Origin of the sequence: Pseudidiomarina aquimaris (assembly GCF_003987395.1) — a bacterium.
GTDB lineage: Bacteria > Pseudomonadota > Gammaproteobacteria > Enterobacterales > Alteromonadaceae > Pseudidiomarina > Pseudidiomarina aquimaris.
Genome location: NZ_PIPT01000009.1, coordinates 113,964 through 157,577, shown reverse-complemented (window position 1 = coordinate 157,577; position 43,614 = coordinate 113,964). Strand labels below are relative to the sequence as shown.

At 52.8% G+C, this 43,614-nt stretch carries 42 protein-coding genes, 1 rRNA gene and 1 riboswitch (1 of these 44 cut by a window edge); of the genes, 26 read left to right on the top strand and 17 right to left on the bottom strand.

The window, feature by feature from the left end; translation table 11 throughout:
- Positions 1 to 10: 10 nt before the first annotated feature.
- The 3 genes from rrf to CWE21_RS11805 all read left to right on the top strand — a co-directional run bounded on the left by rrf (position 11) and on the right by CWE21_RS11805 (position 1,598).
- Positions 11 to 125 (top strand): 5S ribosomal RNA (rrf, locus tag CWE21_RS11815).
- A gap of 332 nt (positions 126 to 457) precedes the next feature.
- A complete protein-coding gene (locus CWE21_RS11810) occupies positions 458 to 1,000 on the top strand; it encodes a cytochrome b (RefSeq protein WP_126834654.1) in 543 nt (180 codons plus the stop codon).
- A gap of 19 nt (positions 1,001 to 1,019) precedes the next feature.
- Positions 1,020 to 1,598: a YceI family protein gene (locus CWE21_RS11805; RefSeq protein WP_126834653.1), complete on the top strand. Its 579-nt coding sequence runs from the start codon at positions 1,020 to 1,022 to the stop codon at positions 1,596 to 1,598.
- 11 nt (positions 1,599 to 1,609) lie between these two features.
- On the opposite strand, the gene CWE21_RS11800 is transcribed toward CWE21_RS11805, so the two are convergent.
- From CWE21_RS11800 to cyaY, 5 genes are read right to left on the bottom strand one after another with little or no spacing between them, the layout of a single operon-like run.
- Complete coding sequence (locus CWE21_RS11800; protein ID WP_126834652.1) at positions 1,610 to 2,770, bottom strand: heme biosynthesis HemY N-terminal domain-containing protein; 1,161 nt, start codon at positions 2,768 to 2,770, stop codon at positions 1,610 to 1,612.
- Positions 2,767 to 3,933 (bottom strand): uroporphyrinogen-III C-methyltransferase, encoded by a 1,167-nt coding sequence (locus CWE21_RS11795; RefSeq protein ID WP_157982772.1) that lies wholly within the window; start codon positions 3,931 to 3,933, stop codon positions 2,767 to 2,769. The genes CWE21_RS11800 and CWE21_RS11795 overlap by 4 nt, the downstream gene beginning before the upstream one ends.
- Entirely contained in the window at positions 3,930 to 4,712 is a 783-nt protein-coding gene (locus CWE21_RS11790; protein ID WP_126834650.1) for a uroporphyrinogen-III synthase, read from the bottom strand. The genes CWE21_RS11795 and CWE21_RS11790 overlap by 4 nt, the downstream gene beginning before the upstream one ends.
- A complete protein-coding gene (gene hemC, locus CWE21_RS11785) occupies positions 4,709 to 5,650 on the bottom strand; it encodes a hydroxymethylbilane synthase (RefSeq protein WP_126834649.1) in 942 nt (313 codons plus the stop codon). Before hemC ends, CWE21_RS11790 begins: the two co-directional genes overlap by 4 nt.
- A 1-nt stretch (position 5,651) precedes the next feature.
- The gene (gene cyaY / locus CWE21_RS11780; protein ID WP_126834648.1) at positions 5,652 to 5,987 is read right to left on the bottom strand and encodes an iron donor protein CyaY; all 336 of its coding nucleotides are present in this window, start codon (positions 5,985 to 5,987) and stop codon (positions 5,652 to 5,654) included.
- A gap of 86 nt (positions 5,988 to 6,073) precedes the next feature.
- Between cyaY and lptM the strand changes: the two genes are divergently transcribed.
- From lptM to uvrD, 7 genes are all read left to right on the top strand, one after another.
- A complete protein-coding gene (gene lptM, locus CWE21_RS11775) occupies positions 6,074 to 6,238 on the top strand; it encodes an LPS translocon maturation chaperone LptM (protein WP_157982771.1) in 165 nt (54 codons plus the stop codon).
- On the top strand, positions 6,235 to 7,488 hold the full coding sequence (lysA, locus tag CWE21_RS11770; RefSeq protein ID WP_126834646.1) for a diaminopimelate decarboxylase: 1,254 nt from the start codon (positions 6,235 to 6,237) through the stop codon (positions 7,486 to 7,488). Before lptM ends, lysA begins: the two co-directional genes overlap by 4 nt.
- A gap of 11 nt (positions 7,489 to 7,499) precedes the next feature.
- The gene (dapF, locus tag CWE21_RS11765; RefSeq protein WP_126834661.1) at positions 7,500 to 8,306 is read left to right on the top strand and encodes a diaminopimelate epimerase; all 807 of its coding nucleotides are present in this window, start codon (positions 7,500 to 7,502) and stop codon (positions 8,304 to 8,306) included.
- Complete coding sequence (locus CWE21_RS11760; RefSeq protein ID WP_126834645.1) at positions 8,303 to 9,001, top strand: DUF484 family protein; 699 nt, start codon at positions 8,303 to 8,305, stop codon at positions 8,999 to 9,001. Before dapF ends, CWE21_RS11760 begins: the two co-directional genes overlap by 4 nt.
- Positions 8,988 to 9,887, top strand: coding sequence for a tyrosine recombinase XerC (locus CWE21_RS11755; protein WP_126834644.1), 900 nt, complete (start codon positions 8,988 to 8,990; stop codon positions 9,885 to 9,887). Before CWE21_RS11760 ends, CWE21_RS11755 begins: the two co-directional genes overlap by 14 nt.
- A gap of 17 nt (positions 9,888 to 9,904) precedes the next feature.
- Positions 9,905 to 10,621, top strand: coding sequence for an HAD-IA family hydrolase (locus tag CWE21_RS11750; protein ID WP_126834643.1), 717 nt, complete (start codon positions 9,905 to 9,907; stop codon positions 10,619 to 10,621).
- 87 nt (positions 10,622 to 10,708) lie between these two features.
- Positions 10,709 to 12,922 (top strand): DNA helicase II, encoded by a 2,214-nt coding sequence (gene uvrD / locus CWE21_RS11745; RefSeq protein WP_126834642.1) that lies wholly within the window; start codon positions 10,709 to 10,711, stop codon positions 12,920 to 12,922.
- Here the strand turns inward: uvrD and rarD are convergent.
- The gene (rarD, locus tag CWE21_RS11740; protein WP_126834641.1) at positions 12,898 to 13,797 is read right to left on the bottom strand and encodes an EamA family transporter RarD; all 900 of its coding nucleotides are present in this window, start codon (positions 13,795 to 13,797) and stop codon (positions 12,898 to 12,900) included. The two genes, uvrD and rarD, sit on opposite strands and share 25 nt — an antisense overlap.
- Before the next feature lie 181 nt (positions 13,798 to 13,978).
- On the opposite strand from rarD, the gene recQ reads away from it, so the two are divergent.
- The gene (gene recQ / locus CWE21_RS11735; RefSeq protein WP_126834640.1) at positions 13,979 to 15,796 is read left to right on the top strand and encodes a DNA helicase RecQ; all 1,818 of its coding nucleotides are present in this window, start codon (positions 13,979 to 13,981) and stop codon (positions 15,794 to 15,796) included.
- Here recQ and CWE21_RS11730 read toward each other — a convergent pair.
- Entirely contained in the window at positions 15,793 to 16,413 is a 621-nt protein-coding gene (locus tag CWE21_RS11730; RefSeq protein ID WP_126834639.1) for a LysE family translocator, read from the bottom strand. The genes recQ and CWE21_RS11730 overlap by 4 nt on opposite strands.
- A gap of 78 nt (positions 16,414 to 16,491) precedes the next feature.
- Between CWE21_RS11730 and CWE21_RS11725 the strand changes: the two genes are divergently transcribed.
- The gene (locus tag CWE21_RS11725; RefSeq protein WP_126834638.1) at positions 16,492 to 17,589 is read left to right on the top strand and encodes a transporter substrate-binding domain-containing protein; all 1,098 of its coding nucleotides are present in this window, start codon (positions 16,492 to 16,494) and stop codon (positions 17,587 to 17,589) included.
- A 22-nt stretch (positions 17,590 to 17,611) separates the two neighbouring features.
- Here CWE21_RS11725 and CWE21_RS11720 read toward each other — a convergent pair whose 3' ends face one another.
- Positions 17,612 to 17,992, bottom strand: a complete 381-nt coding sequence (locus tag CWE21_RS11720; protein ID WP_126834637.1) for a diacylglycerol kinase — start codon at positions 17,990 to 17,992, stop codon at positions 17,612 to 17,614.
- Positions 17,993 to 18,064: 72 nt separating this feature from the next.
- Here CWE21_RS11720 and CWE21_RS11715 point away from each other — a divergent pair, with 72 nt between their 5' ends.
- Together CWE21_RS11715 and CWE21_RS11710 are read left to right on the top strand one after the other, a co-directional pair.
- Complete coding sequence (locus CWE21_RS11715) at positions 18,065 to 19,045, top strand: hypothetical protein (RefSeq protein WP_126834636.1); 981 nt, start codon at positions 18,065 to 18,067, stop codon at positions 19,043 to 19,045.
- A 14-nt stretch (positions 19,046 to 19,059) separates the two neighbouring features.
- Positions 19,060 to 19,878 (top strand): mechanosensitive ion channel family protein, encoded by an 819-nt coding sequence (locus CWE21_RS11710; RefSeq protein WP_126834635.1) that lies wholly within the window; start codon positions 19,060 to 19,062, stop codon positions 19,876 to 19,878.
- Here CWE21_RS11710 and CWE21_RS11705 read toward each other — a convergent pair.
- From CWE21_RS11705 to CWE21_RS11695, 3 genes are read right to left on the bottom strand one after another with little or no spacing between them, the layout of a single operon-like run.
- Positions 19,826 to 20,884 carry a malonyl CoA-ACP transacylase gene (locus tag CWE21_RS11705; protein ID WP_126834634.1) on the bottom strand — a complete coding sequence of 353 codons (1,059 nt, stop codon included), beginning with the start codon at positions 20,882 to 20,884 and terminating at the stop codon, positions 19,826 to 19,828. The genes CWE21_RS11710 and CWE21_RS11705 overlap by 53 nt on opposite strands.
- The gene (locus tag CWE21_RS11700; RefSeq protein ID WP_126834633.1) at positions 20,881 to 23,085 is read right to left on the bottom strand and encodes a thiamine pyrophosphate-dependent enzyme; all 2,205 of its coding nucleotides are present in this window, start codon (positions 23,083 to 23,085) and stop codon (positions 20,881 to 20,883) included. The genes CWE21_RS11705 and CWE21_RS11700 overlap by 4 nt, the downstream gene beginning before the upstream one ends.
- Before the next feature lie 35 nt (positions 23,086 to 23,120).
- Positions 23,121 to 24,296 carry an acyl-CoA dehydrogenase gene (locus CWE21_RS11695; RefSeq protein ID WP_126834632.1) on the bottom strand — a complete coding sequence of 392 codons (1,176 nt, stop codon included), beginning with the start codon at positions 24,294 to 24,296 and terminating at the stop codon, positions 23,121 to 23,123.
- 221 nt (positions 24,297 to 24,517) lie between these two features.
- On the opposite strand from CWE21_RS11695, the gene CWE21_RS11690 reads away from it, so the two are divergent.
- The gene (locus CWE21_RS11690) at positions 24,518 to 25,366 is read left to right on the top strand and encodes a LysR family transcriptional regulator (RefSeq protein ID WP_126834631.1); all 849 of its coding nucleotides are present in this window, start codon (positions 24,518 to 24,520) and stop codon (positions 25,364 to 25,366) included.
- A gap of 7 nt (positions 25,367 to 25,373) precedes the next feature.
- Here the strand turns inward: CWE21_RS11690 and CWE21_RS11685 are convergent, their stop codons facing one another.
- Complete coding sequence (locus tag CWE21_RS11685) at positions 25,374 to 25,568, bottom strand: YfhL family 4Fe-4S dicluster ferredoxin (protein WP_126834630.1); 195 nt, start codon at positions 25,566 to 25,568, stop codon at positions 25,374 to 25,376.
- Entirely contained in the window at positions 25,552 to 26,880 is a 1,329-nt protein-coding gene (gene trhP, locus CWE21_RS11680) for a prephenate-dependent tRNA uridine(34) hydroxylase TrhP (protein ID WP_126834660.1), read from the bottom strand. The genes CWE21_RS11685 and trhP overlap by 17 nt, the downstream gene beginning before the upstream one ends.
- A gap of 184 nt (positions 26,881 to 27,064) precedes the next feature.
- Positions 27,065 to 27,221: riboswitch (molybdenum cofactor riboswitch) on the top strand.
- On the opposite strand from trhP, the gene moaA reads away from it, so the two are divergent.
- The 9 genes from moaA (at position 27,212) to CWE21_RS11635 (ending at position 32,933) form a co-directional block, all read left to right on the top strand.
- Positions 27,212 to 28,183 (top strand): GTP 3',8-cyclase MoaA, encoded by a 972-nt coding sequence (gene moaA / locus CWE21_RS11675; protein ID WP_126834629.1) that lies wholly within the window; start codon positions 27,212 to 27,214, stop codon positions 28,181 to 28,183. It overlaps the preceding riboswitch by 10 nt.
- 1 nt (position 28,184) lies before the next feature.
- Entirely contained in the window at positions 28,185 to 28,733 is a 549-nt protein-coding gene (gene mobA, locus CWE21_RS11670) for a molybdenum cofactor guanylyltransferase (RefSeq protein WP_126834628.1), read from the top strand.
- Positions 28,730 to 29,242 carry a molybdenum cofactor synthesis domain-containing protein gene (locus CWE21_RS11665; RefSeq protein WP_126834627.1) on the top strand — a complete coding sequence of 171 codons (513 nt, stop codon included), beginning with the start codon at positions 28,730 to 28,732 and terminating at the stop codon, positions 29,240 to 29,242. Before mobA ends, CWE21_RS11665 begins: the two co-directional genes overlap by 4 nt.
- Before the next feature lie 34 nt (positions 29,243 to 29,276).
- Complete coding sequence (gene moaC, locus CWE21_RS11660; RefSeq protein ID WP_126834626.1) at positions 29,277 to 29,774, top strand: cyclic pyranopterin monophosphate synthase MoaC; 498 nt, start codon at positions 29,277 to 29,279, stop codon at positions 29,772 to 29,774.
- Positions 29,767 to 30,015 (top strand): MoaD/ThiS family protein, encoded by a 249-nt coding sequence (locus CWE21_RS11655; protein WP_126834625.1) that lies wholly within the window; start codon positions 29,767 to 29,769, stop codon positions 30,013 to 30,015. The genes moaC and CWE21_RS11655 overlap by 8 nt, the downstream gene beginning before the upstream one ends.
- A 1-nt stretch (position 30,016) precedes the next feature.
- Positions 30,017 to 30,493: a molybdenum cofactor biosynthesis protein MoaE gene (locus tag CWE21_RS11650; RefSeq protein WP_126834624.1), complete on the top strand. Its 477-nt coding sequence runs from the start codon at positions 30,017 to 30,019 to the stop codon at positions 30,491 to 30,493.
- A complete protein-coding gene (modA, locus tag CWE21_RS11645; RefSeq protein WP_126834623.1) occupies positions 30,480 to 31,259 on the top strand; it encodes a molybdate ABC transporter substrate-binding protein in 780 nt (259 codons plus the stop codon). The genes CWE21_RS11650 and modA overlap by 14 nt, the downstream gene beginning before the upstream one ends.
- Complete coding sequence (gene modB / locus CWE21_RS11640) at positions 31,243 to 31,908, top strand: molybdate ABC transporter permease subunit (protein WP_126834622.1); 666 nt, start codon at positions 31,243 to 31,245, stop codon at positions 31,906 to 31,908. Before modA ends, modB begins: the two co-directional genes overlap by 17 nt.
- The gene (locus CWE21_RS11635) at positions 31,905 to 32,933 is read left to right on the top strand and encodes a molybdenum ABC transporter ATP-binding protein (protein ID WP_126834621.1); all 1,029 of its coding nucleotides are present in this window, start codon (positions 31,905 to 31,907) and stop codon (positions 32,931 to 32,933) included. Before modB ends, CWE21_RS11635 begins: the two co-directional genes overlap by 4 nt.
- On the opposite strand, the gene CWE21_RS11630 is transcribed toward CWE21_RS11635, so the two are convergent.
- The 3 genes from CWE21_RS11630 to narL form a co-directional block, all read right to left on the bottom strand.
- Positions 32,829 to 34,496: a thiamine pyrophosphate-binding protein gene (locus CWE21_RS11630; RefSeq protein WP_126834620.1), complete on the bottom strand. Its 1,668-nt coding sequence runs from the start codon at positions 34,494 to 34,496 to the stop codon at positions 32,829 to 32,831. The genes CWE21_RS11635 and CWE21_RS11630 overlap by 105 nt on opposite strands.
- A 62-nt stretch (positions 34,497 to 34,558) precedes the next feature.
- Entirely contained in the window at positions 34,559 to 35,773 is a 1,215-nt protein-coding gene (gene moeA / locus CWE21_RS11625; RefSeq protein WP_126834619.1) for a molybdopterin molybdotransferase MoeA, read from the bottom strand.
- Complete coding sequence (narL, locus tag CWE21_RS11620; RefSeq protein ID WP_126834618.1) at positions 35,766 to 36,422, bottom strand: two-component system response regulator NarL; 657 nt, start codon at positions 36,420 to 36,422, stop codon at positions 35,766 to 35,768. The genes moeA and narL overlap by 8 nt, the downstream gene beginning before the upstream one ends.
- 274 nt (positions 36,423 to 36,696) lie before the next feature.
- On the opposite strand from narL, the gene CWE21_RS11615 reads away from it, so the two are divergent.
- A complete protein-coding gene (locus CWE21_RS11615; RefSeq protein WP_126834617.1) occupies positions 36,697 to 38,043 on the top strand; it encodes an MFS transporter in 1,347 nt (448 codons plus the stop codon).
- Positions 38,044 to 38,045: 2 nt separating this feature from the next.
- Here the strand turns inward: CWE21_RS11615 and CWE21_RS11610 are convergent, their stop codons facing one another.
- Complete coding sequence (locus tag CWE21_RS11610) at positions 38,046 to 39,857, bottom strand: ATP-binding protein (protein ID WP_126834616.1); 1,812 nt, start codon at positions 39,855 to 39,857, stop codon at positions 38,046 to 38,048.
- A 296-nt stretch (positions 39,858 to 40,153) separates the two neighbouring features.
- Between CWE21_RS11610 and CWE21_RS11605 the strand changes: the two genes are divergently transcribed.
- Positions 40,154 to 43,614 carry the 5' portion of a nitrate reductase subunit alpha gene (locus CWE21_RS11605; RefSeq protein ID WP_126834615.1) on the top strand. Its footprint extends 259 nt past the window's final position, so only the first 3,461 of its 3,720 coding nucleotides appear in the window; the start codon lies at positions 40,154 to 40,156; its stop codon lies beyond the right edge, outside the window.

Here is a 43,614-nt window from a genome sequence, read left to right as displayed (position 1 = left end):
CAAGTTTATGCCTGGCGGCCATAGCGAAGTGGAACCACCTGATCCATTCCGAACTCAGACGTGAAACGCTTCAGCGCCGATGGTAGTGTGGGGCTTCCCCATGTGAGAGTAGGACACCGCCAGGCTTTAAATAGAGAACCCCAGTCCAGATGGACTGGGGTTTTTTTATGCCTCAAAGACAACTGCGTTGTTCGCTATTTGCTGTTCGATGTTCGATAAAGCCAAACAACGAGCGTTCTTGGTTTTGCTTTTCGCTTTAAACGAACATCAAACAGCAAACATCAAACAACGCTCTTCGCTCTTGGTTTTCGCTTTAAACGAACAACGAACAGCAAACATCAAACATCGCTTTTCGCTCTTCGCCCTTCGATTTTTTCGAAAGTTTGGCCCTAATAAACGCACTATTCATTTCACTATCCTGAACTAAAATGCACACAGTGACGTAAAGGAAACTGTGATGCTACGAAATACCACCAACACTTATGGCTGGACCGCCATCATTATCCATTGGCTTTCGGCGCTTGCCGTTATCGGCTTGTTTGCGCTTGGTTATTGGATGCTGACATTGAGCTACTACGACCCTTGGTATCGCCTCGGGCCATGGTGGCATAAGTCGATTGGACTCACACTGCTCGCACTGACTTTGTTGCGTAGCATTTGGACGTTGATGAACCCCAAGCCCAAATTGCATGGCTCGCGTTATGAACGCAGTGCGGCAAAGTTGGGGCATCTAATCCTTTATGGCTTGTTGTTTGTCACGATGATCAGCGGTTATTTGATCTCGACCGCCGATGGCCGTGGTATCTCAGTATTTGATTGGTTTGAAGTACCAGCATTGATCACCAGCATTCCGCAACAAGAGGAAGTTGCCGGTGACGTGCATTGGTATGCAGCATTGAGTCTCGTAATTCTGGCCGGTATCCATGCCCTCGCCGCCTTACGACACCATTTTTGGGACAAACATGACACTTTAAAGCGCATGTTGCGCCCGCAAAAATAACTCACCTTAGGAGGATGTTATGAAGAAATTAGCTTTAGTTGCAGCGGTAACAGCAGCCTTGTCGGCGTCAGTACAGCCGGCGCAGGCGGAAGACTATGTCATTGATATCGAAGGCCAGCATGCTTTCGTTCAGTTTAAGATCAGCCACTTAGGTTACAGCTGGCTGCTGGGCGAGTTTACTGATTTCGAAGGCTCGTTCAGCTATGACGAAGCCAACCCAAGTGCAGCAAGCGTTAACGTTACGATTGATACCGCAAGCATCGATAGTAACCACGCTGAGCGCGACAAGCACTTGCGCAGCGACGACTTTTTGGCGGTGGATGAATACCCAGAAGCAACCTTCACTTCTACGAGCTTTACACCAAATGGTGACGGAAGTGCGGTACTAGCCGGTGATCTAACTCTACGGGGTGTGACCAAGCCAATTGAAATTGCGGTAACCGAAGTAGGTGCCGGCCCTGATCCATGGGGGGGCTTCCGTCGCGGCTTTGAGGGCTCAGTGACCCTTACCCTCGCCGACTTCGGTATTGATTATGACCTGGGCCCAGCGGCTAAAACTGTCGATATGTATTTATCGATTGAAGGCGTACGCCAATAAGCTTACGCCTATTAATGGGTTCCCAACTCAGCTTTCTCGTAGGCAGCTAAGGCTGCCTGCGAGTTGCCTTGCGCGCTGTAGACTTTAGCTAAATCGAGCCAGACACGCCGCGATGGCACTAATTCAGAAGCGCGACGTAACGCTCGCTCCGCAAGTGCCCACTCTTTCGTGGCAATCGCAATCTGCCCCATCGCCTGCAGTAACAAGCCATCTTCAGGATGTTGCTTGAGTTGCTGTTGCAGGTAATCACGCAATTCAATTCCTGCAACCAACAGTTGTTTATCGAGTAATTGCGCGAGCTTTAAGTCGCCCCGTTTTAGGCCGCGTGCGGCGATCTTATCCGCAGCTTCTACTAACTGGTAGGTTTTCAGTACATTTAAGTAAGCGTGGCGAATGCTTGCGGTACGGCGCTCATCACGCGACAAGCTCTTCCAGAAGGCTGCTAACGCCGGAGGCCCCTCGCGACCGATCGCCAAAAACCGCTCACGGTAGGCGCGCTCGGCGAGCTCGCTACGCTCCGTTGCCGTCATTACCTCCAGCCGCTCAGCATCGGTTAAGCTGGCCAGAACTTCGTCCCAGCGGTGCAAATGTTCGTACGCTTGCAGGGCAATTCGCAGCAGTTGCGGGTGTTGCGGATAGCGCTGACGTAGTTCTTTAATTTCCGTTAAACGCTGTTCTGCTTGCTCAGGGTGTTGTTGCAAGGTGAATAACGTTTCTGCAAGTTGCAGCTCAGTCGGATTAGGAGCATGCTGCAACCATTTGCGCGCTTGTGGGTAGTCTTCATTTGCCGCAGCGGCATAGCTGGCAAACAACGCAACGGTGCCGTCGTGGCGCAGCTGCCAACTGCGATTAAAGGCGCTCGAGGCACTGCGACGGTCACCGTGAACTAACGCGGTCGCACCGTCGGTGAGCGCTTGTTGCGCTTTACTGTTACGCCGTTGACCGAACCACTTCATACCCCATGCGGTACCACGTACCAGGCGCATGATGAAGCCCCAGATGACGCGTAACACAATAACGGCGAGTACCAGTAAGATCACCGCCGCGACTAAGCTGGTCTCAATCGTGTAATTACCTACGGCAATCAGCACATAGCCGGTATTGCCATCCCACAACGGGCCGATAAATAACCCAGCGATAAGGAGTAAAACGATGATCCATGCGTATTTCATTGGCTCACTCCAGCATTGACGGCTTGGGCATGGCGGTTCATTAACGCCAAACTACGCAATTGTTCTGGAAGGCTCGGCTGCAATGACTGTGCAGCAAGCTCGGTTAAGTCACTGCGTAAGGCTGCCAACTCCAGATCACTTTGCTGCTCTAGTTCCACCACCAAGGCCAGTGCCTCTTGCAGGCTGCTCTGATAGAGCGCATCGGTTTGGCTCAGCGCGGCTTGTTGCGCGAGTTGTAATTGCAGCAACACCCGTTGCTTAGCAAGCTCCACAAAAGCAGCCGAAAGCTGCGGTTCGATCGGCTTCTCTCGATGTTGCACGCGAATGAGCTGCTGGAAAAGCGTACTCGCACTGGCTTGGAGGTGTTCGTACCATGGCGCATCAGCGGGCGCCTGTTCCTCCACTAAGGTGCGCGTTGGGGCATTAATGCGCCATTGTTGCTGCAATAGTCGTGCACGCAGGCTACTTAATTCCATTGCTACCGCCAGGTGGCGATCGGCGTCGACGCTGCGTAAAGCAACTTTGTCGTCGTTGATCGCTTGGCGAGCCGCTTGATACGCAGGATTGTTGAGTGCCGCCAAGTGGGTATCGGCGAGCTCAAGCAGTTGCAAGGCCAATTCCGGCGCTTGGTCAATGTATAATTTATTACTGGCTTCGGCGACCAATTGCCGCGCTTCTAGCACACGCCATGCGGTGGCTTGCGAGACATCTAGACTTGCTAATTCAGCTTGCACTGAGGCCACGGCGCGGGCGAGATCTGCTTGCCGCTGTTCCTGTTCGCTCACACTGCGCAGCACGCTTTGTTCGCTTTGTTGCAGCTGTCGTTCAACGAGGCTTGGCAGCTGTTGCTGTTGGCGCTCAAGCGCAGTGATTTCGCTCTCAACTTGCTGTTGCAAGCCTTGGAGTTGCTGATCCTGTTCGGCAAGCTGTTGTTGTAGTTGCTGATTGGTCACTAGCAACTCTTGGTAGACATAGCGGTAGCCTGCCCAACCAGCGGCTATGAGCGCAGCGAGCAGAATCAGTGTTAGTAACCAAGGTAAAGCAGAACCACGCTTTGGTTCGGCAGACGACTCTTGCGGCTCGATAGCCTCATCACTCTGCGCCTCTACCACCTGCGCGTCTTCCTGCTTTGCTGTACTCTTTTCAGTACTCTGTTCAGTCATAAATGATCCTTTTCTACCTGCATAGCGCGTTGCCATGCATCTACCATAGCAAAACTTGCGGCACTATCGGCAATCATTACATGTTTACCGATGCCGGAGGGCAATAATTGTTGCAGCCGATGACTCGCCACGATCCAAGTGCAATTGGCGAGCCAGTCAAGACTGGCTGCCGGAACTGCAGCTAAAAATGCACCGAGTTGTTCCGCACTGCTCACCATAATAGTGTCGATATTCTGCTGCCACTTTGCCATTTGTGCGGCCGTCGGCGGATTGGCCACCCGCTCATACACCTCGAGATATTCAACCTGAGCGCCACGGGCGCGTAGTGTATCTGCAAATAATTCACGGCCACTGCGACCGCGCACAATCAGCCAGCGTTGACCACTGACTTGTTGCAGTTCAGGCAACGCAAGCAAGGCATCGCTGTTGTGCTCGCGCCAGGGGCAAACCACCGGGCGTGCAACGACACGAGCAATTGCGGCGGCGGATACCGGCCCCACGGCAAACCAACGACACCGCGGCATGGCGAGATTAGGAGCCCACGCATGCGCCTGCTCGGCAAAATAGTTGGCGGCATTGACGCTTACCATCATGGCTCCGTCCCACTTGGCCCGCAAGGTGTCAGCGAGGCTACGTGACGGGTCATCATAGCCTTTGATTTCGAGCATGCTGGCACTTTCGCTGGCAACGCGCACACCATGACTCAGGGCGTGTTCCTGCACTAACTGTTGCAGCTCGGTTGCTTGGGCTTCAGGACGAAGAATCAGGATCCGCTTCATGAGTGGAGTTCGTTCTCCGCATATACATCGGCCAAAATTTTGCCGGCTCCGCGCGCTAATAAATATTCAGCGAGCTCGGTACCCAATGCTTCGGCATGGTCACGATGACCTTTGATATCGCCTTCGATGATTTCGCTCCCGTCCGGGCGTCCGACCAAGCCACGCAAATGTAGTTGGTCCCCATGCAATTCTGCGTAAGCACCGATCGGCACTTGGCAGCCGCCCTGCAAGCGGCGGTTCATGGCGCGCTCGGCGAGTACGCAGCTGCGCGTATCGGCGCAGGTAAGCGGCGCAAGCAAAGCTTTGGTTTGCGTGTCATCGGTGCGGCACTCGATGCCCAGCACCCCTTGTCCGTTGGCTGGCAGACATACTTCAGCAGGTAAACGCTGACGAATGCGCTCGCCCAGCTCCAAGCGGATCAGGCCCGAGGCGGCAAGAATAATTGCATCAAACTGATCATCATCAAGTTTGCCAAGGCGAGTCTGTACGTTGCCGCGGAGATCTTTCACCACTAAATGCGGAAAGTGCGCGAGGATTTGGCACTTGCGACGCAGACTACAGGTTCCCACGACCGCGCCTTCAGGCAGCTCTTCCAAATTATGGTAGTGATTCGATACAAAAGCATCGCGCGGGTCTTCGCGCTCACAAATACCAAACAGCTCAAGCCCCGGTGGAAACTCGACAGGTAGGTCTTTCATCGAATGCACGGCAAGGTCAGCACGCCCTTCAAGCATGGCGACTTCGAGTTCTTTCACGAACAAGCCCTTGCCGCCAATTTTGGCCAGCGGGGTATCGAGAATAATGTCGCCCTTCGTACTCATCGGCACTAACTCGACCGTGAGGCCTTCGTGCAGCGCTTCGAGCCGTGCTTGGATATGCTCAGCTTGCCACATGGCTAATAGGCTTTTGCGAGTCGCAATACGCAGAACTTGGCTCATATTAAGCACCGCCTGCAGCGTCTGCATCTAATTCAATGTTTTGCTCGGCTTGTTTACTGCCTGAGTCCGTCAGCAACTCCCACAATTCGGCGCCGGTACGATTATCAATCCATTGACCGTCACGGTATTCAAAGTGGTGACCGTTGAATTTGGTGGCTACCCAAATTTGTTGTAGCGGCGGCTGTTTATTGATCACCATGACCGTACGGTTTGGAAAGGTAATTTCCAGCATGTCACCGTCACACTCGCTATCGATGTCGAGACCGGTGTTTTCAAAAGCTGCTTCAATCGCCCAAATCGTCGCTTCGGCGAGTTCATGATACTCATGGTCTTGCATGTCTACTCCTAGTAATGACATTTGTGCGCTGCAATGCGATGATAAGCACACGTTTCAATCGCGAATTACAAGGGTACAGTTTACCGATGTTTAACCTGAAAGTAATGCGTCCAATCATTGTAGCAGCTAGCTTGTTGTTGGTCGCCTGTGGACAAAAAGGTCCATTAGAAATGCCACCTCCGGCTGAGCAGAATAAACCAGAGGCAGCTGTAGCCGATTCGCAAGCACAGGATAGCAACGTAACATCATGAGTTTTAATTACAAAAATACTGAATTGTTCGCAGAAGATTGTGCGGTGACGGACCTTGCTGAAAAGTATGGAACGCCGCTGTTCGTCTACTCTAAAGCTGCGATCAAAGCGAACTGGGAACAGTTTGCCCAACATTGGCCAGCCCCCAACAAACTTTGTTATGCGGTAAAAGCCAACTCCAACTTAGCTGTATTAAACCTACTTGCCCGTTTAGGCGCAGGCTTCGATATCGTCTCCGGCGGCGAGTTAGCGCGCGTGCTGAAAGCCGGTGGCAAAGCCAGCGATGTGGTTTTCTCTGGCGTGGGTAAGAGTCACGAAGAAATCGCTTATGCATTGGAACAAGGTATTGGCTGTTTCAATGTTGAGTCGGCGGCTGAGCTTGAACGCATACAAGCGATTGCTGAGGAGCAAGGTGTGGTAGCGCCGGTGTCACTGCGAGTCAATCCTGATGTCGATGCGCAGACCCATCCGTACATCGCGACGGGGCTTAAAGCCAACAAGTTTGGTATCGCTATGAGCGAAGCGCGCGACGTATTTCGTCGTGCTGCACAAATGCCGAATCTGAATGTTTGTGGTGCGGACTGTCACATCGGTTCGCAAATACTTACGCCGCAGCCTTTCTTGGACGCCGCAGAGCGGATGTTTGACTTGGTCAAAGACTTGCGTGCTGAGGGTATCAATATTACCCATTTAGATATGGGCGGCGGCTTTGGTATTCCTTATCAGCATGAAGAAAAACTGGAAGTGAGTGGTTACTTACAGACGCTGCAAGAGAAAGCCGCTGAACTGGGTGATCTGAAGTTGATGCTGGAACCGGGCCGCTCGATTGTTGGCAATGCCGGCATCATGGTCACCAAGGTCGAATACTACAAACCTGGCAGCGAGAAAAACTTCTTGTTGGTTGATGCCGGTATGAATGACTTGCTACGTCCGTCACTCTACAACGCCTATCACGCGATTCAACCGGTGGTGCGTCACGACGGCGTCGATGAGCAGTTAGTTGATGTCGTGGGTCCTGTTTGTGAAACCGGTGACTTTTTTGGGCATGCGCGTCACCTTGCCGCGCAAGAGGGCGATTTACTTGCCGTAATGAACGCGGGAGCTTATGGTTTTACTATGGCGTCGAACTATAACACCCGCCCTCGCGCAGCTGAAGTCATGGTGCATGGCGAGCAAGCGACCTTGATTCGTGAGCGTGAGCCGTTGGAAAGTTTGTGGCAGGGTGAACACTTGCTCGGAGACAATGAGTGAATTTCAGTAAAATGCACGGTCTCGGCAATGACTTCATGGTCATTGATAACGTGACGCAAAATATTTACTTAAACCCTGAGCAGATCCGACGTTGGTCGGATCGCTATCGCGGAATCGGCTTCGATCAACTATTGTTGATTGAGCCGCCCTATGATCCTGAACTGGATTTTCATTACCGCATCTTCAATTCGGACGGTAGTGAGGTATCGCAGTGTGGCAATGGTGCACGCTGTTTTGCCTTGTATGTTAAGCAAAAAGGGCTGAGCAATAAGCAAGAGCTAAAAGTAAGCACCAAAGCGGGCACTATGGTGATGCGCCACGAGCGTGATGGCCGTGTAACCGTTGAAATGGGCATGCCGACGTTTATCCCGTCGGAGGTGCCCTTTAAAGCCAATAAAGAAGAACAAACCTACGTACTGCGGGTGCAAGAGCAAACCGTAATGTGCGGGGTCATGGGGGTTGGCAACCCGCATTGCGTGATCGAGGTCGACGACATTCATCATGCGCCGGTCGGAACTCTGGGGCGTGCTTTAGCGACCCATGAGCGCTTTCCAGAAGGTGTGAATGTCGGTTTTATGCAAATCATCAATCGCGAGCACATCAAGTTGCGGGTATTTGAGCGAGGTACTGGTGAGACGCAAGCTTGTGGTAGCGGTGCTTGCGCAGCAGCGGTGATCGGCATGCGACAAGGCAAGCTTGACTCGCAAGTACGAGTGCATTTGCCGGGTGGGCAACTGATTATTCAGTGGCGGCCAGGCCATCCGATCCGCATGACCGGACCGGCGGAACATGTTTATGATGGACATTTGAAATTATGAGCACAGAAGCAAAAAAACAAGCTCACGAGATCTTGGTCGATGACAGTTTAATTGCGGCCTACTTGGAAGAGAACCCCGACTTTTTTGAGCGTCATCCGCAATTGTTGCAAAGCCTCAGCGTAAAGCATCAGAGCAAAGGCGCGGTATCGTTGGTAGAGCGCCAACAGCAGGTGTTACGTCAACGCGTGCACCAGCTCGAAGAAGAAATTACGGAACTAATGGTCACCGCGCGACGAAACGAAGAGTTGTTCCGCTATTTCAGTCAGTTGTATGTGAAATTGCTACAAAGCTCGAGCCTCGAAGAGGTGATGGATAGCCTGCAGCAAACCTTTTCAGAGCAACTGCAAATGCCGGCGCTAAGCTTGAAGTTCTTCGATAGCCCGCTGGAGCTCGAGGAGCAATTCACCTTTGCCGCCGACACGCACAAACAATTGTTGAGCAAGCGCTTCCGTGACGACAGCATCTACTTAGGTCGCCTGAGTGCCGATGAGCAACGGTTGCTATTCCCAGACGAAAGCATCGCTTCGGTGGTGTTGTTGCTGTTAGGTGATAAAGGCGAACTGGGCATGCTCGCCATTGGCAATCATGATGCAGGGCATTTTGAGCCAGCGATGGACACCTTGTTCGTTAAACAACTGCAGGTGTTGCTGACCCAAGTACTGCCACCGCTATTACAGCACCATGCTTCTGCTTGATGCGCGGCAGCGCTTTTTGAACCACTTGGCCGGTGAGCGCGGGCTTGCCGATCACACCTTAGCTAATTACGGCCGCGTTTTAAAAAATGATATCGCGCACCTTGCCCAACAAGGCGTTGAGCAAGTGGCTGAGATCACTCAACCGTTGTTTGAGCGCTTGTTTATGGACTGGCGCCGGCAAGGTTTGGGCGACGCATCATTAGCGCTACGTTTGGCCGCATGGCGATCGTGTTTTGATTACTGCATGCGCGAAGGCTGGCGCAACGATAATCCAGCGCGCCATACCAAAGCACCCAAAGCCGCGAAGCGCCTACCCAAAAATCTCGATGTCGATAGTATCAGCCAACTCTTACAACTGCCGGATAATGATGAGCTAGCGCTGCGTGACGCGGCGATGATGGAACTGCTTTATGGCAGTGGCCTGCGTTTAGCCGAGCTGGTGGCGCTTGATATCGATGCCATTAACCCTCGCCATCAAGAGTTACGGGTGCTGGGTAAAGGTGGCAAAACCCGTATTGTTCCTTACGGCCGCTGTGCTGCGGAAGCCTTACGCAAATGGCTGCCGATTCGGGCGAATTGGCTTGGCGGTAACCTGACCGAAGTGGCTCTTTTTATTAGCCAGCGCAATAAACGCATCAGCCCACGCACGGTACAACAGCGACTTAATCATTGGGGGCAACAGCAGGGCCTGCATGGTAATTTACATCCGCACAAACTGCGCCACTCGTTTGCTTCACATATGTTAGAATCGAGCGGTGATTTACGCGCTGTGCAGGAGTTGTTGGGGCACGCTAACTTAAGCACGACCCAAGTCTATACGCACCTAGATTTTCAGCATCTTTCGAAAGTCTATGACGCAGCACACCCAAGAGCCCGAAAAAAGTAGCAAACAACGAGTTCCACATGCAGTTTTACCGTCGCCCGCAGCCCATTGCCGCGTTAAGCTTTGACCTTGATGACACCCTCTACGATAACGTGCCAGTCATGCGCCGCGCCGAGGCGGAAGGCTATCGCGCATTGTGCGAACTTTTCCCCGAGGCCGGACGCTGGACCCAAGAGCAATGGGCGCAACGACGCTGGCAATTGATGCAAAGCGATCCCAGCTTGGCCAGTGATATGACCTTGTTGCGTTTGGTGACCTTGCAACGCGGTCTGATGGAGCTGGGCGTCGAAGAACATGTGGCACGAGCCGGCGCTGAGCAAGGATTCCAAGCTTTTATCAATGCGCGCAATCAAGTGATGGTGCCGGCGCAAACCCATGCGATGCTAACGGCTCTCGGCCAGCGTTACCCGCTCATTGCCATCAGCAATGGTAATGTTGATACCAAAGCGATTGGCTTACGCGATTACTTTGAACATGTCATACAACCGGGCGAAGGCCGTCGTGGCAAGCCATACCCGGACATGTTTAAGGCGGCGCAGGCCCACTACCCTAATTTATCGCCAGCGCGCTGGCTCCACATTGGCGATAGCCCACTAGCCGATGTGCTTGGTGCGCATCGTGTCGGCTGGCAGGCCGCTTGGTTCCGTGGTGGTATTTACGATGAGCATGAGCTGGTGGTACTGCCGACCTTTGCCTATGCCGACAATCAACACTTGGCCGATTACTTGCTCGCTTGAGTGAACGGCTTCATGGTCGCGGCTAACTGGTTGCATATACAGTAGTTGCGCTTTACACTGACCAGCAAAGTACCAATGGATATTGCTATGACATCGCACCCTCTTCTGGAGCAACTCAACGACAAACAACGCGCTGCGGTTAGTGCCCCAGAGCGCCATATGCTGGTGCTTGCTGGCGCGGGCAGTGGTAAAACGCGGGTGCTGGTACATCGTATTGCTTGGTTGTTGCAGGAATATCATTTATCGCCGTACAGCATTATGGCGGTCACCTTTACCAACAAAGCCGCGGCAGAAATGCGTGGGCGGGTTGAAGAGCTGGTCGGCAGCTCCACGCGGGCGATGTGGATTGGCACCTTCCATGGCTTGGCGCATCGTCTGTTGCGCGCGCACTACATGGATGTTGGTTTACCGCAGAACTTTCAAATCCTCGATAGCGATGATCAACAGCGCATGCTCAAACGCATCATGCGCAGTATGAATTTAGATGAAAAGCGTTGGTCGCCGAAGCAAGCGCAATGGTTTATTAACGCCAAAAAAGACGAAGGCCTACGCCCCCATCACCTTGATGGCCATGATTTTAATGAGCGTACCTACAAAGAAATTTACGATGCCTACCAAGTGGCGTGTGATCGGGCTGGCTTAGTCGACTTTGCTGAGCTATTGCTGCGCGCGCATGAATTATTGCGCGACAACCGTATTGTGCGTGAACACTACCAAAAGCGTTTTCGCCATATCCTCGTGGACGAGTTTCAAGATACCAACGCCATTCAGTATGCGTGGGTCAAATTGCTTTCTGGCGGTGGCGCCGGTGGTGAGCACGAAAACTATGTAACCATTGTCGGTGACGACGATCAGTCAATCTACGGCTGGCGCGGTGCCAAAATCGAAAATATTCATCAGTTTACCCGTGACTATCCGAATGTTGACACGATTCGGCTCGAGCAAAATTACCGCTCGACCAACACGATTCTGAGCGCTGCCAACAGCGTCATCGCCAACAACAGCGATCGTTTAGGCAAAGAACTGTGGACCGAGGGCGGTAACGGTGAGTCGATCGATTTGTACGCCGCCTACAATGAGTTGGATGAAGCGCGCTATATCGCCAGTCAGATTGAGGCGTGGCACGAACAAGGCAATGCTCTGCAAGATGTGGCACTGCTGTATCGTAGTAATGCCCAATCGCGGGTGCTCGAAGAAGCTCTCTTGCACGCACGCATTCCGTACCGAATTTATGGTGGCTTGCGCTTCTTCGACCGCCAAGAAGTCAAAGATGCGCTGGCCTATTTACGTTTACTCGCCAACCGCAATGACGATGCGGCACTCGAACGGGTGATCAACACGCCGACGCGCGGTATTGGCGCGCGTACGCTGGAGATTGTGCGTGACGGCGCTCGGCAACGGGGCTTGTCATTGTGGGATGCCGCGAAGCAACTCGCCACCGAGAAGGTGCTTACCGGCCGTGCAGCAAACGCTGTTTTGAGCTTTATTGATTTAGTGCAAGAGCTTGAAGATGAAACCGCGGAATACAGTCTTGGCCGCCAAGTTGATACGGTGATAAAAAGCAGCGGCTTAATGGCGATGTACCAAGCCGAAAAAGGCGAAAAAGCAGAAACGCGGGTGGAAAACTTAAAAGAGCTGGTGAATGCTTGCGATAACTTTGATCAACTGGGTACCGAGACACCTGAGGACATGACGCCGTTGAACGCCTTCTTGGCGCATGCAGCGCTAGAATCCGGCGAAGAGCAAGCGGAAGAACATCAAGATGCGGTGCAATTAATGACCCTGCATAGTGCGAAAGGTCTCGAGTTTCCGTTGGTGTTCATGTGCGGCGTTGAAGAAGGTTTGTTTCCGTCGCAACAGTCACTCGACGAAGCAGGTCGGCTCGCGGAAGAGCGCCGGCTGTGTTACGTCGGTATGACGAGGGCGATGCAGAAGCTGGTGATCACTTACGCTGAACAACGGCGCATTTATGGGCAAGAAAAACTGCATCGTGCGAGCCGCTTTATTGCTGAGATCCCACCTGAGAACTTGAATCATGTGCGCATGCAGACGCGGTCACGCAGCAGTGATGGATTTGGCGGCAATCAAGCCAGTTATGGTCGTTTTCACAGTGGCGCTAGCCATGAAGCCTTTACCGAAAGTGGCTTCCAGTTAGGCCAACGGGTACGCCACGTGAAGTTTGGTGAAGGGACCGTCCTCAACTATGAAGGCAGCGGCCCGCAAAGCCGTATTCAGGTTAACTTCGATGACTTAGGCAGTAAGTGGTTAGTGGTTGCCTATGCACGCTTAGAGCGTTGCTGATGAAACAGTGTATCGAGGCTGTAGAGCGCTAAAGCTGCCCAAATGATGGCAAAGGTCACCAACTTATCGGCCGCTAATGGCTCACCGTAAACCCACACCGCCAAGATGAACATCAAGCTTGGACCAATATACTGGAAGAAGCCGAGGGTCGCATAACGAATGCGTTGCGCCGCCGCCGTGAAACACAATAGTGGTGCGGTGGTGACAATACCTGCGGCAATAAGCAGGAGATTCAGTTGCCAGGTGTTGCTCGTCATGTCGCTGGCGCCTGAGTTGGCGAAGAAAAACACATAGACCAGCATAAACGGCAGCAGAATCGTGGTTTCCAGCCACAATCCGGTCATCGAGTCGACCGGTAGACGCTTGCGAATCGCACCATAAGTGGCAAAACTACAGGCCAATGCCAGCGCAACCCACGGCACTGAGCCAAACGAAATCACCTGAATTAGCACACCTATCACCGCCAAGGCGATGGCGACCAGTTGCATGCGGCGCATACGCTCGGCAAATACCACCATACCTATGGCGACATTCAAGAGCGGGTTAATGTAATAACCTAAACTGGCGTCGAGAATGTGGTCGTTATTGATGGCCCAAATGAATAAGAACCAGTTGCCGCCAAGCAGAAAAGTCGCAATGGTTAGACGCAACATTTGTTTTTTATTGGTCACCACCGGCTTAATGCGCTGCCAGCGGCGTAAGCCAACGATAAGCAGTAGTACGAGTATGAATGACCAAATAATGCGGTGCGCTAGTATTTCCAGAGCTGGTACTTGTTGCAACAACTTAAAATAGATAGGCGCAACGCCCCACATGGTGTACGCGGCAATCGCAAATAAAACTCCTTGGCGACTGCGTTTAGCATCATCGGTCATGCCGTAAACTCTCATACTTAGTTGGGCGCCCAAGGCTGTTTGGCTGGGCGCACAGAGGTGTGCGAAATTTAATCAGTTACCACGCGGATTTGTCGGAAATAACAGTTCGGCGGTGGTGCTTAGCGCGTGGGATGCATACAATAGACCCTATTCAATTCTTGTGCAATCGGAGCCCGCTAGAATGACCGCAGCCGCGCTGTCAAAAACCCTTGCCGATGTGTTTGGTTATGCCTCATTCCGGCAGGGCCAAGAGCAAGTGATCGCGGCCGTGCAAGCAGGCCAAGATGCACTCGTACTGATGCCCACTGGCGGCGGCAAGTCGTTGTGCTATCAATTGCCAGCGATTATGGGCGATGGTGTGACCTTAGTGGTTTCACCGCTGATTTCGCTGATGCAGGACCAGGTTGAAAGCTTGCAAACTATGGGTGTTGCCGCAGCCGCCTTGCACAACGGTCTCGATACCGAACAACAGCATGAGATCATGCAAGATGCCGCGCAGGGTATTGTGAAGCTGCTCTATGTCAGCCCTGAGCGTGCGCTACAAGGCTACTTCATGCGTCAATTGCAACAGTGGCCGATTACGTTGATTGCCATTGACGAAGCGCATTGTATCTCGCAGTGGGGCCATGACTTCCGCCCCGAATATGGGCAACTGGGACAGCTTCGCGAAGCCTTGCCGAACATTCCGTTTATGGCACTTACGGCCACTGCCGATGCGGCGACCGAAGCCGACATTGTGCAACGCTTGCACTTGCATGAGCCAGAGATCTTTAAAAGCTCCTTTGACCGCCCCAACATTCGTTACATCGTCGAAGAAAAATACAAGCCGCAAAAACAGCTACGCGATTATATTGCCAAACAAAAAGGCGCTTCGGGTATTGTCTATTGCGGCAGTCGCAAGAAGGTCGAAGATCTCGCCGAGCGCTTGCGCAACGACGGGATCCGAGCGCGTGGCTATCACGCACGCCTGCCACACGAAGAACGTGAAGAAGTATTACGCGGCTTTGTGCGCGATGATATCGATGTCGTGGTTGCCACCGTGGCCTTCGGTATGGGTATCAACAAGCCTAATGTCCGTTTTGTCATTCATTTTGACGTACCACGCAGCATCGAAGCCTATTATCAAGAAACTGGGCGTGCTGGCCGCGACGGACTGCCAGCCGAGGCGGTATTGCTCTATGACCCAAGTGATGCGGGCTGGATCCGCAGCATGATCAACGACCATCCCGATGAACAACGCCGTCAAGTTGAGCTACATAAGTTCTCGGCGATGCAGGCATTAGGTGAAGCGCAGACCTGCCGCCGTTTAGTGCTGCTGAATTATTTTAATGAATTCCGCGATAAGACCTGTGGCAATTGCGATATTTGTCTCGATCCGCCGCGTCAGTACGATGGCACCACCGATGCCCAGAAGGTTCTCAGTTGCATTTACCGGGTGGGCCAGCGCTTTGGTGCAAACCATATTATTGATGTTTTGCGTGGCAGTCAGTCGCAGCGCTTAACCGCGCTGGGTCATGAACAGCTGTCGACCTTTGGGATTGGTGCGGAGCAGAGCCAGAGCTACTGGCTAAGCATTATTCGCCAGCTTATCCATCGTGGGTTGGTGCTTCAAAATATTCAGCACTACGGTACTTTGCAATTGACCGAAGCGGCACGGCCCGTATTGCGCGGAGAGGTGGCGCTGCAACTCGCTGAACCACGGATCAACTTGGCGGTCAGCAAGCCGAAAGTGACCGACCGGGCGGACTACGACAAGTTATTGTTCCGGCGCCTACGCGCGTTGCGGAAAAGTATCGCCGAAGCCGAAGATAAACCGCCGTTCGTGGTGTTCAACGATGCCACATTGGTCGAAATGGCCGTGCATTACCCGACCGATGAGCAAAGTATGTTGATGATTTCAGGGGTGGGGCAAACCAAGTTTGCCCGTTATGGCGAAGCCTTTATTGATGCGATTACGGCGTATTTAGATGCCGAAGACGAACCCCTGTTGAGCCTTTAAAAGCTGGCGAAGTAATAGCGCCAAAGCTCTTGCAGTACCGGTATGATGGACGCCACCAAGATCAAGCCCATGGTGATATTAAACACGCGCTGGAAGATCGAGTTTGATAGCACTTTGCGCAATAGCGAGCCAAACAACAGCCAAACGCCCACACACGGAAAGGCCATCAACAAAAAGGCCAAGGTGATGGCGACGACTTCCATAACTGGGTTACCTTGTACTGTGGTATAGGCAGCAACCGCACCTGAAGCCATCATCCAGGCTTTTGCATTAACCCATTGAAATAACGCCGCTTGCCAAAAGGTAAATGGCTTTTTGTCGCCGCGTTTAATCGCTTTTGGCTCAGCACTGGCAATGTGCCAAGCAAGCCATAGCAGGTAGACCACCCCAACTACTTTAATCAACTGGTGTAGGTTCGGAAACTTCTCGAAAATGACTCCAAAGCCGAAACCCACCAACAAAACCATCAGCGGAAAGCCCAAACAGATACCGAGGAAATGCGGCATGCTGGCGCGCACGCCGTAGTTCACGCCGGAAGACATGATCATGACATTATTGGGGCCTGGCGTGATCGTCGTTGAGAAGGCGAAAAACAACACGGCGATGAAAATTTCCATAATCCACCCATTTCAATTGAGGTCTGTATACTAGGCTTAAGTGTGCCCCTAGAAGCAACAGAAAAACAAGGAGTTCCAATGCGAAAACTCATGATTCTTCTCGCCGCAGTCGCAAGCCTTTGCGGCATTATGCCAGTGAGCGTAGCACAAACGGCGCAAGCAACGGCAGATACGTCGACCGCTCCCCTTAAAGTTGCAGTGCGTGTGAGTCCACCCTTTGTCACTCAAGACGGTGACGGAAGGTTTCAAGGGCTTACCATTGCCTTATGGGAAGATATTGCCAGCACCAACAATTATGAGTTTGAGTATTACCCCGTTGGTCTTGATGAGATGATCGATGGCGTCGCCAATGAGCGCTATGCTGTTGGCCTAGGGGCGATTTCGGTGACGGCTGACCGCGAACGGCAAATCGATTTTACCTTGCCTTTTTACAATGCAGGGTTGGGTATTGCGGTGCCGGCAGCAGAAGAAGCTGCATGGTGGACGCTGACCAAGCGCTTTTTCAGCTTCGAGTTCTTAACGGTGTTGGTTGCCCTGATCGGAATTCTACTGGTTGCTGGTGTGTTCGTTTGGTTGGCCGAGCGTCGTCATAATCCTGACGAGTTTGATAGTCGTTCGTTACGCGGTATCGGCGCAGGTTTCTGGTGGGCGGCGGTGACGATGACCACCGTCGGTTATGGCGATAAATCACCACGCAGCGCAGCCGGTCGAGCTGTGGGTCTGATTTGGATGTTCACGAGCGTGATTATTATTTCAAGTTTTACTGCCTCGATTACTTCCGCGTTGACCATTAATAAGCTCTCGACGCGAGTGCAAGATAAAGATGATCTCGCCCAGGTGCGAGTGGCGAGTGTGCCAAATTCGTATAGCTCGTATTGGCTCGATCGTGAAAATCTCGGTTATCAAAACTATCCTTCCTTAGCGGCAGCGCTGCAGGCGGTCAATAAAGGTCAAGTGGATGCGGTCGTTTATGATGCACCGCTCCTGAAGTATCAACTGCGTAAAGGCTTTGCCAACCTATCTGTCTTGCCGGAAACGTTCGCTCCGCAAGACTATGCCATTGTGCTGCCGCCCGCCGACGCGCGTCGCGAAGAAATAAACCGTGCGTTGCTCGGATATGTGCGTGGCGCTGAGTGGCGCGAGGCGGTGAACCAATATTTAGGCGACTCGCTATAATAGTGGAACACTTCAGCTACGACTAGCCAAGCCAAGTGCGCAACTGTGGCCAAAGGATAAGGGTCCACATCACGCCAATCAGCAGCAAACTGAACATTACAGCGGCTGAAGCGATATCTTTCGCTTTGCCGCTGAGTTCATGCAGATCAGGACTGATACGGTCGACCGTGGCCTCAATGGCTGAATTCAACAGCTCGACGATGAGTAAAATAAACACCGGTAAAATAAGTAAAGCGCGCTCGGTAGCATCCGCAGTAAGCCAGAGGGCCAGCGGGATCAGCACGAGCGCCAAGAGGCAATCCTGACGCACCGCAGCTTCCGATTTCCAAGCCGCACGAAAGCCCCTGATGGAGTTGCCGGTAGCGCGCACAATGCGCATTAAACCTTTTTGCGATGGTTTCATTGATTTACTTTTTGTTTCAGCTAGATGGTGTACAGTGTAATACATCAGTGAACTTAAGGATGGCTTAAATTTATGGCCGAAAGCAATCATTGGCAACTGATTCCGCTCGAAGACTTTGCGCGCCCCTCCGCACCGGCTAGTACGATGGTGCAGAAGGTGCTGATTCGCTTGCGTAACCTTGTCGGTGGCGACGCGGACGAAGATTCGACACCTGAAGATCAAGATTTCCCCCATTACCGTGAATTTGATATTGAACCTGCCGTAGCAGCTGTTGATCAAGCATGGTCTGAACTTGAAAGTGTCCCCACAGTGCGATTTGTGGTGAGCCCACCGTTTAGTGGCTCGGGCGCAATTCTCCGGCAATGGGCGCAACAGCATGGCTATCAGCAGCTCAAGATCCCTAGCATTGAACAACTGGAAAGTGCAGACACGGAAGGCTGGTGGCAAGCACAAGAATGTGAACGTTGGTTGCTAGATGAGTTTTCGTCTTTTTGGTTACGCACTACCTCACACATGCAATTCGTGCGTGCGCTGCTACCTCGCTTGTTGCGTGGCGAGCTAGGTGAAGGCGTGGTGGTCGTCGACAGTTGGACCTTTGCCTTTTTGCAACGCGCTTGGCCGTTGAGCTTGCCGCATTGCTACTGTTTTGCTGCAGCCACGCCGGATTTGTTGCGACAGGTCTGTATTGAGGGTAGCGACAAGCGTTTACGCAAACTGGCTGCCAAAGCCCGTGGCAACATGGGGGTAGCACTTGCGCTGTGGGCGCTTGAGCGCGATAGCGAGCGCCAAGCACCGCAATTGCCGCGTGAAGCCGACGACGGGACCGCGTTTATTCTCTATGCCCTGCTGCTTCATCATGGCCTGCGTGGCGAGCACTTGCAGTGGGTGTTACCCATGTTGGCGCCAGACCAACTCGATGTACAGCTGTTAAGGTTACAACAAAACGGTGTGATTGAACTGGATGATGAAGGCGTTTGGCGCACGACTGTGTACGCCTATATCGATGTGCGTGACTTCTTAGCTGCACGCGGTTACTGGCTCGATGGATTTTAACGGCGAGGCGAACAATGGATACCGAACAGTTTCTAGCCATATTCAAAGAAATCAATAGCGCGGTGCTGATTGAAATCGGCGTAGTGATTGTTGCCTCGTTGGTGTTCATTTGGTGCAGCCAAAAACTTTTACCGCTGCTGGCAAATCATTTGCACGGTAAGCAAAGGCTGTTTGTGCTGGCGCTCATCCCGACGGTCCGTGTCATTGTGTTTATCTTTGCGATTGTCTGGATTGTGCCATTAGTTATTGAGCCGACCGCACGCAATATGGTCGCAATTCTCGGCGCCGCCGGTTTGGCCATTGGCTTTGCCTTGAAAGATTACGTCAGTAGCATTATTGCCGGCGTGGTTGCTGTGTATGAAGTGCCGTATCGGCCCGGCGACTGGATTTCGGTCGATGGCACCTATGGTGAGGTGAAGCATATCGGTATGCGTGCCATAGAGATAGTGACGCCGGACGACACGGTGGTGTTTATCCCGCATCTGAAACTCTGGTCGAACTTAATTCACAATGCCAACAATGGCGGTCCGAGCTTGATGTGTGTGGTGGACTTTTACCTCCACCCTGAACATGACGCCAATCGCGTCAAACATCTGCTGGAGGATGTGGCGCTGACCAGTCCCTATGTGCAACTGGCAAAACCGATTGTGGTGGTAGCCAATGAAGAGCCTTGGGGCACGCATTACAAACTCAAAGCGTACCCCATCGATCCGCGACAACAATTCCAATTCATGACCGATCTTACCGCGCGTGGCAAGTCATGCCTGCGCGATTTGCCGGTTAGCTTTGCCCAGCTGTCACCAGAGCACGCTGCTCAGGTAGGCCCATACTAAGCACATAAGGTTTGGCCTGTGCTTGGCGCTCGCTGAAGCTGGCTTTGTCGGTCAGTCCTTGCCATTGCATTTCAATCAAGGCCTGTGCAACTGCGCCACCTAGACCACTTCCTGGCCCCAGAAGAATGATGTGGTCAGGTGCAAACTCTTTCACCGCGACTTGTACCGACTTGCTGAAGTCGTATGTTTCTGTGACTTGATGGCCGAGGGTATAGCGTTGCAGTGCACGCAAATCCGTCGCTGGCGTTAACCATGCTTGGCCACGACCATCGACCAGCGGTGTTTGCGGCGTCTGGAAAGCTGCCACGGGCCAAGTTTCCTGCGCCGTTGCTGCAGCATCTGCCATGATCGACGTATGGAATGCAGCGTGGCCAGGTAATACCATAGGGAAGCGCTCATCGGCTGTCGGCAAGGCTTTCACCGCGGTGCTGCAGGCAGCCTCGGTGCCGGCCAAGACGGCATAGCCACCATAGTTAATCGAGCGAAATAGCTCGCCTTGGTGCTTTGCAAGTTGTTCTTCAACTAGCGCGATGCGTTGCGGATCAGGACGCCAATCGGCGTCGACAATCGGGTAGATAAACTGTGCTCCGGCACCGCCCGCAGTGAGCTGTGCCATACTCGTTACGAGGCGCGTACTGGTTGGCACTGACCATGCTTCGGCGCAGGCCATAGCTGTGTACCAGCCCATGGAGTTACCGGTTAAGGCGACCACGTCATATTGTTCACGATCGATACTGAGAAAATCTAAGTAGCCCGCAGCATAAATTAATGCGGCGGCATGTTCAGGTTTTTGATGCAGCGAGGTTTTAAACAGCTTGGCTTGGTCCAATTCGGAGACCGTCATGAGTCCTTGCTGTTCCCGTTCGGCATCTATGGTCGCTAAGACACTCTGTAAATCTTCTTTGATTTTCGGCGAAGATGCGGCTATGTTCGCGGAGATCGACCCAAGTTCTGGCTTGTTGTAGGTACCGCGCCCCGGGCACACCACTAAGGCTGTCTTTTTCATGCTTGGCCTCCTTGCAACATCGTTTGGGCTTTTTCGACAATCCCGTCGGTCGACGGTAATACCGTATAGGCCGCCTTTCCTAATGGGATGAAGCTGTCTTCGGCAGTGATACGCTGAGTCACGAAACGCCCCGCATAATCTTCATGCAGCGCAGTGATAAGCTCCTCGCTTAACGAGCCACGACGGCGGCATTCATCCACGATCAACACTTTTTTACAGTTGCCGAGGGCGGCGACGATTTTGTCGGTATGCAACGGCACTAAGCAGCGAATATCGAGTACGCGGACTTTGTGGCCAGCCTGTGCGAGCTTCGCTTCGGCTTGGCGGCTAAGGTAATAGCCATTGCCGTAGGAAACGATCGCAAGCTCTTCGCCATCGCCATGAACGCCCGGCTCACCGAGCTCAGGTACTGGCTGCGCGGGATCGGGATAGTCACACAGCCAACCGCCATCGCCCTCACTATGGAGGTCGCGCGTCATATACAAGGCAATAGGCTCAAGCATAATCACCACGCGTTGCTCTACCGCGGCTAAACGCACGGCTTGGCGCATTAACAGGGCGCCATCATGGCCGTTCGATGGGCACAGGACGATAACACCAGGAATGTCACGGAACACTGCAAACGAGTTGTCATTGTGGAAGTGGCCCCCAAAACCTCGTTGGTAAGCCAGACCGGCGATACGAATCACCATTGGGTTGGTGTACTTGCCGTTTGAAAAGAACGACAAGGTCGCCGCTTCACCACGGATTTGGTCTTCAGCATTATGCACGTAAGCCAAGAATTGGATTTCCGGCATGGCGATGAAGCCCTGCTGCGCCATACCAATGGCTAAGCCCAAAATGCTTTGTTCATCGAGCACCGTGTTGAGTACACGGTTCGGGCCAAAGGCTTCCATGAGGTGCTGCGTGACATGGTAAACACCGCCTTTTTTCGCAATGTCTTCGCCACACATAACGATATTGCCGTATTGCGCCATCAGATCATGCAACGACCAATTCAGCAGCTTCGCCAAATGCTGGCGCTTACCGTAATTATGTTTATCAAACTTGAATAGTTGTTCCCGTTGCGGTGCACTAAGCGGTACTGGAACTGCGCTTTCATCGCGTTTCGGTGGCACAATCGAGGCCATCACCTGTTCGGCCGTTTCTAGTTTTGGTTGCTGGGCGGCTTGCTGCGCAACGCGGGCAATGCGTTCCTGCTGCTGGCGAATATAGGCGGCCAAACTCTCGTGCGTAAACAAGTCGCGACTAATCAAAGCTGCACAGGTATGCAAGAGCGGGTCACGCTCCGCATCACGAGCAATTTCTTGCTTGCTACGATAGGCCACCTCGGCATCGGCACCGGCATGACCAAAGAGGCGAATGGTACGTAGGTGTAACATCGCCGGTTTGCGCTTTTGCCGGACATAGTCGGCGGCCTGTTGGGCGACCAAATAGGTTTCCGCAAGATTGCTGCCGTCAGCGAAAAAGTATTTGAGCGCCGGACGCTGACTCAACTGCTGTTGGATCCAGCCTAGCGGGGTATGGGTCGAGATACCCAAACCGTTGTCTTCGCAAACGAACAACAACGGCATCGGAATTTGCTGGTACGCAGCCCAGCTGGCCGAGTTAATAGCACCTAAAGCGGTCGAGTGATTGGCCGAGGCATCACCAAAGCTGCACATGGCAATGGCATCATGCGGCCACGTGCCGTGGTGCTGCAATCGTTTGGAGAGGCCAATCGCAAACGCCGTACCCATAGCTTTCGGCACATGTGAGGCAATGGTACTGGTCTGTGGTGGAATGTGCAGATCAAGACTACCGAGCACCTTGTGGCGACCGCCAGAAATCGGGTCGTCACTGGATGCTGCAAAGCTTAACAGCATGTCATACAACGGCGTCGAACCGGGCTTTTGCTTGGCTCGCTGCAAAAAGAAGGCGCCGCTGCGATAATGCAAAAAGGCGGGATCGGTCACGCGCATCGCCTTTGCTACTGCGGCATTGGCTTCATGGCCCGAACTACCGATCGTGTAAAAGCTTTGCCCAGCCGCTTGCATCAGACGCGACTGCAGGTCGAGTAAACGACTGGCAAGTTGCGAATCAAACAGTTCAACGAGCTCCGATTCACTTAAAATACCGCCCGCAGCTTGCGCCCGCGGTAGTTCTTGTTGCTCAATACGCTGGATAAATTCGCCCAGCCATGGGTGCATTGCTGCAGCCATATACGCCTCCAAAAGTTTGCGTTGCTAGGTGAAACTCAGCTAAAAGCCTGTAGCCCGGTGATAGCGCGTCCGAGAATCAGCGCATGCACGTCATGGGTACCTTCGTAGGTATTGACTGCCTCGAGGTTCATGACATGACGAATCACGTGGTATTCGTCGGCAATACCGTTACCGCCATGCATGTCACGGGCGACACGCGCGATGTCGAGCGCTTTACCACAGGAGTTACGCTTAATCAGTGAAATAGTTTCTGGCGGCAATTGGCCAGCATCCATCAGGCGACCGGCCTGCAAACAACTCAATAAACCAATACTGATCTCCGTTTGCATGTCAGCAAGCTTCTTCTGAATGAGCTGTGTATGCGCTAATGGACGATTGAATTGCTTACGATCAAGCGTGTACTGACGCGCAGCGTGCCAACAGAATTCCGCCGCGCCTAGCGAGCCCCACGCGATACCGTAGCGGGCTTTGTTCAAACAGCCGAACGGACCTTTTAAGCCACTTACGTTCGGTAGCAACGCAGATTCTGGAACTTCGACGTTATCCATGACGATTTCGCCGGTGATCGACGCACGTAACGAGAATTTACCGTCAATTTTCGGTGCTGACAGGCCTGGCATGCCTTTTTCGAGGATAAACCCACGGATTTCGCCATCGAGCTTCGCCCAAACCACAAACACATCGGCAATCGGCGAATTGGTGATCCACATTTTGGTGCCTTTCAGCACGTAGCCACCGTCGACTTTCTTCGCGGTAGTGCGCATGCCCGCGGGATCAGAACCCGCATCCGGTTCGGTCAAACCAAAGCAACCGACCCACTCACCACTGGCCAATTTAGGTAAGTACTTCTGGCGCTGCTCTTCAGTGCCGTATTCGTGAATGGGGTGCATGACCAGCGACGACTGCACGCTCATCGCACTGCGATAGCCGCTATCGACGCGCTCGACTTCGCGCGCTACCAAGCCGTAGCATACATAATTGACGTCTGAACAACCGTATTTTTCAGGCAACGTTGCACCGAGCAAGCCCAATTCACCGAGCTCATTCATGATCTCACGGTCAAAACGTTCTTCGCGGTTTGCGGTCAACACGCGAGGCATCAGTTTTTCCTGACAGTACTGGTGCGCAGTATCGCGGATCATGCGTTCTTCTTCGGTCAGCATGTCGCTGAATTGAAATGGGTCTTGCCAATCAAAAGGGAAACGAGCCATTTAAAACCTCAACTTCGTTGTTCGTTATTCGTGCGCTTCGCTGTTCGTCCGTGCTTCGCACTGTTCGGAGTGCCTCGAAGAGCGAACGCAGTGAGCGGACGAAAAGTGAGGCGTAGCCGAACGGACGAACAACGAATAACGCTGTTTGTTTTTTTCCACTTTACGATGAAATGGCGTAGAGTTAAATAATATAAATACGAGAGTAGGTATAGCTTAAAACTATGGATTTGCGCCAACTACAATACTTCGTTGCCGTTTACGAACAAGGCAGCATTAGCGCTGCAGCCCGCGCCTGCCATGTCGCGCAGCCGAGCTTGTCGAAAGCCTTGCAGCAGCTTGAAGACGAGTTACAAGTGCAACTTTTTCAGCGCCAATCCAGAGGGGTTACCCCAACAGAGGATGGTGAGCGTTTGTATGGTCATGCTGGGCGTATGCTCAGCCAGATGCAGTCGTTGCGGGCGTCGTTTCGCCATAGTGTCACGCGTGTGCAATTTCGCTTGGGCTTGATTCGGGCATTGGGTGTTGAGCGCATGAGTCAACTGTTGCGCGATTTCACTGCTGGGGTCGATGGTCTTGAGCTGCACTTGGTCGAACCGGAAGATGAGGCAGATGCACGGGTGATTACGCCACGGATGCTAAAGGCAGGCGAGCAATTTTTACCGATTTGGCATGACCGTTTCGTGTTGGCGTTGCCGGCGGGGCATCCATTGGCTTTGCAAGATCAGGTAACGCTGGCGCAGATGCAAGGCCTGGCGTTGATCAAGCGCACGCCGTGCGAAGCTTGGTCGGCGTTGTATCCGGAGTTGATTCGGCAAGGTATTCAGCCGGATATCCGCGCCGATATTCATACCATCGAGTACGCGTTGGGCTTGGTTTCTGCGGGTGTGGGTTGTGCATTAGTGCCGGACTTAGAGTCGTTGCGTGAGCGTCAAGATGTGATGTTGCGGCCGATAAGCGACCTTAGCCTGGAGCGCACCATTGGCATGGCCTATCCACGTAGCCAAGCCGAGAGTAACCCGCTGCAGTGGTTGCAGCAGGTGTGTCGACAAACCGCGTCGCAAGCGAGCTAAGCGCGAGCTATTCCTGAACGAGCGTCATGCAATCGACAGGGCATACGGGAATACAGGCAGGCTCATCGTAGAAGCCTTCGCATTCGGTGCACTTGTCGGCATTGACGACATAGTGTGCTGAGCCCATTTCAATTGCATCATTGGGGCACTCGGGCACACACATATCACAGTTAATACAATCGCTATCAATGACTACTGGCATGATAGACCTCCTTTACCCTAATGGTTTGGGGTGGTGGCGGGACGATTTTGAGTAACATGGCAAAGCCTTGGTCACTTTGTTCTAATGCGCAGGGCAGGCGTAGCTCGACGTGATGGCCGGAGCCGGGTGCGCGAGAAACTTCGTCGCCGTCTTTGTTAAACATGATGCCAGCGGTGAAACGCACGTTGCCTGATGGCTTGATCAAAATCAGTTGGTCGTCGGTGGCGAAAGCATTTTTTACGTCGACCCAGGCGTTCGCGCCTTCGGTCGATGCGATTGCGCCCACCAGCAGTTGCTCACCCTGACTGTGGCTGGTCTGGTAGTTTTGCAGTTCGCTAGGCACATGGCGGCGCAAGAAACCTTCGGTAAAGCCGCGATTGGCCATACCCTCTAGGTCGTCTAGCAAAGCGGGATCAAACGGCCGACCTGCAACCGCATCGTCAATGGCTTGGCGATACACTTGTGCAGTACGCGCGACGTAATAATCGGACTTCGTGCGACCCTCTATTTTGAGCGAATGGATGCCCAGCTTGGCTAAGGCCTCAACATGCTGCACGCCGCGTAAATCTTTAGAGTTCATAATGTAAGTGCCGTGAATGTCTTCATCCATCAGCATCAACTCGCCGGGGCGTTGTGGCTCTTCGAGCAATACGGGAGTATCGATGGGCTGGAATTGACCAACTTCGTCTTCTGCAGCCTCATGGACTTGGTACGGCCAGCGACATGCATTGGTGCAAGCGCCTTGATTCGGGTCGCGTTTGTTGATGTAGCCCGACAACAGACAACGCCCTGAATAAGCCATACACAGCGCACCATGTACGAATACTTCGAGCTCCATGTCGGGACACTGTTGGCGGATCTCGGCGATTTCTTTTACCTCAAGTTCCCGTGACAAGATGACGCGCGTAATGCCTTGTTGCTGCCAAAACTTAACTGCCGCCCAGTTAATGGTATTAGCTTGTACCGACAGGTGCAGTGACTGCTCAGGAAAGTGCTCACGCAGCAACATGACGATCCCTGGGTCCGAGACGATCAAGGCATCTGGTTTGAGCGCGACGACCGGCGCCATATCTTCGACGAAGCTTTTGAGCTTGGCGTTATGCGGCGCGATGTTGGCCACCACATAAAACTTTTTACCGCGCGCATGGGCTTCAGCGATACCTATTTCGAGATTGGCTAAGTCAAAGCTATTGTTGCGCACGCGCAAGCTATAGCGTGGTTGTCCGGCGTAAACGGCGTCAGCACCATAGGCAAAGGCCATGCGCATAGCGTCAAGGCTACCGGCCGGTGAAAGCAGTTCAGGGGCATTCATAAGGTGTGTCATACAGCAACATTGATCCAGCGCAAAAATTCTTGCTCAGTTTAACGAATGGCATAGGAAAAACGCTGATCCGGATCAATAAACCGCCTTGTCGATCGGTACCAAACTAACCCCAAAGGGGTAGGCCAGCCCTTACTTCATGGCAATAACAATTTGCCCGGCAGACCACTACTATTAGCCTCACATTCACGCCGAGCGGCAGGTTCTAAGGCGCTATTCAGAGGGTTCCTCTGACATGAGCTATGACCTGTGTGCCGTGGCAAGCTGCCACCGGGTTGGTTTGGAAACGAACTAACCTCCCGTACTTGGAAAGGTGTTGACCATGCTAATGGATCGTTTTGCGCGTCGTTTTACCTACTTGCGCCTCTCGCTAACGGAGAACTGTAACTTCCGTTGCGATTATTGCTTGCCTGATGGCCCCGATTGTACTTCTCGGCAGGCCGAACTCAGCGTGCCTGAAATCCGCCGTTTAGTAACTGCGTTTGCAGCGGTGGGAACGCGTAAGGTGCGCCTGACCGGCGGTGAGCCCTGCTTGCGTAAAGACTTGCTTGAAGTGATTCAAACGGTGAAAGCGGTGCCAGGTATCGAAGAAGTCGCCATCACTACCAATGGTTATCGCTTACAACGTGACTTACCCGCGTGGCGTGAGGCTGGCGTAGATGCCATCAACGTCAGCGTGGATAGCCTAGATCCCAGCACTTTCCATTTGATTACGGGGCAAAATCGCTTGCCCGCGATCTTGGACGGCATCGATCAAGCCATCGACCTCGGTATTCCCAAAGTTAAAGTCAATAGTGTGTTGCTGAAGGGCTATAATGGCGGCGCCTTGCCAGACTTTCTAGAGTACATCCGCACCCGCAGGGTAAGCCTCCGCTTTATCGAGCTGATGCGCACCAACGACAACGTGCCTTACTACCAAAGGCATCACATTAGCGGCCAGAGCATTAAAGATCAGCTGCTCATCGAAGGCTGGCAGCAGTGCAGCAAAGCCAAAACCGCGGGCCCGGCACAGGAATTCTGGCATCCAGATTATCAAGGCAAACTCGGTCTTATCATGCCCTACAGCCGTGACTTCTGTGACGATTGTAACCGCTTGCGAGTGTCGAGCTTAGGACAACTCTTCTTATGTTTGTTTACCGAACACCATCAAGATTTACGTCATTACTTACAAAGCGACGATACAGCCCCTTTACAGGCTGCATTGCAGCAATTTGTGCTCAGCAAAAAAGCCACTCATGGGCTCCATGAGCAAGAAAGTGGTGCAACCCGCCACTTGGCGATGATAGGTGGTTAGTATGCAAGTGGTTGGGGTGGTTATCGCCGGCGGTAAATCCACGCGTATGGGGCAAGACAAAGCGCTGCTTGAAATTGCTGGTCTAACGCAATTAGAACGCTGCAAACAACTGCTGCGAGAAGCGGGGTGTCAGCAGATTTATGTGAGCCGCAATAGCGCCGATGGTATTGTCGATCGATTGCCTGAAAGGGGGCCGTTGGGCGGCTTAAGCAGCGTACTCCACACCCTCGAGTTAGCCTCTGAGCGGCTGCTCATTGTGCCTATCGATATGCCGCTGCTCACCGCCGATGCGTTGTATCACTTACTCGCGCAACCCCAGCCAGCCTATTTTACCGGTTCACCGCTTCCCTGCGTGGTGACCTGTTCGGCGGAACTCATGAATTACTTGACCGAACAGCTTGCTAATCCAAGCGGTGATTGGTCCATCCGTGGCATGTTACAGGCGGTGGCTGCCCAGCCCGTTGAATGGCCGTATAGCTATCAACTACAAAATACCAATACGCCGCAACAATGGCGGCATGCGATTGAAATGTTAGGAGTTTCGATATGACAGCAAAACAGCATCGGCCATTACATATCGCTTTGGCTACGGTTTCCGATCGGCATACACCGGCGACCGATGAAACCGGTGACTGGTTAGCAGATGCCATTGCTGAAGCTGGGCATCACCGCTATCAACGGCAAATTCTCGGCACCGACAAATACGTGTTGCGTGCGGTGGTCTCTCGTTGGATTGCTGAGCCGCAGTTGTCGGTTGTCATTCTCAATGGCGGTACGGGTTTTGCCGCTCACAATTGTGTGCCGGAAGCATTAGAGCCGTTGTTCGACCAGACCATCACCGGCTTTGGTGAGCTGTTTCGTCAACTGAGCTTCCAGCAGATAGGTAGCTCGGCTCTGCAATCGCGGGCCATCGCTGGCTTAGCGAATAACACCTTGGTCGTTGCCATTCCGGGCTCATTGTCTGCCGCGCAACTTGCTTGGCAAAAGCTTATTCGACCGCAGCTGGATGGCTTGCAAGGCCCTTGTAACTTCAATGCCCGTCTCGCGCGCAGCGCGTAAGCATGAAGCGCTTGAACATTAACGAGAAACAATCATGACGCAAAAACAGTTTACTCATTTGGACGATACCGGCGCGGCGCACATGGTCGATGTCGGTGCGAAGGCCGTGACCGTGCGTCAGGCCACCGCAGTCGCTACGGTGCAAACAACACCAGAAGTGGTGACACAAATAGAACAGCAATCGCTACGCAAAGGTGACGTGCTCGCCGTTGCGCGCGTCGCCGGCATTATGGCGGCCAAGCGTACCAGCGATCTTATTCCATTGTGTCACCCTCTAGCGCTGACCAAAGTGACGGTTGAGTTTGCCTTGCAGCCCGAGCAAGGGCGGGTGCAGATCACTGCGGTTTGTGCAGTGCAAGGCGTTACCGGTGTCGAGATGGAAGCGTTGACTGCAGCAAGTGTCGCAGCGTTGACCATTCATGACATGTGCAAAGCCGTTGACCCTGCACTCGTCATCAATGGCATTCAGCTGCAAGAAAAAACCGGTGGCAAGAGCGGTCACTGGCAACGGGAGCATGTGAACCATGGTTAAAGTAAAGTTTTTTGCGGCGCTACGTGAGCGCCTCAACTGTGCTGAAATTGATGTCGAGAGCCAGCACAACGACACGGTTGTACAGATCCGCGAACGCCTCGTGGCGCAATATCCAGCCTGGCAGCATGAGCTGCTAGCCAATGACGTGTTGTGTGCGAAGAACTTCACCTTTACCGATGTGACCGCCACCGTGCAGAGTGGCGATGAATTGGCGTTCTTTCCGCCGGTCACAGGAGGCTAGGATGAGCATTAACGTGCGTGTACAGAACGCTGATTTTTGCCAAGCCGAGGAATACTTGAAGCTGAGTAATGCCAGCAACTGTGGCGCGGTGATAACCTTCACGGGACTGGTTCGAGAACTGGTTGATGGCGATCTGCAAATGCTGCATCTTGAGCATTACGCCGGGATGACCGAGCAAGTGCTTGAGCAACTCGCGCAGCAAGCACAGCAACGCTTTGGGGTTGAGCAAATCACTATCATTCACCGCGTGGGTAGTTTGAAACTGAACGAGCAAATCGTCTTTGTTGGTGTAGCGGCTGGTCATCGCAAGGCCGGCTTTGCTGCCTGTATGTTTGTCATGGACTACTTAAAAACCCAAGCGCCGTTTTGGAAACGCGAAGTGACCAGCACGGACAGCTACTGGGTTGCCGCAAAGGAAAGTGACCGAACGGCAGCAACCCGCTGGACCGAAGGGACAGAGAACCGTGTTGCCTCTTAACTTACGCGTCATGCTTTCGCTAGTGCTTCTTGCAATTAGCGTAGTGGCTCCTGTGTCGGCGCGTGAAACCATCCACGTAGCCGTTGCGTCCTCTTTGCGCGGTCCATTGGAAGAAATTCGCAACCAGTTCGAGCAACGCCACCCCGAATACCACGTTACCGTCGCCTATGTTGCGAGCGGTAAGTTAGTTGCGCAAGTGACCCATGGTGCGCCCTACCAGTTGCTTGTTTCTGCTGAGCCGCGTTATCTCGACATGCTCCATGCACGCGATCTGACGCTCGCCGCACCCATGGTCATTGGCTACGGCGAACTTGTGCTATGGCACCCCGATCAGGCGGGAACTATTGAACAGATCATCGAACAAGCGGACTTTGTCGCTTTGGCACAGCCCAAGCATGCGCCTTATGGACAGGCTGCCTTGGCCTATTTACAGCGTCATTTTGCCCACGATCGTTATGCCGATAAGTTAGTTTACGGCGACAACGTGGCGCAAGCCGCCCACCGTGTCCATGTTGGTGCTGCCGATGTCGGCTTTGTCGCGCTATCCCAAGTTCTTGAGCTGGGGTTGCTTAGTAGCGCTTATACGCATCTGCCAACTGCACCAAGATTACCCCAAGCAATCGCCCTGACGCATCAAACGAAGCAAAATAGAGGCGCGCAATTGCTCTATGACTTTATGCTAGCCGCTGAGAGTCAGCAGATACTCGCCACCTTCGGTTATCAATCAACAGCCGCGCAAGAGTTCGCCCATGTTGCAAGCGACTGATTATCAAGCCATTGCGTTAACCTTGCAGTTAGCTACAGTGACGACCGTTATCTTGCTAGTGCTCGCAACGCCGTTGGCCTGGTGGCTTGCCTTTACCAGCTCGCGTTGGCGTGGCTGGGTGCAGGCAATCGTGGCGATGCCTTTGGTGTTGCCGCCGACGGTGTTGGGTTTTTACTTGTTGTTGGCACTTGGTCCAAATGGCTTTATTGGTGCTAGCCTCGAGGCCCTTGGCGGGCGGCATTTGGCCTTTAGCTTTGCTGGTATTGTGATCGGTAGCATTATTTACTCCTTACCCTTTGCGGTGCAGCCGCTAACGGAAGCCTTCCGCGCCATGGGACGCCGCCCGCTGCAAGTGGCGGAAAGTTTAGGCGCAAGTCGCTGGCATGCACTACGTACCATAGCGTTACCGTTGTGCCGTGGCGGTTTTGTGGTGGCGGCGACCTTGGTATTTGCCCATACACTCGGTGAATTTGGCGTTATTTTGATGATTGGCGGCAGCATCCCTGGCGAAACACAAGTATTGTCGGTGTTGATTTACGATCACACTGAGGCACTGAACTACTCAGCGGCCCATGCGTTATCGCTTGGTCTCATCGCGGTTGCGGTGGTGGTATTGGCCATCGTCTACGGACGGAGACCAGCAGCATGACTCTCAGTGTCAAAGCCACGTTAGCACGTCAACATTTTCCACTTGCGGTGGACGTAACGCTGCCCAGCACTGGCATCACGGCGATTGTGGGCGCCTCGGGATCAGGCAAAACATCTTTGCTCGAAGTGATTGCCGGCCTAGCGCCAACGGGGACAGTTGAGGTCTCCTTTAATGAGCACCTGTGGCAGGATGCACAGACTCGCATGCCATTAGCCGCGCGGCGAATTGGCTTGGTGTTGCAAGAGCCAAGTTTGTTTCCGCATTTGACCGTGCTCGAAAATTTACGTTACGGCTGGCAACGCGCAGCGCAGCATTATGTGTCATGGGACGAGGTGATCAACAACTGTGGTGTTGCCGATTTGCTGACGCAAAAACCCTCACAACTTTCCGGTGGTCAGCAACAGCGTGTGGCTTTCGCGCGTGCAATCCTCGCGCAACCGCAGCTACTCCTGCTCGATGAGCCGTTTTCGGCTCTTGACGAAGCCACCCGCCAGCAGTTTGTAGACTATCTACGGCAAGTTGCGACGCGTTATGAGTTGCCGGTGCTTTTCGTGAGCCATCAACTCTCTGATATTGCCGAAGTGAGTGATCATGTGGTTTTGCTGCAGCGTGGTCAGGTACTTAGCAGTGGCCCGTTGCCGCAGCAACTTCGGCAAGAGCCGCTGCGTTCATTGCTGGGCATGAGTGTGGTCAGTACTCCATTGCCGGGACTCAATGAGCCGTCCCAGCAGCGACTGCGTATTTATGCCCGTGACGTCAGCTTGAGTTTGCAACCAGTGCCACACTCAAGTGTGCGCAACCAAATAACCTGTGTGATTTTTGCCGTCCATGAGAGTCATCGTGCCGGTGAGCATTTAGTCGAACTCGAATGTCAGCGGCAGTATTTTTTTGCTCTGGTCAGTGATGAAGCATGGCAGCAGCTAGCGCTCCGAGTCGGTCAACGTGTGGTCGCTCACGTCAAAGCTGCCGCGTTGCATCATCCCTTTATCCAACCGCTGCGTGAAAGCATCAGCGAAACGCGTTAGGCGGGCACTGCGTTCGTGGCCAAGCTGTACTTCGATAACCTGTAGTCGATTCGAATCCGCCCAAGCTGCGTTGAAAGCAGCATCAAAGCTTTGTGCGTCATTGGCCTGATGCGTAACAGCACCTAACGCTTGGCTCAAACGTTGAAAATCACACTCCGGCAAGCTGGTACAGGTAAGCTCGGGGGCAAAGGCTTCGATCATATCCCAGCGGCGGTTATTAAATAGAACTACAATCGGACAAGCGCCAAAATGAATGGCCTGGCATAGTTCCAGTCCCGTCATTAAGAAGGCACCGTCACCGACCAAGACCACTGAACGCAGGCCCGTAGTCACATGCACTCCAAGCGCCGCCGGTATGCTATAGCCCATCGAGGCGTAATATGCGGGCGCGATGACATGGCTGGCATCGGCGTGTAATGATGCAAATAGACAATCACCGACATCACTGATAATCGGCACGCAGGCATCTTGACTACTTAACTGTGCATCAATGAGTTCGACGACCGTTGTGCTATTCCACGCTAAATGAGGATCAAATTCGCTTGCGGGTGTTGGCTCGAACCAAGTCGAATAGGGTGGTAGATGGTATGACAAGAGTCGCAAGCAAAGCGCCTGCAAATCAGTATCGAAACAACGCTCATGCGGAAGATATGTTGTGCCCTGATGCAACTGCACTACTACATCTCCGCGGACAAAACTTGGATAGGCGGCAAAATTACTGTCAGTGACGATGACACCCAAATGAATTATGAGGTCACTTTCCTGCAACAGCTGATAGGCATGAGTGTCGCTCTCGTCAATAAAGGTACCGTGGTAGCAAGGGTGGTCGTGGCTAATACTTGCCCGCGCCAAAAAACTGGTAACTATAGGAATATTTAACTGTAACGCGAGATCTTCAACGGCTTGCGCGGCGCCAAAGCGCTGCACTTCGATACCCACAAGAAACACGGGTTGCCGAGCATTCTGCAGCCGCTGTAACAGGTAACTCGCAAGCTTCACCGCCTCGCGTTCGGGCATTTGTGGGGGGTGGTATGGCGGTAACGGCACGCAGTTAAAACTAATGGCATCGCGAGGGATTTCAATCAACACAGGCCGAGAGGTTTCGCGACAACATTGTAATGCTGCACGCAACTGTCCACTAGCGGTTGTTGGGTTATTCAAACGCACCTGTAATTCGGTCACTTCACTTAAGATACGGCGTTGGGAGTCGAGGTCTTTGGCTTGATGGTGGATCGCCACGTTACGGTCGATTTCTTGCTGTGCTGGAAAACCGGCCAAAATGACGAGCGGAACGCGTTCCACATAGGCTTGCGCAATAGCGTTGACGGCGTTTAAGGCGCCGGCGCCATAGGTAAGAAGTGCGGCCTGAGGGCGTTGACGAATGCGCGCTGCAGCGTCGGCGGCATAAATGACACTGGGTTCATGATTCAGGGTGTAAAAAGGTAAAGCGCCGTTATCTTGCAGTTCGCAAAGTAACGGCAAGATAAAATCGCCAGGAATGCCGAAGAGTGCTTCGCATTCGAATTGTTTTAATTCTTGCACCAATAAAGCGGCAAAGTTCATAAATGACTCCACGGTTGCTAACGCAAGCAAGTGTGGAGTCAATTCAGCAAGACTGCTTTGATCTAGGTCAGCAGCTGATCGAAAGGTTGAATAATAATTGATTCGCCGGCCGCAATGCTGTCGCGTTCTTGCTCAAGCACTAAGAAACAATTGGCTTGGGCAACGCTGGTGAGCACTGCAGAACTTTGGCTACCAACCGGCTCAGCCCATAACTGGCCGTCTCGTTGACTGAAGCGCCCGCGCTGAAAATCGGTGCGGCCTGGGCGCTTTTTAATCGCCGTTGCGGCCTTCGCCTCAAGTTGTAACGGTGGCGTCAGCTGTTCGCCGGCCATACGTCGTAGTAGGGGTTGCACGAGTTGGTCGAGGGTGACCACGGCCGCTACTGGGTTGCCTGGCAAACCACAGAACCAGGCATCACCTAGGCGGCCAAAGGCAAACGGCTTACCCGGCTTGATGGCAATCTTCCAAAACTCAATATGCCCCAGTTTTGCGAGGGTATTCTTTGTATGGTCGGCGTCACCGACAGAAACGCCCGCACTACTGATGACAAGATCGGCGCTGCGCATAGCTTGTTGGAAAGCACTCTCGAGTGCATCAGGGTCATCGGCAATGTGACCAAGATCGATGATGTCGACATTCAAGCGCTGCAGCATGGCCGTGAGAGTGAAGCGGTTGCTGTCGTAGATTTGGCTGGCCTTACGCAGTGGCTCGCCGGGCACCACCAGTTCATCGCCATTAGAGAATAACGCGACCCGTAGCTTACGAATGACCGTCACTTCCGCGATACCAAGCGAGGCCAGTAGACCGATATGCACAGCGTTAAGACGCTGACCAGCTGCTAAGACAACTGCACCGTCGGTAATATCACTGCCGCAGAGGCGTACGTTATCACCACATTTGACGGTGGTTTGTACCTGTATGTCAGCATCGTCGCGCTCAACGTTCTCTTGCATCACGACCGCGTCAGCACCCTGCGGCATTTGCGCGCCGGTCATAATGCGGACACAGCTATTGGCTGGCAACGTGCCGTCGAACGGATGACCGGCAAAGGCTTCGCCAACCACCTTTAGGGGTTGTGTCGCTTCAGCTGCGCGCAACGCATAACCGTCCATCGCAGAGTTATCGTAGCCGGGCACATTAATATCGGCGCATACGGGTTGTGCGAGCACCCGGTCGAGTGCGGCGCTTAAGCTTACTGTCTCGGTTTCTGTGAGCGCACTGACTTGGCTTTGCATCGCGGCGAGAGCGTCCGCGACGGGTAACCAGGAATTACTCATGCTTACCGCCCTGTTGATTCACCATCCATACTGCGGCTTCGACGCGCGAGCGTAAGCCGAGTTTTTTCAGTAAGTGCTTTACGTGGACTTTGACCGTACCGTCGGAGATATCAAGCTCACGGGCAATCACTTTATTGCTCATACCTTTAGCAATAAGTTTCAAAATTTCGAGTTCGCGATTGGTCAGGCTTTCAAGCTTGCCACCACCCTGTGGCGCAGGGCGACGCAACGCGGTTGCCAGTACTTCGGTAATGACTTCACTGAGTACCATCTTGCCTTCGATTGCGCGCTTAATTTGCTCAATCAATTGTTCAGGTTCCATGTCCTTCAGCAAGTAACCGTCTGCGCCATTAGTAATCGCGGCAACGACGTCTTCATCGGCATCCGACACAGTAAGCATGACAATGCGCGAAGTCACGCCTTCGTCACGTAGCTGTTTAAGTGTTTCCAAACCGTCCATTCCCTGCATGTTGAGATCGAGAATGATTAAGTCTGGGTCCAGCTCCACCGCTACGGGAATGGCGTCTTTGCCGTTACTGAACTCGGCGACAACTTCGAGCTCGTCTTCCAGTGAAATAAGTTGTTTGAGACCTTTACGCAGTAGCGGGTGATCGTCCACTAGCATGATGCTCGAGCGCATATCAGTCATGGTATTCTCCTTTCTTTAGTTGCCGCTATTTTCACATATTTGTTGCGCTGGCGCATGGTTTACCAAGGCTTAAGTTAGCTAATTTAGATTGACAAAACAACGCATCTTAAAATTAAAAACCAGCTAATAATCAGAATGTTAATGCCACCTTCTACCACCATGTGAGTAGTTGTGGTATCTCTAAATACCTTGCTGCTAACTCCTGTGAAGCCTTGCGGCAAAGGCCTTCCATACTCGATCCTTAGCTTAGTCGTCCGCCATCAAAAGGCCAATTGTGCAGCCTGTTACCACTAGCGAAACCATCGACAAAATGACCGCATTACAAGTCATTGCCAGTACGTCCGTATGGATGTGCTGGAGTGTACTTGTGGTGGTTTTATACGCCTTAGGTCTTGGCTTCAATTTTGCACAATTGTTTGGCTTGTTGGCACTGACAGGCTTTGCCGCAGCGGGATTCCAATTGAGTTGGTTTGCGCTCGGTTCACGTTCGTTATCACGGCGTTTTATTCGTACGACCACCGCGTTATTGACGCTGGTAGCAGTGGCAATGGCTTGGCTGTTCATACAAACATCATTTTCTTTGGAGCAATTACAGCTACTGGCTATTTGCGCTGGTTTAGGCGGTGCGCAGCTCTACGTGAGAGGTGAACGAAGTAGTACCGAATCGAGTACCATGGGCTGGGAGCTTGCGGTGACGGCTGCGGTCGGCGGTATCGGGATTGTGCTCGCCCAAATAGCCACACCGCTGGTCGTGACGTTGCCAAACGTACTTGGCGGCAATGCCGACCCGTTGCTGACCACTATTAGTATGGGTAATGTGCTCGGCAGTGTGCGGCCCGAGCAACCGATAAGCCTGAGTAATTTGGGCTGGATGCTATTGGTCTTTACCTGCGTGGCGGTACTTTATCCGGCGCAGCGTCAGTCCCAAGAAAGGCCAACGCATGCGCCCTTTCATCGCCGTTACTTGATTCGAAATCCACATTTGTGGGTCATGACACTGCTTTACATCATGGCGTTCGGTTCGTTTATTGGCTTCGCTTTGTCGTTTCCGTTGGTGCTGCAATTTTTATTCGGTCTGAGCCGCGAGTGGCAAGCCGGCGAACTCGTCAATGCCATCAGCAACGATTACGCGCCACAAGCTTTGACTTATGCGTGGTTGGGACCGTTGGTTGGGGTGGTAGCGCGGCCGCTAGGCGGATGGCTTGCGGATCTTTATGGTGGAGCGCGGGTGACCTTTGTCTGCGCCGTATTGTTGGCGCTGGCTTGTGCGGTAGCAGCGTACCTTACCCAACAAGCCTTTCATAGCGGTGCGCCTGAGCAGTACTTTCTGCTGTTCTTGTTAGTTTTCTTCGTGCTCTTCGTGGTTTCTTCGCTAGCCAGCAGTGCAATCTATCGTTCTGCGAGTGTGCTTTTTCCCGCAGCCCAACTGCCGATTGCCTTACGTTGGCTAGCGGCATGTGCAACCGCGGGCGCAGGTTATATTCCATTGATGTGGGGAGTGCAAAGTGTCACCGGAACACCAGCGTTGGCGCTAATAGCCTTTGCTGTGTTCTATTTCATTTGCGCGATGATTGTCGCCGGCGTCTATCTGCGCCGGCACAGTGTTTACTTTAATCCGTAAACCTAAGAGGAGAGTTCTGCCGCCTTTTGGTCATTCACGTAGGCGGGTTGAAACTCAAAGTAGACGCCAGTACCGCCCGGTTCCCGCCTTTGAATGCGTAGCTCCCCACCGAGGTGCTTGCTACGCTCCTGCATGATCGCCAACCCATAGTGATTAAGTTTTTCAGCGTTTTCGGGGATGCCAATGCCGTTGTCTTCAATACTCAAACTAATTCCTTTGTCGAGCGTTTGTTGTAGGCGAATGACTACCTCAGAACCTTGGCTGTGGTGAATGGCGTTTTGGCAGGCTTCACGAATGATTTGCAGCAAATGAATTTCTTCGTGTGGCTCCAACGGCGCGTTCGCCAATTGGTAATCAAGGCGGAAAGCGAGTCCAGACTGTTCCTCAAACTGCTTGATCGTAGTTTGTAGTGCGTTAATGAGCCCTGCACCATCCACCTTCAAGCGGAAGGTTGTCAGTAACTCACGTAACTGGCGATAGGCCGAGTTGAGACCTTCGCGCAGCTCATGCGATACATCGTTTATGGTCGCTGCATCATCCTTTTGAATCGCTTTATCCAGCCGTGTGACTTGAATCTTCAAATAAGACAACGCTTGTGCCAATGAGTCATGCAACTCGCGCGCAATCACAGTGCGTTCTTGAATCAGCGCGAGACGACGCACCTGCTCTTCCTCTTGCTTTAAGCTGAGCGCTATAGCCAACTGATCGGTGACCGATTGCAGTAACTGCTGTTGCCAGTCGTCAAGCTGTGAGCCAAGTTCGACTCGGGCAACGAGCACGCCGTAGTAATGGTGATCACGTTCAATCGGGTAGCGATACACCCGCTTATCTTCCATCACACTCACGCCACCACCAGCAGACACGCATTCCGCACAGTCGACGCCCGCGCAAGGGTCGTCGTCACTGGTTTCGGGCTGCACTTGCAGATAGGGTTTGTCGCCTGCCGGTGTGATCAGACACAACTCGAGATCATTGATCCGCGCAGCTTCTTTAAGACCATCGATGATATGCGTGAAGTCTTGATAACTCGGTGAACGCTCGATAATACTGCGTGCCATGTCATACAAAAACTGCAGCTTGGTATTGCTGTGTTGAATCGCTTGCGTCTGTTCATCAACACGTTTTTCAAGGTTACCGTACATGTAACCGACCGCAGTGTTCATCTTGTTGAGCGTCTCGGCGAGCACGCCGAGTTCATCGCCCATAGGATGATTCACGCGAGCGGTAAAATCGCCTTGGCCAATGCGACGTGCTGTTTGGGTCAGCGTCTGTAGTGGCTTGCGTACGCGGCTACGCAGCCAATAGGCAATGATTCCAGCCAAGATAATCGTTGCAAAAAGACTCAGCACTTGAATCAGACGAATGGCTCGAATCCGTGACTCCGCCTCTTGTTGCAGTGCACCCACGAGCGCATCGAGCTCACTGATGTGGGGCGCGATTAGGGATTCGACTTGATCGGCGACCACGCCTTCGGTCGCAATACGTTCTTGGAGCTCCAGCCAGCTTTCACGAGTGCTTTGAAATTGCGCGGCAAGCGCGCTGTCGCCGTGGCTAAAGCGATTGAAAACTGGATGCTGCCATGTCTCTTGCAATTGTTGCGCGAGTTCAGCGGTGACTTCTGCTTCGGGTTGATGCAGACGATGCCAAGCATAGCGATAACTCTGCATGCGCAAGGAGCCGGCTTTGTTGATGGCTAATGCATCTTGGTCGGCGCGTTCAGAAAGCCAGTACGAAGCCAGCAATGTACCCACAGTAAGCGCAACCATAAGGCCGAGCGCAATACCGACGCGTGTGACGATGGAAAACTGCCGCATAAAAAACTCGCTGAACAAAAAACTAAGTCTAGTTTAACGGTAATTTCTTGCACTTGCATCAGGTGGGGTTAGGCAAGCGTCTTTAATGGGCTACCTCTTTTGCTTTTCGCGACATGATGGAAATTTCTGCAATTTTTCAATTTGTTTGTAAAACAATAATTTAGCCAAAAAACACCCTACTCAAAAAGAGGTAGAAAAGGCGTATACCCCCTATTTCGCACCGCCGGCGACCTATAGCTTTGCAACGATGACCGATCCAAACTTAGCGCGTAACGACATCTACTAGGAGTTTGAGGATGAGTCATCTACTCGACAAATTGCGGTTTTTCAAAACCCGCAAAGAACCTTTTGCCGATGGGCATGGGGTAACAACTGACCAAGATCGCACTTGGGAAAACGGCTATCGTCAGCGTTGGCAGCACGACAAAGTAGTGCGCTCGACTCACGGCGTGAACTGTACCGGTTCCTGTAGTTGGAAAATCTACGTGAAAGACGGTTTGGTCACTTGGGAAACCCAACAAACCGACTATCCACGTACACGTCCAGACCTACCAAATCACGAACCGCGCGGCTGTCCACGAGGCGCAAGTTACTCTTGGTACATCTACAGCGCCAACCGCTTGAAATACCCGAAGATGCGTCAAAAGTTGATGGAATTGTGGCGTGACGCGAAGGAGCAACACAAAGACCCAGTGCAAGCGTGGGAGTCTATTGTTACCGATCCAGTGAAAGCCAAGAGCTACAAAGAACGTCGTGGCTTAGGTGGTTTTGTGCGGGCAAGCTGGGAAGAAGTCAACGAACTGATTGCCGCGAGTAACGTGTATACCGCCAAAACCTACGGACCTGACCGCATCAGTGGTTTCTCGCCAATTCCTGCTATGTCGATGGTGTCGTATGCGGCTGGCGCACGCTATCTATCGCTAATCGGCGGTAACTGCTTAAGTTTCTACGACTGGTACTGTGATTTGCCGCCAGCCTCTCCACAGATTTGGGGTGAGCAAACCGACGTGCCTGAGTCAGCCGACTGGTATAACTCAAACTATATTATTGTGTGGGGCTCAAACGTTCCGCAAACCCGTACGCCTGATGCTCACTTCTTAACTGAAGTTCGTTATAAGGGCACCAAAACCTGCGTTATCACTTCGGACTATTCAGAAGCGTCGAAGTTTGGTGACACGTGGCTGGCGCCGCGTCAAGGTACCGACTCAGCCTTGGCGATGGCGTTCGGTCATGTCATCTTGAAAGAATACTATGTGAATCAACAAAGTAGCTACTTCCAAGACTACGTGAAGCGCTACACCGACATGCCGATGTTAGTCATGCTTGAGCCAGGCGAGAAGGTGCTCAAGCAAGGTCGCTTCTTACGTGCTGCAGACTTGGTCGATAACCTCGGCGAAGCAAACAATCCTGATTGGAAAACCATTGCCATTAATGCCGCGGACCAGCGTCTGACCAGCCCGAACGGTGCGATTGGTTATCGCTGGGGCGAAAAAGGTAAATGGAACCTTGAGCAAAAAGACCAAGGTGGCGATGTTGACCTGCAACTCAGTCTGAAAGACGGTCATGACGAAGTGGTCGAAGTGGGCTTCCCGTATTTCGGTGCAGCACCGCACGAATACGATTATTTCCAACACACCCATCATGATGAAGTGCAAGTACGCCGTATTCCAGCCAAGCGTGTGGAACTCGCTAATGGCGAAACCGCATTGGTTGCGACTGTTTACGACTTGATGTTGGCGCAGTACGGCGTTGACGATGGCAGCAACGATCCGAACCGTGCGCAGAGCTACGAAGATGACGTACCTTATACGCCAGCATGGCAGGAACACATCACTGGCGTTAAACCCGCTGACGTGATCCGTGTGGCCACTGAGTTTGCGCGCAACGCTGACAAGACCAAAGGTCGTTCGATGGTGATCGTGGGTGCTGCTTTGAACCACTGGTACCACATGGACATGAGCTACCGTGGCTTGATCAACATGCTGATGATGTGTGGCTGTATCGGTCAATCCGGCGGCGGTTGGGCGCACTATGTAGGCCAAGAAAAACTGCGTCCACAAACTGGCTGGCAGCCATTGGCGTTTGGCCTTGACTGGCAGCGTCCACCTCGCCACATGAACGGTACTTCGTTCTTCTACAACCACTCAAGCCAGTGGCGCTACGAGAAACTCGACATGAGCGAAGTCGTGTCGCCGTTAGCCGACAAGAACAAGTGGCAAAGCTCGATCATTGACTACAACACCCGCGCAGAACGCATGGGCTGGTTGCCGTCAGCGCCACAGTTGGGTACCAACCCATTAGGCCTTGCGGCTGCGGCAGAAAAAGCCGGTGTTGATGTAAAGGATTACATTGTTGAGCAACTGAAAGGCGGCAAGCTGAAGTTTGCTTGTGAGCAGCCGGACGATCCAAAAAACTTCCCGCGTAACATGTTTATCTGGCGCTCCAACTTGCTTGGTTCTTCAGGTAAAGGTCACGAGTACATGCTCAAGCACTTCCTGGGCACCAAACACGGCTTGCTTGGCAAAGACCTTGGTGACTTCGGTGGTAAGAAACCGGAAGACGTCGAATGGGTCGATGAAGGCGCAGAAGGCAAAGTCGATTTGTGGGTGACGTTGGACTTCCGTATGTCGACCACCTGCTTGTATTCAGACATCGTGTTGCCAACGGCAACTTGGTATGAAAAAGACGACATGAATACCTCGGACATGCATCCGTTTATTCACCCACTAACCGCAGCTGTTGATCCAGTGTGGGAAGCGCGCAGTGACTGGGATATTTTCAAAGGCATCGCAAAAGAATTCTCGCGTGTGTGCCAAGGCCACCTAGGGGTCGAAACAGATGTAGTGACCACTCCTATCATGCATGACTCGCCGGGCGAAATTGCCCAACCGTATGGCGTGAAAGCGTGGTGGAAGGGCGAGTGTGAAGCTGTGCCTGGCGTCACCATGCCGAACATCAACGTGGTTGAACGTGATTACCCGAATACCTATCACCGTTTCACCTCGCTCGGTCCGCTGATGGACAAGCTTGGCAATGGTGGTAAAGGCATCAATTGGAATACCCAAGAAGAAGTTGACTTCTTAGGCAAACTGAACCGTGTTCATCATGAAGAAGGCGCCAACAAAGGTCGCCCTGTCATTGATAGTGCCATTGATGCCTGTGAAGTGATTTTGTCATTGGCGCCAGAAACCAATGGTCATGTGGCGGTAAAAGCGTGGCAAGCACTCGGTGAATTCACCGGCCGTGACCATACGCATCTGGCCAAGCCAAAAGAGGAAGAGAAGATCCGCTTCCGCGACATCGTCGCACAACCGCGCAAGATCATTTCGTCACCGACGTGGTCTGGCTTGGAAGACGAGCATGTATCGTACAACGCCGGTTACACCAACGTTCACGAGTTGATTCCATGGCGCACCATCACAGGTCGTCAGCAGTTCTACCAAGATCATGAGTGGATGCGCGATTTCGGTGAAACCCTGTGTGCTTACAAGCCACCGATTAACCTGAAAACCGTTGAGCCGGTGCTGAACAAGCAAGGCAACGGCAACAAAGAGATCGTACTGAACTGGATCACCCCGCACCAAAAATGGGGTATTCACAGCACCTACTCTGACAACTTGCTGATGCTGACCTTGTCGCGCGGTGGCCCGATTGTCTGGCTGAGTGAAATTGACGCCAAAGCTGCTGGTATTGAAGACAACGACTGGATCGAAATCTTCAACGTGAACGGCTCGATTAGCGCCCGTGCGGTGGTCTC

Bases quoted from the DNA above. Each gene is read 5' to 3' on its own strand.
- CWE21_RS11635 (WP_126834621.1), top strand. From the start codon at position 31,905: ATGACTCTCAGTGTCAAAGCCACGTTAGCACGTCAACATTTTCCACTT.
- CWE21_RS11720 (WP_126834637.1), bottom strand. From the start codon at position 17,992: ATGAAACCATCGCAAAAAGGTTTAATGCGCATTGTGCGCGCTACCGGC.
- CWE21_RS11805 (WP_126834653.1), top strand. From the start codon at position 1,020: ATGAAGAAATTAGCTTTAGTTGCAGCGGTAACAGCAGCCTTGTCGGCG.
- CWE21_RS11790 (WP_126834650.1), bottom strand. From the start codon at position 4,712: ATGAAGCGGATCCTGATTCTTCGTCCTGAAGCCCAAGCAACCGAGCTG.
- recQ (WP_126834640.1), top strand. From the start codon at position 13,979: ATGACCGCAGCCGCGCTGTCAAAAACCCTTGCCGATGTGTTTGGTTAT.
- moaA (WP_126834629.1), top strand. From the start codon at position 27,212: ATGCTAATGGATCGTTTTGCGCGTCGTTTTACCTACTTGCGCCTCTCG.
- uvrD (WP_126834642.1), top strand. From the start codon at position 10,709: ATGACATCGCACCCTCTTCTGGAGCAACTCAACGACAAACAACGCGCT.
- CWE21_RS11710 (WP_126834635.1), top strand. From the start codon at position 19,060: ATGGATACCGAACAGTTTCTAGCCATATTCAAAGAAATCAATAGCGCG.
- CWE21_RS11630 (WP_126834620.1), bottom strand. From the start codon at position 34,496: ATGAACTTTGCCGCTTTATTGGTGCAAGAATTAAAACAATTCGAATGC.
- moeA (WP_126834619.1), bottom strand. From the start codon at position 35,773: ATGAGTAATTCCTGGTTACCCGTCGCGGACGCTCTCGCCGCGATGCAA.
- CWE21_RS11715 (WP_126834636.1), top strand. From the start codon at position 18,065: ATGGCCGAAAGCAATCATTGGCAACTGATTCCGCTCGAAGACTTTGCG.
- hemC (WP_126834649.1), bottom strand. From the start codon at position 5,650: ATGAGCCAAGTTCTGCGTATTGCGACTCGCAAAAGCCTATTAGCCATG.
- CWE21_RS11810 (WP_126834654.1), top strand. From the start codon at position 458: ATGCTACGAAATACCACCAACACTTATGGCTGGACCGCCATCATTATC.
- trhP (WP_126834660.1), bottom strand. From the start codon at position 26,880: ATGAATGCCCCTGAACTGCTTTCACCGGCCGGTAGCCTTGACGCTATG.
- cyaY (WP_126834648.1), bottom strand. From the start codon at position 5,987: ATGCAAGACCATGAGTATCATGAACTCGCCGAAGCGACGATTTGGGCG.
- CWE21_RS11800 (WP_126834652.1), bottom strand. From the start codon at position 2,770: ATGAAATACGCATGGATCATCGTTTTACTCCTTATCGCTGGGTTATTT.
- CWE21_RS11730 (WP_126834639.1), bottom strand. From the start codon at position 16,413: ATGGAAATTTTCATCGCCGTGTTGTTTTTCGCCTTCTCAACGACGATC.
- CWE21_RS11610 (WP_126834616.1), bottom strand. From the start codon at position 39,857: ATGCGGCAGTTTTCCATCGTCACACGCGTCGGTATTGCGCTCGGCCTT.
- CWE21_RS11795 (WP_157982772.1), bottom strand. From the start codon at position 3,933: ATGACTGAACAGAGTACTGAAAAGAGTACAGCAAAGCAGGAAGACGCG.
- CWE21_RS11665 (WP_126834627.1), top strand. From the start codon at position 28,730: ATGACAGCAAAACAGCATCGGCCATTACATATCGCTTTGGCTACGGTT.
- CWE21_RS11755 (WP_126834644.1), top strand. From the start codon at position 8,988: ATGCTTCTGCTTGATGCGCGGCAGCGCTTTTTGAACCACTTGGCCGGT.
- CWE21_RS11690 (WP_126834631.1), top strand. From the start codon at position 24,518: ATGGATTTGCGCCAACTACAATACTTCGTTGCCGTTTACGAACAAGGC.
- narL (WP_126834618.1), bottom strand. From the start codon at position 36,422: ATGACTGATATGCGCTCGAGCATCATGCTAGTGGACGATCACCCGCTA.
- moaC (WP_126834626.1), top strand. From the start codon at position 29,277: ATGACGCAAAAACAGTTTACTCATTTGGACGATACCGGCGCGGCGCAC.
- rarD (WP_126834641.1), bottom strand. From the start codon at position 13,797: ATGACCGATGATGCTAAACGCAGTCGCCAAGGAGTTTTATTTGCGATT.
- CWE21_RS11760 (WP_126834645.1), top strand. From the start codon at position 8,303: ATGAGCACAGAAGCAAAAAAACAAGCTCACGAGATCTTGGTCGATGAC.
- lptM (WP_157982771.1), top strand. From the start codon at position 6,074: ATGTTTAACCTGAAAGTAATGCGTCCAATCATTGTAGCAGCTAGCTTG.
- CWE21_RS11700 (WP_126834633.1), bottom strand. From the start codon at position 23,085: ATGGCTGCAGCAATGCACCCATGGCTGGGCGAATTTATCCAGCGTATT.
- CWE21_RS11685 (WP_126834630.1), bottom strand. From the start codon at position 25,568: ATGCCAGTAGTCATTGATAGCGATTGTATTAACTGTGATATGTGTGTG.
- dapF (WP_126834661.1), top strand. From the start codon at position 7,500: ATGCACGGTCTCGGCAATGACTTCATGGTCATTGATAACGTGACGCAA.
- CWE21_RS11650 (WP_126834624.1), top strand. From the start codon at position 30,017: ATGAGCATTAACGTGCGTGTACAGAACGCTGATTTTTGCCAAGCCGAG.
- lysA (WP_126834646.1), top strand. From the start codon at position 6,235: ATGAGTTTTAATTACAAAAATACTGAATTGTTCGCAGAAGATTGTGCG.
- CWE21_RS11705 (WP_126834634.1), bottom strand. From the start codon at position 20,884: ATGAAAAAGACAGCCTTAGTGGTGTGCCCGGGGCGCGGTACCTACAAC.
- CWE21_RS11750 (WP_126834643.1), top strand. From the start codon at position 9,905: ATGCAGTTTTACCGTCGCCCGCAGCCCATTGCCGCGTTAAGCTTTGAC.
- CWE21_RS11695 (WP_126834632.1), bottom strand. From the start codon at position 24,296: ATGGCTCGTTTCCCTTTTGATTGGCAAGACCCATTTCAATTCAGCGAC.
- modB (WP_126834622.1), top strand. From the start codon at position 31,243: ATGTTGCAAGCGACTGATTATCAAGCCATTGCGTTAACCTTGCAGTTA.
- CWE21_RS11655 (WP_126834625.1), top strand. From the start codon at position 29,767: ATGGTTAAAGTAAAGTTTTTTGCGGCGCTACGTGAGCGCCTCAACTGT.
- CWE21_RS11725 (WP_126834638.1), top strand. From the start codon at position 16,492: ATGCGAAAACTCATGATTCTTCTCGCCGCAGTCGCAAGCCTTTGCGGC.
- mobA (WP_126834628.1), top strand. From the start codon at position 28,185: ATGCAAGTGGTTGGGGTGGTTATCGCCGGCGGTAAATCCACGCGTATG.